Origin of the sequence: Lampropedia hyalina DSM 16112 (assembly GCF_900129055.1) — a bacterium.
In the GTDB taxonomy this organism is placed as follows: Bacteria; Pseudomonadota; Gammaproteobacteria; order Burkholderiales; family Burkholderiaceae_C; genus Lampropedia; species Lampropedia hyalina.
In genome coordinates this window covers 1-47120 of sequence record NZ_FQUZ01000027.1, presented here as the reverse complement: position 1 = coordinate 47120, position 47120 = coordinate 1, and the positions used below count along the sequence as shown (strand labels likewise).

Annotated in this window: 42 protein-coding genes and 1 pseudogene; 30 read left to right on the top strand and 13 right to left on the bottom strand. The window is 62.7% G+C overall.

Translation table 11 applies throughout. From position 1 onward, the window contains the following. Both BUE21_RS10925 and ompA read right to left on the bottom strand, forming a co-directional pair. A pseudogene (locus tag BUE21_RS10925) lies at positions 1-506 on the bottom strand (RNA-guided endonuclease InsQ/TnpB family protein); the annotation flags it as partial. Between the two features lie 298 nt (positions 507-804). Beyond that, the gene (ompA, locus tag BUE21_RS10920) at positions 805-1464 is read right to left on the bottom strand and encodes an outer membrane protein OmpA (protein ID WP_073356705.1); all 660 of its coding nucleotides are present in this window, start codon (positions 1462-1464) and stop codon (positions 805-807) included. 357 nt (positions 1465-1821) lie between these two features. On the opposite strand from ompA, the gene gyrA reads away from it, so the two are divergent. The 14 genes from gyrA to trmD all read left to right on the top strand — a co-directional run bounded on the left by gyrA (position 1822) and on the right by trmD (position 17133). Further along, positions 1822-4476, top strand: coding sequence for a DNA gyrase subunit A (gene gyrA, locus BUE21_RS10915; RefSeq protein WP_073356704.1), 2655 nt, complete (start codon positions 1822-1824; stop codon positions 4474-4476). A 14-nt stretch (positions 4477-4490) separates the two neighbouring features. Next, positions 4491-4793 (top strand): hypothetical protein, encoded by a 303-nt coding sequence (locus BUE21_RS10910; protein WP_143164502.1) that lies wholly within the window; start codon positions 4491-4493, stop codon positions 4791-4793. Positions 4794-4815: 22 nt separating this feature from the next. Next, complete coding sequence (locus tag BUE21_RS10905; protein ID WP_073356702.1) at positions 4816-5610, top strand: alpha/beta fold hydrolase; 795 nt, start codon at positions 4816-4818, stop codon at positions 5608-5610. Between the two features lie 28 nt (positions 5611-5638). Next, a complete protein-coding gene (gene serC / locus BUE21_RS10900; RefSeq protein ID WP_073356701.1) occupies positions 5639-6754 on the top strand; it encodes a 3-phosphoserine/phosphohydroxythreonine transaminase in 1116 nt (371 codons plus the stop codon). Between the two features lie 77 nt (positions 6755-6831). After that, entirely contained in the window at positions 6832-7941 is a 1110-nt protein-coding gene (gene pheA / locus BUE21_RS10895; protein ID WP_073356700.1) for a prephenate dehydratase, read from the top strand. A 10-nt stretch (positions 7942-7951) separates the two neighbouring features. Beyond that, positions 7952-8827 (top strand): prephenate dehydrogenase, encoded by an 876-nt coding sequence (locus tag BUE21_RS10890; RefSeq protein ID WP_073356699.1) that lies wholly within the window; start codon positions 7952-7954, stop codon positions 8825-8827. A 54-nt stretch (positions 8828-8881) separates the two neighbouring features. After that, positions 8882-10948 (top strand): bifunctional 3-phosphoshikimate 1-carboxyvinyltransferase/cytidylate kinase, encoded by a 2067-nt coding sequence (locus BUE21_RS10885; RefSeq protein ID WP_073356698.1) that lies wholly within the window; start codon positions 8882-8884, stop codon positions 10946-10948. Positions 10949-11113: 165 nt separating this feature from the next. Continuing rightward, positions 11114-12844, top strand: a complete 1731-nt coding sequence (gene rpsA, locus BUE21_RS10880) for a 30S ribosomal protein S1 (protein ID WP_073356697.1) — start codon at positions 11114-11116, stop codon at positions 12842-12844. A 175-nt stretch (positions 12845-13019) separates the two neighbouring features. Next, the gene (locus tag BUE21_RS10875; RefSeq protein WP_073356696.1) at positions 13020-13319 is read left to right on the top strand and encodes an integration host factor subunit beta; all 300 of its coding nucleotides are present in this window, start codon (positions 13020-13022) and stop codon (positions 13317-13319) included. A gap of 35 nt (positions 13320-13354) precedes the next feature. Further along, a complete protein-coding gene (locus BUE21_RS10870; protein ID WP_073356695.1) occupies positions 13355-13702 on the top strand; it encodes a LapA family protein in 348 nt (115 codons plus the stop codon). 2 nt (positions 13703-13704) lie between these two features. Next, on the top strand, positions 13705-14868 hold the full coding sequence (locus BUE21_RS10865) for a lipopolysaccharide assembly protein LapB (protein WP_073356694.1): 1164 nt from the start codon (positions 13705-13707) through the stop codon (positions 14866-14868). A 228-nt stretch (positions 14869-15096) separates the two neighbouring features. Then, positions 15097-15354: a 30S ribosomal protein S16 gene (gene rpsP / locus BUE21_RS10860; RefSeq protein WP_073356693.1), complete on the top strand. Its 258-nt coding sequence runs from the start codon at positions 15097-15099 to the stop codon at positions 15352-15354. A gap of 278 nt (positions 15355-15632) precedes the next feature. Next, a complete protein-coding gene (rimM, locus tag BUE21_RS10855) occupies positions 15633-16313 on the top strand; it encodes a ribosome maturation factor RimM (RefSeq protein ID WP_234971129.1) in 681 nt (226 codons plus the stop codon). A gap of 13 nt (positions 16314-16326) precedes the next feature. Further along, positions 16327-17133, top strand: coding sequence for a tRNA (guanosine(37)-N1)-methyltransferase TrmD (gene trmD / locus BUE21_RS10850; RefSeq protein WP_073356692.1), 807 nt, complete (start codon positions 16327-16329; stop codon positions 17131-17133). 12 nt (positions 17134-17145) lie between these two features. Here trmD and BUE21_RS10845 read toward each other — a convergent pair whose 3' ends face one another. From BUE21_RS10845 to BUE21_RS10820, 6 genes are read right to left on the bottom strand one after another with little or no spacing between them, the layout of a single operon-like run. Continuing rightward, a complete protein-coding gene (locus BUE21_RS10845; protein WP_073356691.1) occupies positions 17146-19017 on the bottom strand; it encodes a copper resistance D family protein in 1872 nt (623 codons plus the stop codon). Between the two features lie 9 nt (positions 19018-19026). Further along, positions 19027-19416, bottom strand: a complete 390-nt coding sequence (locus BUE21_RS10840; protein WP_073356690.1) for a copper resistance CopC family protein — start codon at positions 19414-19416, stop codon at positions 19027-19029. Beyond that, a complete protein-coding gene (locus BUE21_RS10835) occupies positions 19410-20465 on the bottom strand; it encodes an ABC transporter permease (RefSeq protein WP_234971128.1) in 1056 nt (351 codons plus the stop codon). The genes BUE21_RS10840 and BUE21_RS10835 overlap by 7 nt, the downstream gene beginning before the upstream one ends. 52 nt (positions 20466-20517) lie before the next feature. Next, complete coding sequence (locus BUE21_RS10830) at positions 20518-21555, bottom strand: ABC transporter substrate-binding protein (protein WP_073356688.1); 1038 nt, start codon at positions 21553-21555, stop codon at positions 20518-20520. A gap of 45 nt (positions 21556-21600) precedes the next feature. Continuing rightward, entirely contained in the window at positions 21601-22434 is an 834-nt protein-coding gene (locus BUE21_RS10825) for an ABC transporter ATP-binding protein (protein ID WP_073356687.1), read from the bottom strand. Further along, complete coding sequence (locus BUE21_RS10820) at positions 22428-23435, bottom strand: ABC transporter permease (protein WP_073356686.1); 1008 nt, start codon at positions 23433-23435, stop codon at positions 22428-22430. The genes BUE21_RS10825 and BUE21_RS10820 overlap by 7 nt, the downstream gene beginning before the upstream one ends. Before the next feature lie 32 nt (positions 23436-23467). On the opposite strand from BUE21_RS10820, the gene BUE21_RS14540 reads away from it, so the two are divergent. The 6 genes from BUE21_RS14540 to BUE21_RS10795 all read left to right on the top strand — a co-directional run bounded on the left by BUE21_RS14540 (position 23468) and on the right by BUE21_RS10795 (position 31499). After that, complete coding sequence (locus BUE21_RS14540; RefSeq protein WP_143164501.1) at positions 23468-23689, top strand: hypothetical protein; 222 nt, start codon at positions 23468-23470, stop codon at positions 23687-23689. A 266-nt stretch (positions 23690-23955) separates the two neighbouring features. Then, complete coding sequence (locus BUE21_RS10815; protein WP_073356685.1) at positions 23956-25197, top strand: acyl-CoA dehydrogenase family protein; 1242 nt, start codon at positions 23956-23958, stop codon at positions 25195-25197. A gap of 3 nt (positions 25198-25200) precedes the next feature. Further along, positions 25201-25827 (top strand): LysE family translocator, encoded by a 627-nt coding sequence (locus BUE21_RS10810; protein ID WP_073356684.1) that lies wholly within the window; start codon positions 25201-25203, stop codon positions 25825-25827. Positions 25828-25880: 53 nt separating this feature from the next. Then, positions 25881-26801: a cysteine synthase A gene (gene cysK / locus BUE21_RS10805; protein WP_073356683.1), complete on the top strand. Its 921-nt coding sequence runs from the start codon at positions 25881-25883 to the stop codon at positions 26799-26801. A 292-nt stretch (positions 26802-27093) separates the two neighbouring features. Further along, positions 27094-28635: a multicopper oxidase family protein gene (locus tag BUE21_RS10800; protein WP_073356682.1), complete on the top strand. Its 1542-nt coding sequence runs from the start codon at positions 27094-27096 to the stop codon at positions 28633-28635. 125 nt (positions 28636-28760) lie between these two features. Continuing rightward, complete coding sequence (locus BUE21_RS10795; RefSeq protein ID WP_084523197.1) at positions 28761-31499, top strand: DUF4214 domain-containing protein; 2739 nt, start codon at positions 28761-28763, stop codon at positions 31497-31499. Between the two features lie 28 nt (positions 31500-31527). On the opposite strand, the gene mltB is transcribed toward BUE21_RS10795, so the two are convergent. The 4 genes from mltB to BUE21_RS10775 are packed head-to-tail and all read right to left on the bottom strand — an operon-like array spanning position 31528 to position 36719. Then, the gene (mltB, locus tag BUE21_RS10790) at positions 31528-32706 is read right to left on the bottom strand and encodes a lytic murein transglycosylase B (protein WP_084523195.1); all 1179 of its coding nucleotides are present in this window, start codon (positions 32704-32706) and stop codon (positions 31528-31530) included. Next, entirely contained in the window at positions 32676-34757 is a 2082-nt protein-coding gene (locus BUE21_RS10785; protein ID WP_073356680.1) for a transglutaminase TgpA family protein, read from the bottom strand. Before BUE21_RS10785 ends, mltB begins: the two co-directional genes overlap by 31 nt. An 11-nt stretch (positions 34758-34768) precedes the next feature. Then, on the bottom strand, positions 34769-35785 hold the full coding sequence (locus tag BUE21_RS10780; protein WP_084523193.1) for a DUF58 domain-containing protein: 1017 nt from the start codon (positions 35783-35785) through the stop codon (positions 34769-34771). Between the two features lie 13 nt (positions 35786-35798). Continuing rightward, positions 35799-36719 (bottom strand): AAA family ATPase, encoded by a 921-nt coding sequence (locus tag BUE21_RS10775; protein WP_073356679.1) that lies wholly within the window; start codon positions 36717-36719, stop codon positions 35799-35801. A gap of 198 nt (positions 36720-36917) precedes the next feature. On the opposite strand from BUE21_RS10775, the gene BUE21_RS10770 reads away from it, so the two are divergent. The 9 genes from BUE21_RS10770 (at position 36918) to BUE21_RS10730 (ending at position 46115) form a co-directional block, all read left to right on the top strand. Beyond that, positions 36918-37871 carry a histone deacetylase family protein gene (locus tag BUE21_RS10770; protein WP_073356678.1) on the top strand — a complete coding sequence of 318 codons (954 nt, stop codon included), beginning with the start codon at positions 36918-36920 and terminating at the stop codon, positions 37869-37871. A 31-nt stretch (positions 37872-37902) separates the two neighbouring features. After that, positions 37903-38703 carry an enoyl-CoA hydratase gene (locus BUE21_RS10765; protein ID WP_073356677.1) on the top strand — a complete coding sequence of 267 codons (801 nt, stop codon included), beginning with the start codon at positions 37903-37905 and terminating at the stop codon, positions 38701-38703. Between the two features lie 333 nt (positions 38704-39036). Further along, positions 39037-39789 carry an electron transfer flavoprotein subunit beta/FixA family protein gene (locus BUE21_RS10760; protein ID WP_073356676.1) on the top strand — a complete coding sequence of 251 codons (753 nt, stop codon included), beginning with the start codon at positions 39037-39039 and terminating at the stop codon, positions 39787-39789. Positions 39790-39823: 34 nt separating this feature from the next. Beyond that, complete coding sequence (locus BUE21_RS10755) at positions 39824-40756, top strand: electron transfer flavoprotein subunit alpha/FixB family protein (protein WP_073356675.1); 933 nt, start codon at positions 39824-39826, stop codon at positions 40754-40756. A gap of 130 nt (positions 40757-40886) precedes the next feature. Then, positions 40887-42683 carry an acyl-CoA dehydrogenase C-terminal domain-containing protein gene (locus BUE21_RS10750; protein ID WP_073356674.1) on the top strand — a complete coding sequence of 599 codons (1797 nt, stop codon included), beginning with the start codon at positions 40887-40889 and terminating at the stop codon, positions 42681-42683. A 185-nt stretch (positions 42684-42868) separates the two neighbouring features. Beyond that, complete coding sequence (locus tag BUE21_RS10745) at positions 42869-43600, top strand: ABC-type transport auxiliary lipoprotein family protein (protein ID WP_073356706.1); 732 nt, start codon at positions 42869-42871, stop codon at positions 43598-43600. A 207-nt stretch (positions 43601-43807) separates the two neighbouring features. Next, on the top strand, positions 43808-44185 hold the full coding sequence (gene rplS / locus BUE21_RS10740) for a 50S ribosomal protein L19 (RefSeq protein ID WP_073356673.1): 378 nt from the start codon (positions 43808-43810) through the stop codon (positions 44183-44185). 185 nt (positions 44186-44370) lie between these two features. After that, complete coding sequence (locus BUE21_RS10735; RefSeq protein ID WP_073356672.1) at positions 44371-45087, top strand: CoA pyrophosphatase; 717 nt, start codon at positions 44371-44373, stop codon at positions 45085-45087. Continuing rightward, on the top strand, positions 45084-46115 hold the full coding sequence (locus BUE21_RS10730) for a CobD/CbiB family protein (RefSeq protein WP_073356671.1): 1032 nt from the start codon (positions 45084-45086) through the stop codon (positions 46113-46115). Before BUE21_RS10735 ends, BUE21_RS10730 begins: the two co-directional genes overlap by 4 nt. 171 nt (positions 46116-46286) lie before the next feature. On the opposite strand, the gene BUE21_RS10725 is transcribed toward BUE21_RS10730, so the two are convergent. Further along, the gene (locus BUE21_RS10725; RefSeq protein WP_073356670.1) at positions 46287-46697 is read right to left on the bottom strand and encodes a hypothetical protein; all 411 of its coding nucleotides are present in this window, start codon (positions 46695-46697) and stop codon (positions 46287-46289) included. Positions 46698-46829: 132 nt separating this feature from the next. Between BUE21_RS10725 and BUE21_RS10720 the strand changes: the two genes are divergently transcribed. Then, positions 46830-47120 (top strand): IS3 family transposase (locus BUE21_RS10720; protein ID WP_084523053.1); only part of this gene is annotated, 291 nt, incomplete at its 3' end.

The window sequence follows — 47120 nt, the reverse complement described above, 5'->3', positions numbered from 1 at the left end:
GCAAGCTGCGGCTCCAGTTCCCGATACCAGCGGCCATGCAGCTTCTGGCCCGTGCTGGTGGTGGCACAGTCTTTCAGGCCCAGGTCGATTCCAACTGATGCCGTGGCTTCTGTGGGTTTGGTTTCAATCTCCACGGCCACGTTGAAATACCAGCGACCGCGTGCATCCTCGTTGAAGCTGGCGGTCTTGAATTTGTACTGGCCCAGGCCATAGGAATCCCACATGCCGAAATAATGGCCGTTGTGATAGACCCGCCCGTTCTTCCAAGAAGCCGCGCCGGTGTTGATGGGTATCCAGCCCAGGCTGCGCTGGCTGCCGGTGGATTTGCGCCAGTTCAGGCGGGTGCATTTGAATTGACGGCGGCGCGTGACGTATTTCACAGAAACCCGTTGCACTGTTTGGCTGTGCAAGCCCAATTCCCTGGACGCTCCATCGGTGTACTTTTGGATGTCGTAGGCGGACAGCCACTTGCCGCGCTCCCGAATCGAGCGGGCTGGAGAGCTCATTGATGAAATTCCACACGAAATTGACCTGCCGCGCCATCTGCAACAGCAGTGGCGTGTGCTTGTCCTTCACGCGAAGTTTCAGGGTTTTGACAACGGTCAGCATGGTGCTGACTTTAACAGAGAGGGTATATTTTCAATGTGTTATCCATGAACCAACATGGAACCCGTTGGGTTGCGCGCTTTGCATCCACGCCCCCGTATCCAGTACGGGGCAGGCTGTGAACGATGGGGCTTTCCGCGCAATCAGGTAAAAAGCCCCTCCGGGGAGGGGCTTTGCAGGTATCTGCTGTTGCAGCAATTACTGCTTGGGTGCAGAAGTGCCGACCACTTCGATTTCCACGCGGCGGTTCTGGGCGCGACCGCTGCGGGTGGCGTTGGTGGCCACGGGTTCCCGTTCGCCCTTGCCTTCGGCGTACACGCGGTTGGCTTCAACACCCTTGGAAACCAGGTACTGCTTGACGGCGTTGGCACGACGCTCGGACAGCTTCTGGTTGTAGGCATCAGGGCCGGTGGAGTCGGTGTGACCCACGGCGATGATGACTTCCAGATCGATTTTGCCTACGTTGGCAGCCAGCTCGTCGAGCTTGGAACGGCCTTCAGGCTTCAGCACGGCCTTGTCGAAGTCGAAGAAGGCATCAGCAGAGAAGCTGACCTTCTGGGGAACAGGCTCAGGTGCAGGTGGGGGTGGAGGTGGCTCAACCACGGGAGGAGCGGGTGGTGGGGCGACTTCAGCAGGCTTTTGCAGGGCACCGTCGCAGTTTTCGGCTGCGGTTGCAGGTGTCCAGAAGGCATTGCGCCAGCACAGTTCGTCGGTACCGTTCTTCCAGACGAGTTCGCCGGTGCCGTTTTGCCAGTTGTCCACGACGTTGCCGCCATCAGCAGCCTGGATTTGTGCGCTAGCGGCTGTTGCAAATGCAGCAGAGGCAAACAACATCGCCACTTTGTTGAGTTTCTTCATGGTTCTCCTCTTGGGGAAAGGGCCGCAGCCGCGCTGCGAATATTGGACGCTATTGGTGACCATCACCAAAAACGCTGGTTTCATTGTGCCATAGTGTGTGGAAAAAAAGCTACTGCAACGCAAGGCGTGGCATTGTCTTTGCCCGATTCGGCGGCATACCGTTGCGTGATAGCTACAACCTGCCAGGGCAGCCGCAGGAGCGGTCGCCCTGGTTTTTGGGGCCTTCGTGCCTGTAATGGAGTGCAGGATTTTTGCATGGATATGGGCAGAAGTGACGGATTCGTGGCAGCTTACAATAGGCATAGATTTTTGCTTTTGCCGCACCGGCCTTGCCGCTGGCTCCTGTCTGGATACTGAATGACCGAATTCGCCAAAGAAACCCTGCCCATCAGCCTTGAAGAGGAGATGCGCCGCAGCTACCTGGATTACGCCATGAGCGTGATCGTGGGACGTGCCCTGCCGGATGCGCGCGACGGCCTCAAGCCCGTGCACCGCCGTGTGCTGTATGGGATGCACGAGCAGAACAACGACTGGAACCGGCCTTTCCGCAAGAGTGCGCGCATCGTCGGGGATGTGATGGGTAAGTACCACCCGCACGGCGACAGCGCGATTTACGACACCATCGTGCGCATGGCCCAGCCGTTTTCGTTACGCCACATGCTGGTGGACGGGCAGGGCAACTTCGGTTCGGTCGATGGCGACAATGCGGCCGCCATGCGTTATACCGAGGTGCGCCTGACGAAGATCGCCCACGAACTGCTGGCCGATATCGATAAGCAGACCGTTGATTTTGGCCCCAACTACGACGGCTCGGAGCAGGAGCCTTCGGTGCTGCCCGCGCGTTTTCCGAACCTGCTGGTGAATGGCTCGGCGGGCATTGCGGTGGGTATGGCCACCAATATTGCGCCGCACAATCTGGCAGAAACCATCAATGCCTGCCTGCATCTGCTGCACAAGCCCGATGCCGACATTGACGAGTTGATGGAGTTCATCCCCGCACCGGACTTTCCCACCGGCGGCATCATCTACGGCATGACCGGGGTGCGTGAGAGCTACCGCACGGGGCGCGGGCGTGTGGTGATGCGCGCCAAGGTGCATTTCGAGGACATCGACCGGGGGCAACGCCAGGCCATCATCGTCGATGAGCTGCCGTACCAGGTGAACAAGAAGACCTTGCAGGAGCGCATGGCCGAACTGGTCCACGAGAAGAAGATCGAGGGCATCAGCCACATTCAGGATGAGTCGGACAAGTCCGGGATGCGGCTGGTGATCGAACTCAAGCGTGGCGAAGTGGCCGAGGTGGTGCTCAACAACCTCTACAAGCAGACACAGTTGCAGGATACGTTCGGCGTGAACATGGTCGCTTTGGTGGATGGCCAGCCGCGCCTGTGCAACCTCAAGGATTTGCTGAAGGTGTTTCTGCAACACCGCCGCGAAGTGGTGACGCGCCGCACGGTGTTCGAGTTGCGCAAGGCACGCGACCGGGGGCATGTGCTGGAGGGGCTGGCCGTCGCGCTGGCGAATATCGACGATTTCATCCGCATCATCCGCGAGTCGCCCACGCCGCCCGTGGCCAAGGCCGAGCTGATGGCGCGAGGCTGGAACAGCCAGACCGTGCGCGACATGCTCACCCGCACCCGTGCGGATGGCAGCGTGGTGGATGCCGATGACTTCCGCCCGGAAACGCTGGGGCGGCAGTTCGGGCTGGGCCAGGATGGGCTGTACCGCCTCTCCGACGTGCAGGCCAGCGAGATTCTGGCCATGCGCCTCTCGCGCCTGACCGGGCTGGAGCAGGACAAGATCGTGGCCGAGTACCGCGAGGTGATGGCGCAAATTGAAGACCTGCTGGACATTCTGGCCAATCCGGCGCGTGTCTCGACCATCATTGGCGAGGAGCTGGCAGCCATCAAGACCGAGTACGGCGAAACTGTGCTGGGTGCGCGCCGCAGCCAGATCGAGCACAGCGCGCAGGACCTCTCCACCGAAGACCTCATCACGCCCACCGACATGGTGGTCACGCTCAGCCATGCGGGCTATATCAAGAGTCAGCCGCTGTCGGAATACCGTTCGCAACGGCGCGGCGGACGCGGCAAGCAGGCCACGGCCACCAAGCAGGACGACTGGATCGACCAGCTTTTCATTGCCAACACGCACGATTACATTCTGTGCTTCTCGGATCGCGGTCGCCTCTACTGGCTCAAGGTCTGGGAAGTGCCCGAAGGCTCGCGTGGTTCGCGTGGTCGCCCCATCGTCAATATGTTCCCGCTGGAAGAGGGCGAGAAAATCACTGTGGTGCTGCCGCTCACCGGTGCGGCCCGCAGTTTCCCGGACGATCAGTATGTCTTCATGGCCACAGCGCAGGGCACGGTGAAGAAAACGGCCCTGACCGAATTCAGCAACCCGCGCAAGGCTGGCATCATTGCCGTGGGGCTGGACGAGGGTGACTACCTGATTGGTGCGGCCCTGACCGATGGAGAGCACGATGTGATGCTGTTTGCCGACAACGGCAAGGCCGTACGCTTCGACGAAAACGATGTACGCCCCATGGGACGGCAGGCGCGCGGTGTGCGCGGCATGAACCTGGAAGAAGGCCAGAGCGTGATTGCCATGCTGGTGGCCGAGGACGAGACGCAGAGCGTGCTCACCGCCACCGAAAACGGCTACGGCAAGCGCACCGCGATCACCGAATACACCCGCCACGGCCGTGGCACCAAGGGCATGATCGCCATCCAGCAGAGCGAGCGCAACGGCAAGGTGGTGGCCGCCACGCTGGTGCGCGCGGACGACGAGATCATGCTGATTACCGACACCGGCGTGCTGGTGCGCACCCGCGTGGCGGAAATCCGTGAGCTGGGCCGCGCCACCCAGGGCGTGACGCTGATTGCGCTGGACGATGGCGCGGCCTTGATCGGCCTGCAACGCATCGTGGAGAACGATGCGAATGGGGGTGATGTGCCAGAGGCCGATGATGGAGTGGCTGCCGATGCACCGCCCGCAGAGCCTGTGGCATAAGAGTGGTACAGGGCATGAAGAAATACCTCTTTTCCCGACTGTTCTGGCTGGCCTTGGGGCTGGGGGCGGGAGTGCTGTCGCTGGCCACAGGCTTGTCGCAGGGCAAGTGGGGGGCGAGTCTGGCCGGTCTGGGCATGGTGCTGATGGGCTGCCTGTGGTTTTTGCATCCGGTGTTGCTGAGGCAGTCCTTGAGTCAGCAGATGCAGGAGGTGACTGCCACGGCCATTGGTTCGCAACGTCTGCGCACCGTATTGCTGGTGCTGGGAATGGTGCTGCTGTGGTCGGGCATTGTGTTGCGTTACGGCTTTGATGTCTGAGCTTTTCAGGAACAGGTGCTGCATGCCTTTCGATTACCAGCGTGGCCGCCATATACCGGTGGGTGATGCGCAGATTTACATCGAGGAAACCGGCGATCCTGCGGGCCAGCCGCTGGTGCTGCTGCCGGGTGGTCTGGGTACGCTGCATGATTTCGATGCCATCGTGGCGGGCTTGCCCCAGTCACTGCGCATCATCGGCATGGACTGGCGTGGGCATGGCCGATCCACGCGCGGCAGTGGGCCATTGAGCTATGCCGGGCACCAGGCCGATGTGCTGGCTGTGCTGGACCATCTGGGCATTGCCAGCGCGGGCATTCTGGGCTTCAGCGATGGCGGTATCGTCGGTTATCGGCTGGCGGCGGCCTGCCCCCAGCGGGTGCGCGCGCTGGTGACGCTGGGGGCGCAATGGCGGCTGGAGCCGGGCGACCCCTCCATCCCGCTGCTGCAAGGGCTGACCCGGGCCGACTGGCAGACGCGCTTTCCCGAAGCGATTGCCCAGTACGAACGCCTGAATCCCCAGCCCGATTTCGACGCACTGCTGGCCGATGTCAAACAGCTCTGGAGCGACATATCGGCCAGCGGCTATCCGAACGAATCGGTGCGCCAGATGGTGGCCCCGACTCTGCTGGTGCGCGGCGATGGCGACCCGTTCCTGTCGCTGGCCGAAGCGGCAGCCTTGCAGGCGCGGGTGGCCTGCGCCGGATTGCTGAACATTCCCTTCGTGGGCCATGCCGCCCACGAGGAAGCCACGGCGGTATTCTTGGCCGTGGTGCATGATTTTCTGTGCCTGCCGTGCCCGCATGGGCAGGCCGAGTGACTGGTTTCGATCGACATTTTTTTCTGACATGACCCAACTTCAACGCCCCTTCAATTTTTCCGCTGGCCCTGCTGCCCTGCCCGAAGAAGTTCTGCAAACCGCTGCGGCCGAAATGCTGGACTGGCATGGCAGTGGCCTGGGTGTGATGGAAATGAGCCACCGTGGTGCGGAGTTCATTGCCATCTACGAAAAGGCCGAGCGTGATCTGCGCACCCTGCTGGCTGTGCCCTCTGACTACAGAATCCTGTTCATGCAGGGCGGTGGCATTGGCGAGAACGCCATCGTGCCGCTGAACCTCTCGCGTGGTGCGGCGGTGGATTTTGTGCTGACGGGTAGCTGGAGCCAGAAATCGCACAAGGAAGCGGGCAAGTACGCCCACTCCCAGATTGCTGCCAGTGCCGAGGCCAGCGGCTTCACGGCGATTCCCGACCCTGCCACCTGGCAGGTGAACCAGAAGGCCGCCTATCTGCACATTTGCAGCAACGAAACCATCCACGGCGTGGAGTTCCAGGAACTGCCCGACCTGAAGGCTCTGGGAGCCGATATTCCGCTGGTGATCGATTGCTCCTCGCACATTGCCTCGCGCACTATCGACTGGAGCCGCGTGGGGCTGGCGTTTGCCGGGGCGCAGAAGAACCTGGGGCCTGCCGGCCTGACCATCGTCATCGTGCGCGAAGACCTGATCGGCCATGCCCTGCCGATCTGCCCCAGTGCCTTCAACTACGAACTGGTGGCCAAGAACGATTCCATGTACAACACACCGCCCACCTGGGGCATTTACGTGGCCGGGTTGGTGTTCGACTGGGTGCTGCGCCAGCAGGAAGGCAGCCTGACCGGGCTGGCTGCCATCGAGGCACGCAATATTCGCCAAGCCAGTCGGCTGTATGATTTTCTCGATGCCAGCAGCTTTTACCAGAACCGCGTGCAGCCCGCCGCACGCTCGCGCATGAACATTCCGTTCTTCCTGACCGACGAGAGCCGCAACGCGGAGTTTCTGGCCGGAGCCAAGGCGCGTGGGCTGTTGCAGCTCAAGGGACACAAATCGGTGGGCGGGATGCGTGCCAGCCTTTACAACGCCATGAGTGATGCAGGCGTGGAGGCCTTGATTGCCTATTTGCAGGAATTCGAGAAAACTTCTGCCTGATTTTCTAGTCCATTTCATCCCTGCCCTTTGCCCTTTGTTCCGCCTCGCGGCCTGACCCCATTCGGAAGCTGTTCCCCATGAGCACCAAACCCACTGAACCCGTTGCCACTCCGCAATTGCTGGCATTGCGCGACCGCATCGACACGCTCGACCGGCAACTGCTGGACACGCTCAACCAGCGCGCCCGCGTGGCGCAGGAAGTGGGGGAGTTGAAGAAGCAGGAGGGCAGCACTTTTTTTCGCCCGGATCGCGTGGCCCAGGTCATTGAGAAAATGCAGAAGGCCAATGGTGGCCCGCTGAAGGCCGCGCATGTATCGGCCATCTGGCGCGAGATCATGTCGGCCTGTCTGGCACTGGAGTCGCCCCAGCGTGTGGCGGTACTGGGGCCGGCGGGCACGTTTTGCGAACAGGCCGCGCTGGAGTATTTCGGCGGGGCGGCGGACATGGTCTATTGCAACAGCTTCGATGAGGTGTTCCATGCCACCACGGCCGGGCATGTGCAGTTTGGCGTGGTGGGCATCGAGAATTCCAATGAAGGGGTGGTGACGCGCTCGCTGGATTTGCTGCTGCATTCCCCGGTGCATGTGGTGGGCGAGGTCAGCCTGCAAGTGCGCCACAACCTGCTGCGCCTGGGCGATTCTGCAGAAGGCATCGAGGCCGTGCTGGCGCACCCGCAGGCCCTGGCGCAATGCCATGCCTGGCTGGCGCGGCATTTACCCCATGCGGAACGCCGCCCGGTCTCCAGCAATGCCGAAGGCGCGCGGCTGGCGGCCACCAATCCGGCCTGGGCGGCTCTGGCCAGTGAGCGTGCGGCCGCCATGTTCGGCCTGCACATTGTGGCCCCGGCGATTCAGGACGATGCGTTCAACCGCACCCGCTTCGCCATCATCACGCTGCCGCAGACACTGGCCATGCCGGAGCCTTCCGGCCATGACTGCACCAGTCTGGTGCTGTCGGTGCCCAACAAACCGGGGGCCGTGCACGATCTGCTCACACCGCTGAAGACCCACCGCGTGTCGATGACGCGCTTTGAGTCGCGCCCGGCCCGCACCGGCCAGTGGGAGTATTATTTTTATATTGACATTGATGGTCATCCTGCACAGGAAAATGTGGCGAAAGCCCTGCATGAATTGCGACAGCTCAGTGCGTTTTTCAAACTGCTGGGTGCCTACCCGGTCAAAAGTTGAGAGGGGTGTGATGCGAACCCGCAAATACCAGCAACTGGGGCTGATCGGCTGTGGACTGATGGGCGGCTCCTTCGCGCTGGCACTGAAGAAAGCCCGTCTGGTACGGCATGTGGTGGGCTACAGCAAATCTCCTTCCACCACACAGAAAGCCTATGACCTGGGCGTGATTGACTCGCAGGCGCAGTCCGCCTTGCAGGCCTGCATCGGCTCCGATCTGATTCTGCTGGCCGTGCCTGTCTCTGCCACGGCGGACATGCTGAAGAACATCCGCGACTATGTGCGCTCCGATACCCTGGTCATGGATGTTGGCTCCACCAAACAGGATGTGGCCGATGCCGCGCGCCAGTCGCTGGGCTGGAACGTGCAGTACTTCGTGCCCGCACACCCCGTCACCGGCAAGGAATCGGCGGGCGTGGCCTATGCCGATGCCAATCTGTATCGCGGCGCGCGCGTGGTGCTGACACCTCTGCACGAAACCATGCCGGAGAAACTGCAACAGGCCGCCGAACTCTGGACGGCTTTGGGCGCACACCTGACCACCATGTTGCCGCAGGAACACGATGCGGTGATGGCTGCCGTGAGCCACATGCCGCATCTGGTGGCATTCGCCTACATCAATGGCCTGTTGGCACAGGGCAATGCCGCGCAACTGCTGGCCATGGGAGGCCCGGGTTTCCGTGACTTCAGCCGCATTGCTGCGGGCGATGCCATTCTCTGGCGCGATGTGTTGCTGGCCAACCGCACCGAAGTGTTGGCACAGTTGCAACATATGCAAACGGCACTGGCGCAGTTGCAGCAGACGCTGGAAAACCGCGATGGCGTGGAACTGGAACGCCTGATCGCCCAGGCCAGCAAAACCCGTGCGCAATGGCGGATGCGTGAATGATGGGTTGATTCCCGGTTCCGCTGGCATTCTGTTTTCTTTTTTCCTTCCCCTGGCATGTTCGATATTCCCTTTCTGGGCCTTCCCCCCCTGCACAGTGCCCACGGCACCGTGAGCCTGCCCGGCTCCAAGAGCATCTCCAACCGTGTGCTGCTGCTGGCCGCCCTGTGCGAAGGCGCGTACACCACCGTGCACGATGTGCTGGAATCGGACGATACCGATGCCATGCTGGGTGCCTTGCGCCAGTTGGGCTGTTCCATCGAGGCCGTGGACGAGAGCGGGCGCAGCCTGCGCATCGGTGGCCTGTCGCGCCAGCACCTGCCCACCACCGCCAGCCTGCACCTGGGCAACGCGGGCACGGCCATGCGTCCGCTCACCGCCGCGCTGGCCCTGCTGACCGCACCGGGTTGCGAATACGAACTCACGGGCGTGGCACGGATGCAGGAACGCCCCATTGGCGATCTGGTCGATGCGCTGCGCCAACTGGGCTGCCGCATCGACTACGTCCGCAACGAAGGCTACCCGCCGCTGCGCCTGCACGCCGCCGATGCACAGGCACTGGCGCAGAACACCCACATTCGCGTGCGGGGCAACGTCTCCAGCCAGTTTCTCACCGCCCTGTTGCTGGCCCTGCCGCTGGCTGCGGCCGAACGCGACTATGTGATCGAAGTGGAAGGCGAACTCATCTCCCGCCCCTACATCCACATTACCCTCAGCCTGCTGGAACGCTTTGGCATCCATGTGCGCAACGACGGCTGGCAACGCTTCACCATCCCGGCAGGCAGCCGCTACCAGTCGCCCGGTGAGATTCACGTCGAGGCCGATGCCTCCTCGGCCAGCTACTTCATTGCACTGGGCGGCATTGCCAGCGATCCGACACAGGGCCAGCGCATCACCATCGAAGGCGTGGGAGCCGACTCCATCCAGGGTGACATCCGCTTCATGGAAGCGGCCGCGCAGATGGGCGTTCACATTGAGGCCGGGGCGAACTGGATCAGCGCGACACGCGGAGCCTGGCCCCTCAAGGCCATTGAGCTGGACTGCAACCACATCCCCGATGCCGCCATGACGCTGGCCGTCATGGCCCTTTATGCGGAAGGAACCACCCGGCTGAGCAACATCGGCAGTTGGCGCGTCAAGGAAACCGACCGCATCGACGCCATGCAGACCGAACTGCGCAAGCTTGGTGCCACGGTGGCATCCGGCCCCGACTGGATTGCCGTCACCCCACCGGCGCGCCTTCCGCAATGGCAGACCGCCTCCATTGCCACCTACGACGACCACCGCATGGCCATGTGCTTCTCGCTGGCGGCTTTCAATCCGGCGCGGGTGCCGTTGCGCATCGAAGAACCGCGCTGCGTGGGCAAGACCTTCCCGGACTATTTCGAGACCCTGTTCGCTGTCGCCCGTGCCCACCCGGCAGACATCCCGGTCATCTGCATCGACGGCCCCAGCGCGTCCGGCAAGGGTACGCTGGCTGCCCGCGTGGCCGAACGCCTGGGATTTGCCACGCTGGACTCGGGCGCGCTCTACCGCATTGCCGGCTGGGCCGCCCAGCACCACGGGCTGGACATCAGCACCGCCAATGCCACCGCGCTGGCGCAACTGGCACGCACCCTGCCGGTCGCCTTCGTGCAGGATCGTGTGTTTTACGACGGCGAGGACATCACCCTCGCCATCCGCTCCAGCGAAGGCAGCCGCAACGCCTCGCTGATCTCCGCCATCGGCCCGGTGCGCGAGGCCTTGCTGTCGTTTCAGCGCGACAGTGCGCGCCTGCCCGGACTGGTTGCCGATGGCCGTGACATGGGCACCGTGGTGTTCCCGCAAGCCGTTCTGAAGGTCTTTTTGACCGCCAGTGCTGAAAAAAGAGCCGAAAGACGGTATAAGCAATTGATTTCCCAAGGGCTTGCGGCTAATATAACGACCCTTCGTGAAGAACTGGAAACGCGCGATGCGCGGGATGCCTCCCGCAGCGTCGCACCACTGCGCCCCGCAGACGATGCGCTGATGCTGGACAACTCCGACATGGACATCGACACAGCCACCTTGCAGGTGCTCTCCTGGTGGGCGCAGAAACACCCCGGCTTCCAGCGGGACAACGCCTCTGACAGCGCATCTACCTGATGCCTTCGGGGCTGTTGGCCGAATCCTTGCGAATTTTTCCCGTCCGGCCTGCCTTGACCCAGCGTATATCTCTGGGGCAGGGCGAGCCGTTTCATCCACCTGAAACCCCGTGGGTTCTATCCGTCCCACACCTCACCCCCTCTGCCGTCCTAGAAACGTCCAGCAATGGTGCTGGCGGAAACCGGCAGCAGGACAAGGAAACACATGTCTGAATCTTTTGCCGCCTTATTTGAAGAATCTCTGCAACGCACCGAAATGCGTCCAGGCGAGGTCATCCCTGCTGAAGTCGTGCGCATCGAGCACAGCTTCGTGGTCGTCAATGCCGGCCTGAAGTCCGAATCCTTCATCCCCCTGGAAGAGTTCAAGAACGATCAAGGCGATGTGGAAGTCCAGATCGGCGACTTCGTCTCCGTCGCCATCGGCTCCATCGAAAACGGCTACGGCGACACCATCCTCTCGCGCGACACCGCCAAGCGTCTGGCCTCCTGGCTGGCCCTGGAACAGGCACTGGAGTCTGGCGACTTCGTCACCGGCGTGACCTCTGGCCGCGTCAAGGGTGGCCTGACGGTGCTGGTCAATGGCATCCGTGCCTTCCTGCCCGGCTCGCTGGTCGATACCCGCCCCGTCAAGGACCTGACCCCCTACGAGAACAAGACCCTGGAATTCAAGGTCATCAAGCTCGACCGCAAGCGCAACAACGTCGTGCTGTCGCACCGTGCCGTGGTGGAAGCCAGCATGGGCGAAGAGCGCGAAAAACTGCTGGCCAACCTGCACGAAGGTGCCATCGTCAATGGCGTGGTCAAGAACATCACCGAATACGGTGCATTCGTGGATCTGGGCGGCATCGACGGCCTGCTGCACATTACCGACATGGCATGGCGTCGCGTGCGCCACCCCAGCGAAGTGGTGCAGGCCGGTCAGGAAATCACTGCCAAAGTGCTCAAGTTCGACGCCGAGAAGAACCGCGTTTCGCTGGGCCTCAAGCAAATGGGCGAAGACCCCTGGATCGGAGTGTCCCGCCGCTACCCTGCCAACACCCGCCTGTTCGGCAAGGTCACGAACATTGCCGACTACGGCGCATTCGTCGAGCTGGAGCCAGGCATCGAAGGTCTGGTGCACGTCTCCGAAATGGACTGGACCAACAAGAACGTCGCTCCTTCCAAGGTCGTGGCCCTGGGTGACGAAGTCGAAGTCATGGTACTGGACATCGACGAAGACAAGCGTCGCATCAGCCTGGGCATGAAGCAGACCCGCATCAACCCCTGGCAGGACTTCGCCCAAACCACCAACCGTGGCGACCGCGTCAAAGGCCCCGTCAAGTCCATCACCGACTTCGGTGTCTTCGTGGGCCTGCCTTCCGGCATCGACGGTCTGGTGCACCTCTCCGACCTGTCCTGGAACGAACCGGGCGAAGCCGCCGTGCGCAACTACAAGAAGGGCCAGGAAGTCGAAGCCATCGTGCTGGCCGTCGATGTGGATCGCGAGCGCATCAGCCTGGGCATCAAGCAACTCGATGCCGATCCTTTCACCACGTTCGTCTCTGTCAATGACAAGGGCCAGTCCGTGACCGGCAAGGTCAAGACCGTGGATGCCAAGGGTGCCGAAATCGACCTGGGTGAAGACATCGTGGGCTACCTGCGTGCGTCCGACATCTCCGCCGACCGCGTGGAAGATGCCCGCAACGTGTTGAAGGAAGGCGACGAAGTCACCGCCATCATCACCAACATCGACCGCAAGAGCCGCAACATCCAGTTGTCCATCCGTGCCAAGGATGCTGCCGACCAGCAGGATGCACTGGCCAGCCTGGCGCAACAGTCGGTGGCCCATGCCGGTACCACCAGCCTGGGCGCGCTGCTCAAGGCCAAGCTGGAAAACGCGGCCGCAGAAGAGAAATAATTCTTCTCTGGGGGTGTCATAATCCACACCCCCGCCGCTGTGCCCGGCAGGGCAGGGGCCTGCCTTTCGCAGCTCCCTGCCCATGCCACGGCACTTGCCCATCAACGGCAGCCAATGCAAGGGCGTGCATCCATTGCACACCCGCGCCTTGCCCGCCACCAGCCGGTAGAAACGTATGACCCGATCTGATCTCGTTGAGGAACTCGCTGCGCACTTCAGCCAATTGAGCCAGGCCGATGCCGAGTTCGCCGTCAAGGCGATTCTGGAGCGCATGGCGCACGCGCTGGAGCAAGGGCAGCGCATCGAAATTCGCGGCTTTGGCAGTTTTACCGTCAATCGCCGCCCCCCCCGCATTGCCCGCAATCCGCGCAATGGGGACCTGGTTTCCGTGCCCGAAAAGCGCGTGCTGCACTTCAAGCCCGGCAAAGCCCTGCGCGAAGCCGTGGATGCCTCACTGAAGGCCGAACAAGCCTGAACCAACCCTGACCTCCCACATTCCGAGGCTCAGCCGTGAAATTTCTGGTATGGCTGCTGCGTGCAGCCATTTTTTTTCTGCTGTTCGCGTTCTCGCTGAACAACCAGCATGACATCGTGGTGCACTGGTTCTTCGGCGCGCAATGGCGCGGGCCACTGGTACTGGCCGTGCTGGTGGCCTTTGGCCTGGGGCTGCTGATTGGCCTGGGAAGCTGGCTTCCCGCCCGGCGGCGTGTGCAGCCGCCCCAGCCAGTGCCTGCCTCAACCACCGTACACCGTGCAACTGAACGGGCTGCGCGTTCTGCCCCCACCCGACCCGATGCCGATGCAGCCGTTGCAACAGCCGCTGCCCGCCCAACCCCTGCACCACCGGAGCATGTCTAGTCATGGGATTTGAATTTTCCTGGTTGCTGCTGGCCCTGCCATTCGCATTCGTGCTGGGCTGGCTGGCCTCGCGGCTGGACTGGCGACAGATGCGCATCCTCCAGCGCAGTGCCCCCAAAACCTACTACCGTGGCCTTACCTACCTGCTCAACGAACAGCAGGACAAGGCCATTGATGTCTTTGTGCAGGCCGTGCAGAACGACCCCGACACCATCGAGCTGCACTTTGCCCTGGGCAATCTGTTTCGCCGAAGGGGCGAATACGACCGCGCCATCCGCGTGCATGAACACCTGCTGGCGCGTGCCGACCTGCACCCCCACGACCGCGACCGTGCCCAGTACGATCTGGCGCAGGATTTCATGAAGGCAGGCCTGTACGACCGAGCCGAGACCGCCCTGAAGAAACTCGCAGGCACCTCGCTGGAGAACGATGGCCTGATTGCCCTGCTGTTCATCTACGAGCGCGCCCAGGACTGGAAACTCGCCACCGAAGTCACCCGCCAGATGGAGAAAAACGCCCAGGGAGACTTCAGCGGTAGACGCTGCCATTACCTGTGCGAACAGGCCGTGCAGGCCCGTGAGGGCCAGCAGTACGAACAGGCCGCACAACTGCTGGAAGCCGCCCGCAAGGAAGCCTCCAGCAGCATCCGCCCCCACATCGAAACCATCGAACTGTGGCTGCGGCAAGATCGCCCCGAAACCGCCTGGCAGGCCATACTGGCTCTGGAAACACGCGATACCGCCCCTGCCGCACTGGCTCTGGTGGCCCACCACCTGAGCACATTGGCACAGGCGCAGGGACACGAGCATCTGGTGCAGGCCCAGGCATTCCTGCAACGCCAGTACGAACGCCAGCCCAGCCTGGACATTCTGGTGGCCCTGGTAGAGGTGGAAACGGCCCTGCAGAACCCGCAGGCCGCCCAGTGGTATCTGCTGCGCCAGTTGCAGGCTCCCTCGCTGGTGGCCGCTGCCCGCTGGATGGGACAGACCGCGCAACTGCCCGCCATCGATCGACCGGCATTGCAGCAAGCCCTGCAACGCGCCCAGGAGCCGCTGATGCGCTACCGCTGCGCCGCCTGCGGCTTCGAGACCCGCCGCTACTTCTGGCAATGCCCCGGCTGCCAGAGCTGGGAGAGCTACCCACCCCAACGCATCGAGGAGCTTTGAACAGTGTGGGCAAGACCCGACACAGGCAGATCGCCCTGGATCGCACGCACTCGCTGCTGGCATTTGTGCATCTATCGGCTATAATCTCGCGCTTTGCAGCGTGGTCGCTGACCGGGTGGTCATGTCGCGTGTCTCAGACGCTGTGATAAATCAGACTTTTCTGGCCGTCTGGAGTGTTTGCCGTTGCAGGCGCATTCTGGGATTGGTCTATCACCCGAAGGAACAAACATGGTCGTTATCCGACTCTCCCGTGGCGGCTCCAAGGCTCGTCCTTTCTACAACGTCGTAGTGGCTGACAAGCGCGTGCGCCGCGATGGTCGCTTCATCGAGCGCATTGGTTACTACAACCCTACCGCACGCGGTGCGGAACAGGGCCTGAACATCGCCCAGGATCGCTACGCTTACTGGACTGGCGTGGGTGCACAGGCTTCCGACACCGTTCAGCGTCTGGTCAAGCAGGCCGCTGCCCAGGTCGTGGCTGCCTGATCGGCTCTCCCGCACAGCACACCATCGCAATGCGTTCCCTGCCGGGTGAACGCCTTGCCGTGAAACAGGTACAGCAGGCCATGTGTCGCTGTACCTTTTTTCATCTCTCTGTAAAATTCAGCACAGGATTGCGATAACCAAGCAGTTCTGCCATTTCGATCCATTTTGGCCGCCGGACTGGCGGTGTCAGCCCGTGGAGAAGCTGTAAGTCCTGTGTCTCTTTGAGGCATTGGCTGGATTCTGTGAAACGGGAATCTCCTGCCTTTAGGCAGGGGAGGATGTCAATTCTTCTCCCATTCCGTGAACAGGCCACGCGCATGAACCGCCGTCACCCGTCCCATACCCCAGCCCCCAAGCCTCTGCCAGCCCCCACCGCCAGTGTCTGGGATGATCTGCGCCTGCCTACCGAATGGCCGGACGATGCCGTGGAAGTCGGGCGGGTGCTGGGAGCCTGGGGCGTGAAGGGCTGGGTCAAGCTGCTGCCGTTCAGTGCCGACCCGGAGACTTTGCTGTCGGCGCGACGCTGGTTTCTGCGGCCTGCCGAACGGGGCGCGAGGGTATTCGATGGCGACTTGCAGGTGCAGATTGCCCATGTGCGGGTACACACCGATACCCTGGTGGCGCAGATCGATGCGATTGCCGACCGCGATCTGGCCGAAGCCCTCAAGGGTGCGCGCATCTTCGTGCTGCGCGAGGATTTTCCGGCACTCGACAACGAAGACGAGTTCTACTGGGTGGATTTGCTGGGCTTGCAGGTCATCAACCGCGAAGGCGTGCGGCTGGGCGTGGTGAAGGAGCTCATCTCGAATGGCCCTCAATCCGTGCTGGTGGTGCAGGACGGTGCAACCGCATCCGGCGAGAAAGCCACGCAGCGGCTCATTCCGTTTGTGGATGCCTATATCGACAAGGTGGACCGGGCTGCACAGAGCATCCATGTCGATTGGCAGCCGGATTATTGACCGCCCCTAGCCCATGCGTTTTGACATCATCACCCTGTTCCCGCAACTGATTGCGCCTTATCTGGAGCATGGCATCAACCGCCGGGCCACCACTGCCAGCGAGGGGCACACGCCTGCCGTGCAGGTGCATTTCTGGAACCCGCGCGACTATGCCGAAGGCGAGTACCGCCGCGTGGACGACCGCCCGTTCGGTGGCGGCCCCGGCATGGTGATGCTGGCCGAACCCTTGCAGCAGTGCCTGCAAGCGGTGCGGGTGGCACGCACGCCTTGGGATGGTGAGGCCAGCCCCGCGCCGCTGGTGTACTTCTCGCCCTTTGGGCAGACCCTGTCGCATCCGCTGGTGCAGCAGTGGGCCGATCGTGCGCAGGGGGCCATTCTGCTGTGTGGTCGCTATGAAGGTGTGGATCAGCGTTTCATCGACCGCCATGTGGACGTGCAGATCAGCCTGGGGGACTTTGTGCTCTCGGGCGGCGAGGTGGCGGCCGCTGCCTTTCTCGATGCGGTGCTGCGCTTGCAGCCGGGGGTGCTCAACGATGCGCAGAGCCACCAGCAGGACAGCTTCAACCCGGCCCTCTCCGGCTTGCTGGACTGCCCGCAATACACGCGCCCGGTGTGCTGGGATGGCATGGACGTGCCTGCCGTGCTGCTCTCGGGCAACCATGCCCACATTGCCCGCTGGCGCAGACAGCAAAGCCTCGAATGGACGGCCACTGCCCGCCCCGACCTGCTGCAACAGGCCGATGCCGCTGGACTGCTGGACAAGGCCGACCGCCAGCATCTGGCGCAGACCGGTGGTGTCTCCGCACTGAAACGGCCGTGACACGCATCCCCGTCAATGCCCCGAGTGGCCGCCCACGGTGGATGCAGGCAGCGGGTTCTCCAGAATAAAGCCGATGGCCTGTTCCAGTGGCAAGGCAGAGGTCGGGCGTGAGGGGCCGTCTTCTGGCAACAGGCGCAGGCGCAGCCAGCCTTGTGGATCCATCAGGAATGCCGTGCCCGCGAGGGTCTCGGGTGTGCGTCCTCCGGCAATCGCCCATGCCGTCCAGGCATCGGGCTGGGTGGTGTGGCAGGTGTGGGGCGGTGGCGCAGTGGCTGTGTCTTCATTGAACAGCAGCACGGTGGTCAGGCGCACGCCGGGCAGTGCGGGTATGGCGGCAGGGGCGGGCTGTTGATTCCCGACGGCCACCACATGCACGAGTTGCCCGCGCAAGTCGCCGAGCTGGCGCAGTTGCGGGTCGTGGCATTGCAGTGACAGGGCGGGCGCGGGCACGGCATATGGCCAGCGATTGCTGGGCTGCACCGCCGCACCGGCGACGCGGGCGCGGAAATAATCCACCAGTTGCCAGCGTTCGCGGTCGGTGAAGCCGGCAATCGTGCCGTGGGCCAATGGGCTGTGGCCAATGCGGTCGAACACGCGGGTCAGCCAGTCGAAGAAGTCGCCATCACTGCGTTGCCAGATGTTGTAGGGGGTCAGGTTGGTGGGGTCGTTGCGGGTTGCAAAGCAGGTGTCTAGGCAGTGCTGGCGCACCAGATCGTGGCCACGCGCAATCGCAGATGCGGTGTAGCGTGTTTCCGAGCGGTAGAAGCTGGCCGCGTGCGCGGGTTGCACGAAATAGTGCAGATTGGGGCTGGGCAGCCACCACAGCAGCCCCAGTGCCAGCACCGGCCCGGCCACACGGGTGCTGCGCCAGCCCAGCGCGGCCACGCCCAGCACGGCCACCAGCAGCAGAACAAGCAGTTTGCGAAATTCCGCCGGAACCCAGGGCAGTGCCCAGGCACGGGCATCGGGTTGAATGGCGAATGGCCATTCGGGCTGGATGTGTGCTCCCGGTGGCAAGGTGGCCAGCAGCACGGCCAGGGCAATGACCAGCAGCCCCAGCAGGCTTTCCAGGCCGATGCTCAGGCGCAGATGCCGGGTGGCGGTATCCGGGGTGGTGGTCAGCCGGGGCGTGAACACCCAGTGGTTCACGGCGGCACACCCCAGCAGCAGCACCAGCCCCAGCATCTTGCCCAGCGCGGTCAGGCCGTAGGGGGTGCCGAACCAACCGCCCAGCCCTCCCGTCCAGTGCCATGCCATGAAGCTGGCGGTGAAGGCCAGTGCCAGCACCGCCGCTCGCCCTGCCAGGGAGAAACGCCGCACCACTGCCAACTGCGCTGGCCCTTGGACGTGCCCCAGCAGCCCCAACAGTGGCAGCAGACCCCCCAGCCAGACCCCGGCGGCCAGCACATGGATGGCCAGCAGTGCGGGCAGTCGCCAGCCAGTGGCGGCGGCCGTGTGTCCCAGCCGGGTTTGCAGCAGCAGGGCACATGCCGCCAGCCCGACGGCCAGCCCGATGCGCCAGAGTTTTTCTGGTGCCGTGGCCATGCCCACGGCCAGCACGAACAGCCCACTGCGCAGCAGCAGTGCCTTGCCGAACAGGGTTTGCCCCCCGACCAGCAGCAGCCCATGCCAGAGGCCCTGCGGACTGTGCACCAACTGCGCCTGCGCCAGCAGCCAGGCCACCACGGCCAGCAACTGGAGGGCCAACGCGCCATGCAGCCAATGCTTCAGGCGAGAGTGCAACGCGGGTGCTGCGTGCCAGTGCGGCCATGCAATCAGGGCGACAAAGAACAGCGTGCCGAACAGGCTGAGGGCGGCCAGCAATTCCAGCCCGCGCGCCACGCGCAGCACCAGCAGGGCCAGGTCGGCAGGGTTCCAGGGCACGGTGCGGGGTCAGGGCTGGATGGTGAAGCGGTAGTCGCCTTCGGTGCGGTGCGTGTCCACTGAGGTGATGGCCCAGCGCACCGTGTAGCTGCCTGCGGCCAGAGGCTGTGGCAGGCCGATTTCCAGCACCCGCCGGTCGTTGGCGGATACCGTGGCATGGCCACTATCCACCCGGTCGCCAGCGGCATTGTGGACGCTGAGACTGGAGAGGGCTGGCTCCAGGGCTTCGGTGAAGCCGATCTGCACCTGCTGGGGGGCACTGCGCAGCGTGCCATCCACCGGGGGCGTGGCAAAGTCCAGGTGGGCATGGGCGAGGGCCGTGCCGCAGAGGCCGAGGCCCATCGCGGCTGTCAGTATTGGCAGGCGCAGTGCGGGGTGTTGCAGGGGGTGTCTTACCATTGGATGTCTCCTTTCTGTCCCACCAGCACCTTGTCACGGATGCGGAACAGTGCGGTGGTCAGCAATGAAAAAAGCAGGGCCATCAGGAACAGGCCCGCGTACAGATGGCCGTAGGCTCCCCAGCTCTGCGACCAGTCCAGAAAATAGCCCAGCCCGGATTTCACGCCCACCATTTCGGCCACGACCAGCACCGAGATGGCACTGCCCAGCCCCATGAACAGCCCGACGAAGACATGTGGCAGCGAGGCAGGAATGGCGATCTTCAGCAACTGGAAGCCGGTGTTCGCGCCCAGGGTACGGGCCACGTCGTAGTATTCGGCCCGCACGCTTTCCACGCCCGACCAGGTCAGCACTGCCACCGAGAACCAGGTTGCCAGTGCCACCAGAAAGACCCCAGCGGTGAAACTGCTGGGAAACAGGAACAGCGCGATCGGAATCAGCGCAGTGGCTGGCACCGGGCCGATGAAGCGCAGCACCGGCCGCGACCAGTAGCCCACCTGGCGCGACCAGCCCGTCAGCAGCCCGGTGAGAAAACCCACCAGCCCGCCAATCGAAATGCCCGCAGACAGCAGGATCAGCGACGATTTGATGCTGTCCAGCAGCCGCGCCCACTCCTTGAAATACACCTCGAACACGCCTTGTGGCGGTGGAAAGTAGGGCTGTCGCCAGTAACCCGTCTTGGCCGAGGCTATTTGCCAGATGCCCAGCAGCACCGCCAGCGCGGTCAGCCGGGGGGCGTTGCGGTAGAACCAGCGGCCCGCCTTGCCCAGCCGCTGGTACAGCGGCACGACCAGCAGCAACAGCAGTCCCAGCAGCCATTGCAGGGCCGCCAGATCGCTGCTGCTTGCGCTGCCTGCCACGCCCGGAATGTCCGGCCAGAACTGGGTGATGGCTCCTGTGGCGAACCAGGCCAGTGCTGCCAGACCCAGGCGCAGCAGCCTGCGGCGGGCACTGGTATCGGCAGGCTGGGCGGGCCGCAGGAGGGCGGAAGAAACCCGCTGTACCAAGGATGGCGGGGGAAGGGGCTGGTGTGATGCGCTGTGACTCACGGGAATCCCTTTGCTTCGATGCGGTTCAAGGATGCGGTGGCTTCGGGGGCCATCAGCTCAGTACGTCCACCGTGATGCGCTGGACAAAGGCGTGCGGGTCGGTGCGTTTGCGCACGATACCCACGGTCTTGAGTTCCTCGGTGTAGGTGCGCAGCTCCTGACGAAAGCGCTCACCCACCGGGAAATTCACATGGTGCGTGTGGCTGCGGATGATTTCCCCCAGCGTCTCGCGGTCCACGGGGGAATAGCTGGTGAACAGTTCGGCGGCTTCGTCGGGGTTTTCGTGCGTCCACTGCGCCGCTTCCAGCAGTGCCCGCGTCACGGCGGCGGCATCGCCCCGCCGTGACGCGATGAATTCCTTGCGAATGCCGATGGCGCAGCAGCTCAAATCGGCATACAGGCCGGAATGCAGCCCGCCGATCTCCGTCAGCCTGCCCTTGCTGTTCTTGAGCACCAGGTAGATGGCCGGGTCGGCATCGATGGCCGCCTGAATTTCCCCCTTGTTGATGGCCTCGCCCAGCAAGTCGGTGGGATAGACCTTCCATTCCACCTCGGTCTGCGGGTCGATGCCTGCCTTGTACAACTGCACGGACAGGAACTGCTTGCCCGGACTGTCGATGGAGCGCACGCCAATGGCTTTGCCCTTGAGCGAGGCGTAGTCGGTCTCTGCCGAATCCGAACGGGCCAGCAGGCGGATGCAGCCGCCATGCACCGCGCCGGTGAACTGCACGTTCACGCCCTGCTCCAGCGGCTTGAGGTACTGGAGGATGAAATTGACGAAAACATCGATCTTCCCGGAGGAGACGGATTCAACCCCGGCGGCGAAATTCGAGCCGAAGTTCACGAACTCGATATGGGCCCCGTGCTTCTTGAAAAAGCCTTTTTCCTGTGCGACGGGAATCGAAATCAGGCAAACCCCCGTGCCGGTCCAGCCCAGCTTGATCGGCTCGCCCGTGGGCTTGCTGCTGGCGGCATTCGACAGGCCGGGATACAGCCCGCCAATCAGCGGCGCGCCCACGGCCAGGGCCGCGCCGCCACGGATGATGGAGCGGCGGGAAATGCGGTGGAGGGTGTCCAGTGGGTCAGACATCGTGGTTCCTTTCAGATGGTAAGAATGGTTGGTCGGGCATGTGGCCTACCAGCTTTCGGCCAGTCCCAGCAGGGCCAGGCTCTGGCGGCGCAGCTCGACCAGGCGTGGGTCGCCCCGGTGGCGCGGGTAGGGCAGGTTCACCTTGAAGTCGGCCTTCACCGTGGCCGGGCGTTCGCTGAAGACCACCACGCGGGTGGCGAGAAACAGGGCTTCTTCTACGTCGTGGGTCACCAGAATGGACGTGAAGCCCTTGGCCTGCCAGAGCGAGACGATTTCCGACTGCATGGTCAGGCGCGTGAGTGAATCGAGCTTGCCCAGTGGCTCGTCCAGAATCAGGATGGCCGGGTCATTGACCAGGGCGCGCGCCAGTGCCACCCGCTGTGCCATGCCGCCCGAAAGCTGGTGCGGATATGCCTTGTTGAAATGCGACAGCCCCACCAGATCGATGGCCTGTTCCACCCGCCCGCGCTGCTGCTTCAGCACCCCCTGCGCTTCCGGCCCCAGCGCGACATTGCGCCAGACCGTGCGCCACGGAAACAGCGTTGGGTCCTGAAACACCACCACGCGCGACGGATGCGGTGCGGTGATGGGCTGGCCGTTCTCGTACAGCGTTCCCTCGCTGGGTGGCTCCAGCCCGGCAATCAGCCGCAGCAGTGTGGATTTGCCGCAGCCCGACGGCCCCAGCAAGGCCACGAATTCGCCCGGCTCCACTTGCAGATTCACCTGATTGAGCACCGGGAGTTCCGCGCCATCCAGATCGAACGCATGGCTGACATTCTCGATGCCCAGCGACGCGCCCTTGCCCTTGGGCAGCACGACCGTGCCCTCGTCCCATGCGGCCTCGTCCTCGAAGTCCGCCTTGCGCAAAGCGATTACCATTTCACAAGCCCTTTCTGCCAGGACAGCAAACGGTCCCGGAATTTGAACAAAATCGTGATGGAGCTGGAGCACACCAACGCCAGAATCAGCACCGTGGCCCAGACGTTGGCATAGGACGCCCAGCCCTGCGACCATTGAATGTAGAAACCCAGCCCGGCTTTTACGCCCACCAGCTCGGCCACCATCAGTGCGGAAAATGCCGCACCCAGTGCCATGAACAGGCCCACGAACACATTGGGCAGGGCCGCCGGAATCGCCACCTTGAAGATCAGCCCCCAGGTGCTAAGCCCCTGCGTGCGGGCCACGTCGTAATACGCCTTGTCCACGTTCGCCACACCCGACCAGCTCAGGATGGCGACCGGAAAACCGGCGGCCAGCGCGATCAGGAAAATACTGGCCCCATAGCTGCTGGGGAAGATAAAGAACACCACCGGCAGCAGGGCCGTGGAAGGCAGCGGGCCGATGAAGCGCAGCACTGGATGTGCCCAGTAGCCAATGTGCGTGGACCAGCCAATCGAAACGCCAATCACGAAGCCCACGGCCGCCCCCACAATCGCCCCGACCACCACCAGGCGCAGGGACGCCAGCAGGTGCTTGCCCACCTCCTGCCACTCCCACACGAACACTTCCACCAGTGCCTGCGGCGGCGGAAAGAAGGGCTGCGGAACCCAGCCGAGCTTGGCCGCCGCCAGCTCCCACAGGGTCAGCAACAGCCCGGAGACGATCAGCCACGGTGACTTGTGGATGACCTTCTCGCGCACACCGGGCCACCAGCGACCGCCCGATAGGGCCGCCAGCAGCAAGGCCGCAATCACCGCTGTGCCGATGGCGTAGTGGCGCGTTTCTGACCAGTCGCCCACGTCTTCCAGCGCGATGGCCGAGATGGCGGCCAAGGCCCACGCGCCCACAGCCGAAACTCCCAGCAGTGCATCCTTTGTGAGCCACGTCACCCGGCTGCGGCGGTCGGGCTGAAATTTTGCAGAGGCCAATGCTTCACCCATATCGTGTTTTCCGTTTCTGTGTGCTGCGATTCATGAAAAATCCCCCAGTCAGGAACTCGTTGCTTGTTTCGATATTTTCCCGATTGAAAAATACCAAAGCATTTGCCGTGCCAGATTCAAATAGAGAATATTCGTGGCATTCGCTGCAAATAACAAGTAAGCCGATGGGGAAAATCGGTCAGATTGTTGATGAACTGTTGCTGGCGCAACACTGCTGGATGGTTGTTGCAATTGATTCTTCGGTGTATTTTTGAAATATGATGAAATTTCAAATGGTTATATTGTTGTGCATTGCAGCGTTCACAGGGTGCTGCCGGTCGCCAGCGGGTGTGGCGCATCTTGATTTTTATGGCTTTTGGAAATAAATTTATTTGAATAATATATTTATTATGGGTAATAAATACTTCTAGAATATTGGTATTCCTTGAATATATTTGTTTTTTGATGGTGGTGGTTTCATGGAATTCTCGCAAAGATGAAATCACTGCGTCAGCCCTGTTTCTCAACGGACAACCCACACATGACACAAACCACACAAGGTTGGGGCGAAGGCCCCAGCGAACGCTACGAAACCCTGGCCAGCCGCTTCCGGGGAATTTTTGCGGACATCCGCACCGGGGCCATCGAGCGCGAACTCACACGCCAGCTCCCGCAGGATCAGGTGCGGCAACTCGCCCAGGCGGGCCTGACGGCCATCCGTGTGCCGGTGGAATACGGCGGCAGCGGAGCCAGCCTGCCGGAACTGTTCAATCTGCTGATCGAGCTGGCGCAGGCCGACTCCAACGTGGTGCAGTCCATCCGTGCCCATCTGGGCTTCGTGGAAGTTGCGCTGAATTCCGGTCGCAAGGATTGGCGCGAGGACTGGTTGCAGCGCATTGCCGAAGGAGCCTTGATCGGCCCAGGGCGGGGTGAGGCGGGCGAGGTCACGCAGGGCAAGCTGGCCACGCGCCTGACGCAGCGCGATGGCATCTGGTATCTCAACGGCACCAAGTTCTATTCCACCGGCGTGCGCTATTCCGACTGGATCGATGTGGGCGCGACCGGCGATGACGATCAGGCCTATGCCGTGCTGGTGCGCCGTGACGCACCGGGCGTGGATCCGCTGGACGACTGGAACGGCTTTGGCCAGCGGCTCACATCCAGCGGCACCACCCGCTACACCGAAGTGGTGGTGCAGCCCGAGCAGATTCGCGGCGACGACGAGAAATTCCCCTATTCCCAGGCCTTCTACCAACTCGTGCATCTGGCCACCGTGGCGGGCATTGGCCGTGCCATCAGCGAGGAGACGGCGGCGGCCGTGCGCGAGCGCACCCGCAGCTTCAGCAACGGCAATGCCGCGCGGGTGCGCCATGACCCGCAGATTCTCGAAGTCGTGGGCCGCCTGCGGGCCGCTGCCTACAGTGCCAGTGCCATCGTGTTGCAGAATGCCAGGGCACTGGAGCGCGTCTGGCAGGCACGCCAGCGCGGTGACGATGCCGCTGCCATTGGCCATGCCCGCGAAATTGCCGATCTGGAAATCGCCCAGTCGCAGACCCTGGTGTTCGAGCTGATTCTGCAAGCATCCACGCACCTGTTCGACGCGCTGGGGGCTTCCTCCACGCTGGTGCCCCACGCGCTGGATCGCTTCTGGCGCAATGTGCGCACGCTGGCCACCCACAATCCCAGAATCTACAAGGATAGAATTGCAGGCGACTTTGCCGTCAATGGCACGCCCGCACCCGACCAGTGGAAGATTGGCGTGGTGCCCATTCCTGAAGATTGACCGATGATTCCCCTGGACGTTCTGCTGCTGTTCGCCGCTGCTTCGGCCGCTTTGGCGATTGCCCCTGGCCCCGACAATATCTTTGTGCTGACCCAGTCGGCCCTGCACGGGCGCAAGGCCGGGCTGGTGACCACGCTGGGACTGTGTACCGGGCTGTGGGTGCACATCAGTGCCGTGGCCTTGGGCGTGGCGGCACTCATTCAGGCATCGGTGGTGGCGTTCACGGTGCTCAAGGTGGTCGGTGCGCTGTATCTGCTGTACCTGGCGTGGCAATCCTTTCGTGCGGGCCGCAGCGATCTGTCGCAGCCTGCCGCACCCGCACTGGGCCTGCGCAAACTCTATCTGCGCGGCATTCTGATGAATGTCACCAATCCCAAGGTGGCGATTTTCTTTCTGGCCTTTCTGCCGCAGTTTGCTGATCCGGCGCGGGGCGCGGTGGCCGGGCAGATCGTCGTGCTGGGGCTGGTGTTCATGCTGGTGGCCCTGGGGGTTTTCTCGGCGATTGCCTGGACTGCCGGGTACATGGGCGCGTGGTTGCGCCGCTCCACCACCGCGCAGCTTGCCATCCAGCGCGTGGCAGGCACGGTCTTTGCCCTGCTGGCCCTGCGGCTGGTGCTGACCAAACCCTGATATTTTTCGTCTCGTTCCCTTTTCCCCTTTTCCTTTCTGAAACGGAGCATTCCATGCCTTTCGACAACATCCTGCAAACCATCGGACGCACCCCGCACATCCGCATCAACCGCCTGTTCGGCAGCGATGCCAAGGTCTGGGTCAAGTCCGAACGCGGCAACCCCGGCGGCTCCATCAAGGATCGTATCGCGCTGGCGATGGTGGAAGATGCCGAGCAGAAAGGACTGCTCCAGCCCGGTGGCACCATCATCGAACCGACCTCCGGCAACACCGGCGTGGGTCTGGCACTGGTAGCGGCCGTCAAAGGCTACAAGCTGATTCTGGTGATGCCCGAGAGCATGTCCATCGAGCGTCGCCGCCTGTTTCTGGCCTATGGCGCGAGCTTTGACCTCACGCCCAAGGAAAAAGGCATGAAGGGGGCCATCGCCCGCGCCGAGGAACTCCAGGCCCAGACCCCCGGTGCGTGGATTCCCCAGCAGTTCGAGAACCCCGCCAACATTGCCACGCACGAACAAAACACAGCCCAGGAAATCGTGCAGGACTTTCCCGACGGGCTGGATGTGCTCATCACCGGCGTGGGCACGGGCGGCCACCTCACCGGCGTGGCGCGGGTGCTCAAGGCGCGTTTCCCGAACCTGAAGGTGTTTGCCGTCGAGCCTGCCGCCTCGCCCGTCATCTCCGGCGGCCAGCCTTCTGCGCATCCCATCCAGGGCATCGGTGCGGGCTTCGTGCCGAAGAACCTCGATACCTCGCTGCTGGATGGCGTGATTCAGGTGGAAGGCGATGCCGCCAAGGAATACGCACGCCGCAGTGCCACCGAAGAAGGGCTGCTGGTGGGCATATCGTCGGGGGCGACGCTGGCCGCCATTGCCCAGAAGCTGCCCGAACTGCCTGCCGGCGCACGCATTCTCGGCTTCAACTACGACACCGGCGAACGCTATCTGTCGGTGGAAGGCTTCCTGCCTGCGGCCTAAGAACGTGTTTACGATCTCGCCCCGAAGCTGTATAGCTACGCCATACCCTATGGGTTGCACCTCAAAAACCGCATCTGCGGCGTTGAAAATCCTCGCCGGGCCACCAGCCCGGCTGTGGTTTTCGCCTTGCAGCTACGGTTCTTGAGGCACAACAGCACTCGTGCCGAGATCGTAAACACGTTCTGCGTCCCCGCAGATACCGCACTGCCGGGAGGGCAGAACGATTGAACCAATGGCGCGTCGGGGGCAGAATCTGCTTTTCCGCTGCCGCGTTTTTCAAGGTTCTCTCTCCATGACTTCCCGCACCGTGCATCCGAGCCGCCGTACCGTCCTTCTGGGGCTGTCGGCAGGTGTGGCCACCAGCCTGCTGCCGGGCCAGGTGGCGGCTAGTCTGGTACAGCACAGCCATCTGCTGTCGGCCACCGCTTTCCAGGGTTCGACCCGGCTGGCCCCGCTGGACGCACTGCGCCCACACCGTCCGCTGTTGCCCTTGCCCCGATTGCCGAACCGCAGCCGCCGTGCCGGGCAATTCCGGGCACGCATGGTGGCAGCGGTCAGCCAGCAATACCTGATGCAGGGCCTGAAAACCCCGCTGTGGTGCTACAACGGCATCACGCCCGGCCCGCTGATCGAAGCCTTCGAGGGCGACCGCATCGAGATCGACTTCTTCAACCAGTTGGAGCAGCCTTCCACCATCCACTGGCATGGGCTGGCCATCCCGGCCGATCAGGATGGCGCGCCGCAGGACTTTGTGCCCGCCAAGGGCCAGCGTCGCTACCACTTCACCCTGCCGCCCGGCAGTGCGGGCACACACTGGTACCACCCGCACCCGCACATGCAGACCGCCGAGCAGGTCTATCGCGGGCTGGCAGGCGCGTTCATCGTGCGCGACCGCGCCGACCCGCTGGCACACATTCCCGAGCAGCACCTGTTCATTTCCGACCTCAAGCTGGGCGATGAAGGCGCGATTCTTCCGAATGACCGCGAGGACTGGATGAACGGCCGCGAGGGCCAGTTCGTGCTCATCAACGGCGCGCATCTGCCGCGCATCACCCTGTCGGGGACGCAACGCTGGCGCATCTGGAATGCCTGCAATGCCCGCTACCTGCGCCTGAGTCTGGATGGCCTGCCGTTCACACTGGTGGGAACCGACGGTGGCCTGCTGGGTGCGCCGGTTCATGGCCTGACGGAAATCCTGCTCACACCGGCCCAGCGCGTGGAAATCGTGGTCACACCAGCGCACGACCGCCAGCGCACCTGGCTGGTGGCCGAACCCTACGACCGGGGTGCAATGGGGCGACTGGCCGGGCCATCCCCCCGGCGCGTGCTGGCCGACATCGACCTGCTGCGCATCGAGGCCGAGCACGCCATCCCCGACACATTGCGCCCGATGGCCCCGCTGGGCGAGCCAACGGCCCAGCATGTGGCGGCGTTTTCCGACTTCGTGGACTTGCAGGCTCCACCGCCGGAAAACCCCTACGAACGCCCCAGCGACATGGTGTTCATGGTCAATGGCCAGCACTACGATATGGAGCGCATCGACGTGCAAGGCCAACGGGGGGCGGTGGAGCAGTGGACACTGGTCAATGCCTCCAGCATGGGCATGGACCATCCCTTCCACATTCACGGTGGGCACTTCCAGGTGCTGGAGCGCACGTTCAACGGTGTGAGCACCCCCGAGCCATTCCTGGCCTGGCGCGACATGGTGAACCTGCGCGCAGGCGAGAGTGCCACCATCCGCATGCGCATCGACGAACCGGGCCTGCGCATGTTCCACTGCCATATTCTGGAACACGAAGACCTGGGCATGATGGGCAATTTGCAGGTGGTGTGAAATCCTTGCCCAGGCACGCCAATGGCTGGCATGATGTTTACCTGTCGCCTCGCCTTTTTGCACTTCCGGTGCGGGAGGCAATTCCGTACCCCGATGGGGTGCCCGCATTCCCTGAGTTTTGCCCTATGCAGCCTATACCGACACGCCTGATGCACGCCAGCCTGCTGGGCCTGGCCTTTTCTGTCCCGATGGTGACGGCATGGGCCGATCCCATGCCTGTATATGCCCTTGAGGCTCAGTTGAGCACGCCACCCACCATGCCAGAGCGTGAGGACATGCCATCCGCACCGCGCCAGGCATTGCGAACGGTCACCGATACTGGCCTGATGGTGGATACGCGCAGCCGCGAAGCAGTGCGCAATTTCTACAACACCATTTTTACGGCATCTGAACAGGCCAGCGCGCAGTGGACTGGCAACATCAGCGGTTGTGTGGCGGGCACGGTGTCGCAGGCCTACCAAGACGCGACCTTGCTGCGGGTGAATTATTTCCGGGCCATGGCGGGCATTCCGGCAGCAGTGCGTTTTGATGCCGACTACAACGAAAAATCGCAACAGGCGGCCCTGATGTTGTCGGCCAACAATGCGTTGTCACACAATCCCCCCAGCAGCTGGCGGTGCTACAGCGCAGCGGGGGCACAGGCAGCGGGCAATGCCAATATTTCGCTTGGCAATGCCGGCCCTGTGGCGGTGCTCAGTCAATTCCGCGACGATGGCGCAGGCAATGCCGCCGTGGGCCATCGACGCTGGATTCTCTACCCGCAAACTGCCGTGATGGGCACGGGGGATGTGGTGGGGCAGGGTGCTGTGGCCAATGCCCTGTGGGTGTTCGACAGCAGCATGTGGGGGCCTCGCCCTGCGGTGCGGGATGATTTTGTCAGCTGGCCCCCTCCTGGCCATGTGCCGTATTCCCTGTTGTTCAACCGCTGGTCGTTCTCCTATCCCGGTGCCGACTTCAGCAGTGCCAGTGTGACCGTGCAGCAGCAGGGACAGGCCGTGCCTGTGGTCGTGGAGCCAGGCGGCATGGGTTTTGGTGAAAACACGCTGGTCTGGATTCCGAGCATCCAGGCCGCTGCGGCCCAGCAGGGCGACGTGGAGTACCGGGTGTCGATCCGCAATGTGCGTATCGCGGGGGCGAGTCGCCAGTTTGACTATGTCGTCACTGCGATCGATCCGGCACAGCATGGAGCGGATACGGTGTTGCCGGCCATTTCCGGTACGCTGTCGCCAGTGGCAAGACAGGCGAACGAATACCGCTTGATGGCTGTTCCCGGGGCCTCGGCCTATCAGTGGAAGGCTGCCCGTTTACAGGCATTCGATCAGGTGGAAGGGGCCGAAGCGGGACTGGGGCTTTTCAGTCGCAATACCAGTGGTGACTACGCGGAGGTGGTGTCGGACATCAAGGCCAGTGGCCAGGCGGGTTTTCTGCTGGCACACAGCAAGCCCCAGCCCCAGATTCTGGAATTGACATCTTCACTGTTCGTGCATGCAGGTGCGCAATTGATGTTTTCCAGCCGTCTGGGCTGGGCCTCGTCCGATCAATACGCCACAGTGCAGGTGTCGGTGGACGAAGGGGCCAATTGGCAGACGGTTTTCACGCAACGTGGCACCGGCACTGCGGGAGAGCCGGCCTTCCGGCCTGTGAGCATTGGCCTGGCCGAATATGTCGGGCGCAACATCCAGTTGCGTTTTGTCTATGACTTCTCGCACGGAATCTATTACCCCCAAAGTGGTGGCGGGGTGGGCTGGTATTTCGACGATGTGCGCTTCAGTCTGGTCTCGTCCATGCAGACAGGGCAGAGCGGGGAAGTGACCGAGCCTGCATTCCAGTTCAGCCCGGAGGCTGCTGGGCCCCATTTGCTGCTCGCCCGTGGCATGGTGGGACAGTTGCCGCTGGAGTGGGGGCCGGCCCGGCTGGTGACGGCCACGGAAGACACGGGCGGGGATGCGGGAGCCACCCGGCGATTGACCCTGCATGTCGATGGCCCTGGCACGGTGCAGCGCAGTCCGGGCGGAACGGTCTTTTCCAGCCCTGGGGGGACGACGGAGATCGATTATGCGGGCAATACCGTGGTGACCTTGCAGGCACGCCCCAATACGGAGGCCGGATTCATGGGCTGGAATGGGGCCTGTGCTGGTGTGGCCGATCGCTGCACTCTGAACCTGAATGGGGACCGCACGGTGTGGGCATCATTCACAGGTAATCTGGACATTCGCAACCCTGGCACTTTCGTGGCGCAACAGTACCTGGATTTTCTGGGACGTGCCGGTGAACCCGCAGGTGTCGATTACTGGACCGATGAGTTGCAAAATGGCCGCACATCACGCGCGGCCATCGTGAACAGTTTCTTCAGTTCAGCGGAATACCAGGACGGCATCACTCCTGTGACACGCCTGTACTTTGCCTACTTTGATCGTGTGCCCGACTATGCTGGACTTCAGCACTGGATTGCCGCCTACCAGGCGGGTGAGTCGCTGCAAGCCATTTCGCAGCAGTTTGCCCAGTCGGTGGAGTTTGTTCAGACGTATGGCAATCTCAATGATGCGGAGTTTGTCGATCTGGTCTATCGCAATGTGCTCGGGCGTGCTCCAGAGCCGCAGGGCAATGTCTTTTGGTTGCAGGCCTTGCAGCAGGGGCTGTTGCGGGGGCAGGTCATGACGCAGTTTTCCGAATCGGATGAGTACCGCCAGCGCACGGCGGCATCGGTGCAGGTCAGCATGATGTACATGGGGCTGTTGCGACGCAGCCCCGACGCAGCCGGTTTCGCAGAATGGGTGGCGCGCCTGAATCAGGGACAGTCGGTGCTGGGCCTGATTCAGGGCTTCATCGATTCCCCTGAATACCTGGGGCGGTTCTCGAATTGATGCAATCCACGCGCTGACGCAGAATCCGTCAGCGTGTGGCTGTGGCCTGCCGTGCCACCGATGCCCCCAACTCCAGCACTGCCATGGCGTAGTAGCTGGACTGGTTGTAGCGCGTGATGGCGTAGAAGTTCTCTGTGCCGAGGATGTATTGCGGGGCGCGGTCGCCATTGCGCAGTTTCACCAGCGCGAACAGGTTGCCCGGTGGCGTGCCAGTGGTTGATGCGGCATTGCTGGCGGTTCCCGGCTGGAGCGGGCGGCTGTCTGCGCCGGTCTGCACGCCCATGTCACGCAGTTGGGCGGCACTGAAAGTGGGCAGGATATCCGGTTGCAGCAGGGTTTCCAGGTGGGCGGCATTCACCTTCTCCAGGCTGACGGCTTGCCAGGCGGGCTGGCCGCGTTTCCAGCCATGGGCTTGCAGGTAGTTGCCGACCGAGCCGATGGCATCGGCGGTGCTGCCGATCAGGTCGGTCTGGCCGTTGCGGTCGAAGTCCACGCCATAGGTCATCCAGCTCGAGGGCATGAACTGGGGGATGCCCATGGCTCCGGCAAAACTGCCGCGCAGGCTCAGCGGGTCGAGCCGGTTCTGCTGGCTCAGACGCAGGAAGTGACCCAGTTCCCGCCGGAAGTAATCGGCCCGTTCGGCGGCACGCGGGTGGCTTTGGGGATAGTCGAATGCCAGCGTGGCCAGCGCGTCGAGTACGCGGATGTTGCCGGTGTTGCGGCCATAGGAGGTTTCGATGCCGATGATGCCGACGATGACTTCAGCCGGTACGCCGGTGGCTTCGCTGGCCTGTTGCAGGGTCTGGCGGTGCTGGTTCCAGAATTGCACGCCCGCGTTGATGCGCTCCTGCGTCACGAGCCGCTGGCGGTATTCCTGCCAGTCCGGTGCGGTGCTGGCATAGGAAGCCGATGAGGATGAGGGGGTCATCAGCCGGTGCACACGGGCGTTGCGGCTGGCGCTGTCGAGCACCCGCGCCACCCAGGCGGCAGACAGGTCGGGGTCGTGGCGCAGTTCGGCCTTGAGTTGCTCCACCTGTTCGGCCCAGCTCAGGGGTGCGGCAGGGACGGGCTGGGTCTGGAGATGGGCGGGAGCGGCCGGAGGTGGCGTGGCCGCCACTGCATGGCTGGACAGGGCCAGAGTCAGCACTGTGGCAAGCAGTGGCAGGGAGCCGGTTTTCAGGCGGAAGGGGCCGGTGGTGCGGGCCATGACAGTTGTTTCCATTGTCGGGTCAGTTGTTTCAGTTGCTGCCGCGAGGCAGCAGGGGATGCGGGCTGGGTTGCGTAGCGGAACCGATCCATCTGCTGCAACCATTGTGCTACAGGTGTGCCAGTGTGGCCGAAAAACTGCACGGTTGCTTCGGCCATGCTGCGCGGCGGCAGTTGGGGCGGCAGGGTCAGGCCGGATTGAGCCAGCCGGTGCCGGGTTTGTTCCAGCAGCCGCAGCCAGTGGTCCTGGTGGCGACGGCGCAGCAGCCACGGGGATGCCAGGTACAGCAGCGCGGAAAGGCTGGCCAGTGTCACGGCGATGATGAGAATCTGCGACCAGTTCAGGCGCGGCAGCCCCAGCCGGGCCAGCAGGTTTTCCTGCTCTTCCTGGTTGTAGTTGAGTACCCACTGCGCCCAGCGGTAGTCGATGGCTTCCATGACGGTGCGCATGTTCCAGAGCCAGTCCGGTGGCAAGGCTGCACGCCCGAAGGAGGCTTCGCCACCGCTGTTCAATGCCTGCGTGCGCGAGAGGCTGACGCGCTGGGGCGAGATGGCGGCTGTGGGGTCGATGCGGCTCCAGCCGTTGTCGGGCAGCCAGACTTCGACCCAGGCATGGGCATCGGACTGGCGCACCGTCCAGACCCCATCGACGGGGTTGGGCTCGCCCCCCTGGTAGCCGGTGACGATGCGCGCCGGGATGCCGCTGCCGCGCATCAGGATGGCGAAGGCCGAGGCAATGTGCTCACAAAAGCCTTCGCGCCGGGTGAACCAGAAATCGTCGGCTCCGTCCGGGCCATAGACCCCGGGGGTGAGGGTGTAGCGGTAGTCCTGCTGGCGCAACTGGCCCAGTACATGGTCGATCAGCCGGTGCTGCGACTGGCCCTGTGCATCGGGCGCGCCAAACTGCTGGCGCAGTTCCTGTGCCCAGGCCCGTGTGCGGGGGTTGTCGCCCGCAGGCAGTTGCAGGTAGCGGCGCAGTGCCTCTTCGGGGGTGTGGCGGGCATTGCGGTACTGGTGGTAGCTGGTGGCGGTGTAGCGCATGGCCGTGGTGATGGGGCGGTAGCTTTGCCACACCAGCTCCTGTGTCATGTGGGCGCGGTAGTCGCTGCTGGGCTGGGTGGGGGTGGCATCCAGCGGCAGCATCCAGCGGCGTTGGTGAGGTTCGAGCAGAACTTCGTAGCGCACGGCCGTGCCCAGTGGCTCAATGGGGTTGTAGGGGGAGCCCAGCGGGGCACCGGGGGCGGTGCCTGCCGGTTCCCCCGCGCTCCAGTGGTTGCCCTCGATGCGCGAGAGCACCGGTCCGCGAAAGTACAAATCGTGCTGTTGCGGCAGCGGCGAGCCAGGCAGGAAGCGGATGCGCATGGCCACGCTCTGGTCCTGCGCCAGGCTGGCCATATTGCCCACAGTCATGTCGTCCGACAGGCCCGTGCGCGCGGTGTTCTGTTGAATGGGCAGTCCCCACAGCGGGGGAAAGCGCGGAAAGCCCACATACAGCACGGCGATCATCGGCAGGCCCAGCACCAGCAACATGCCTGCCGTGCGGGCCGATTCGCGCAGTGGGGCCGCTCCCACCGGCTTGTGGGCATTGACCAGTGCGGTGAGTAGACCGACGAACCCCAGCATCATCAGTACCGCCACCACGATGCTTTGCGTGAACAGGAAGTTGGCAACGATGCCGAAGAAGCCCAGGAAGAACACCACGAACAGGTCGCGCCGCTGGTGCATCTCCAGGGTCTTGAGCGGAATCAGCACCAGCAGCAGCGTGAGTGCGCCACCGGAAATCGAGCCGCGCACGGCTTCGATCACACTGCCTGCCAGTGCCGCCAGCAGCACCAGTGCCAGTACGGCCCGGTGTGGCATCGGGCGGCTCCACCAGGCCAGTGCGGCGCGCCAGCCCAGCAGCACCAGGCTGAGAACAGCCGCCCAGGGCGGCAGCAGCAGTGCCAGGTGGCCGGTAATGAGGGCGAGTATGCCCAGCAGGAACAGCGTGTCGCGCCGCTGGCGGGCGAGCGAAAAGGCGGGCAGGGCCGGGGCGGTGTGAAACAGGCTCATGGATAGCAGGTCTAGGGGGTGCTTTCGGCAAGGGTGCGCAGGCACTGGTGCAGGTGGGCCGTGCCACTGCCGATGGGCACTTCCCGCTGGGGCAGGCGCAGGCCATAGCGCACTTGCGCCTGGTCGGCTTCCAGCACCCAGGCGCACAGCCGCGAGAGGATGGCCTCCGGGTGGCTCAGGCCGGTGTGGGAGTGGTCCAGCCACAGTTCGGTTTCGTGCAAGTCCTGCTGGTCGCGCCGCACCCAGTCGCCCGTACCCGTGACCATGGCGGTGGCAGCTTTTTTCCAGAGAATGGTCTTGAGTGGGTCACCCCGCTGGTAGGTGCGAAAGCCATCCAGCTCCAGCGACTGGGTACGGGTGGCAGCGGCACCGGCCATGCCGGGGGCGTGTGTGCGGGGCAGTGGGGGCGCGTTGGTTTCGGGACTGGGATAGACCACCAGTGTGCTGGCCGGTCGCCACAGCCCCCAGACACGGAACGTGCCAATCGGGTAATGGGTCTGTAGCACCAGCGTCGGGCAGGGGTGCAGGCCACGGGGCAGGGCCGCCAGCCCCAGGCGCAGGGCGGTGTTTTCTCCGGGGGGAATATCGGCCATCGTGGCACCGTCCGCTTGTCCCTGGGCAGTGAACGAGGCCGATGGCTGCTGTGCCAGCCATTCGATGCTGTGGCGTGTGCCCCGTCCGCTGTGGTGCAACTGGGCGCGCAGCGTCAGGGGCTGGCCTGCGAATACCGGCTCAGGAACCTGCAACCGTGCATGCAAACCGCGCAGATTGCCATGCGCCACCAGCACACTGACGAAAGCACTGGCCGCCAGCATGAAACTCAGCAGAAAACCCAGGTTCGCCTGATAGTTGATGGAGGCGACCAGCAGCACCAGCAGCGTCAGCGCCAGGAACAGACTGACTCCGGTGGGCAGCACATACAGGTTGCGCTGGGTCAGCACCAGGGTGTCGTTGCGGGGCAGGCGTTGTGCCATCCAGGCATTCAGACGGGCACGGGCAGCATTTTGCAGGGCAGAGGATATTTTCATGGAGTGAAAACGGTCAGCGCAGACCCACGGCATTCATCATGGCCAGCACCTGCTCCTGGGCGTTGCGGCTGGCCGTGGCAATGGGCAGCAGACGGTGCGAAATGGTCTGCACCAGCATGGCCTGCACGTCGTCCGGGGCGGCGTAATCGCGCCCCTGCACCAGCGCGTGGGCCTTGGCCACACGCAGCAGGGCAATGCCGGCGCGCGGACTCAAGCCCTGCACAAACCACTGGCCGGAACGGGTGGCGGCGATCAGGTCTTGCACATAATCCAGCAGTGCGTCCGAGACCTGCACCTGCAACACGGCCTGCTGAAGGGACAGCAGTTCGGCGGTATCCAGCAGGGCAGGCAATTGCGCCACGCGCTCGCGGTGGCCGTTGTGGCGCAGCAGTTCGCGCTCGGCCGCGCGGTCAGGGTAACCCAGCGACACGCGCATCAGAAAGCGATCCAGTTGCGACTCCGGCAACGGGTGTGTGCCCAGTTGTTCCAAGGGGTTCTGTGTCGCAATCACGAAAAACGGGGTGGGCAGCGGGCGGGTCTGGCCCTCGGCAGACACCTGCTTTTCCTCCATCGCCTCGAGCAGCGCGCTCTGCGATTTGGGGCTGGCGCGGTTGATCTCGTCGGCCAGCAGAATCTGTGCGAACACTGGCCCCGGATGGAACACAAAAGCCTCGCGTCCCCGGTCGTACACCGATACGCCTGTCAGGTCGCTGGGCATCAGGTCGGCGGTGAACTGCACCCGCGAAAACGCCAGCCCGAAGGTGTGAGCCAGGCCCTGCGCCAGCGTGGTCTTGCCCACGCCCGGCACATCTTCCAGCAGCAGGTGGCCGCCTGCAAGCAGGCAGGTGACGCAGTCGCGCACCTGTTCGGGTTTACCCACGATCAGGGCGTTGAGTTGATTCAGAATCTGCTGAACTTTATTTTGCAGGGACATTGTGAAGATGGAGTAAGCTAACAGGCCATGCTGCTGGCATGGTCGCCTGTCTGGATGGAGGTAGATGGATCGGGCGCAAGCGATCGCAGGAGAGTCTTGCACGGTTGGTTGCACCGTGCCGGTCGCCGTTCCGCAAGGCGTTGGCGGGACGCAAGAGCAATGCCAAAAAATGCAATGGTAAGGTAAAAGGAGACAAAAATGGCAACCACGGGATACTATTCCCACCGCGACTGCTGGCTGCACGAAATGGGAAGCATGCACCCGGAATGCCCGGCGCGCCTGGATGCAATCGAAGACCGGTTGCTGATTTGCGGTGTCATGGATGCACTCAGACGCTTCGACGCGCCCAAGGCCTCGGTTTTCGATCTGGAACTGGCGCATTCCCGCATCCATGTGGCGGCCTTGCGTGGTCTTGATCTGCTGCTGCGCGACGAGATGCTCGCTGGTGGCGACGGCTATACCCAGATCGATCAGGACACCTCCATCAACCAGCACACCTGGAATGCCACCTTGCGCGCTGCCGGGGCCGTGCTGGCTGCCACCGATGCGGTCATGACCGGCGAACTCGACAACGCCTTCTGTGCCGTGCGCCCGCCGGGGCACCATGCCGAGCACGATCGCCCGATGGCTTTCTGCTTCATCAACAACGTGGCACTCGGTGCCAAGTACGCCATGAGTCGCCATCAGGTCAAGCGCGTGGCGGTGATCGATTTCGATGTCCACCACGGCAATGGCACCGAAGACATCCTCGCGGGCGACGAACGCGCCCTGATGGTCAGTTTCTTCCAGCATCCGTTCTTTCCCCACAGTGGCGACAAACCCAAGGGCAGCAATATGCTCAACGTACCCCTGCCCGCCCACACGGGCGGTATGGAGGTGCGCGAAATTGCCGAAACGCTGTGGCGTCCCCGTCTGGAGGAATTCGCGCCCGAACTCATCTTCATCAGTGCCGGATTCGATGCCCACCGTGCCGACGACATGGGGCAGATGACACTGAACGAAGCCGACTATGCCTGGCTGACCCACTTCATCAAGGACATTGCCGACCGCCACGCCAAAGGGCGCATCGTCTCCAGCCTGGAGGGAGGGTACATCCCCGACGCGCTGGCGCGTTGCGTGGAAGCGCACATCCGTGTGCTCGCGGGTCTGTGACGAAGGCTCCAGAATATCCAAGGAATTGCGCATGCACGAGACAAGCACCTATCTTCAGCACCACTGTGATGCACGCGGTGTGCATTACCTCACGTTGAACGACCCCGGTCGCTTCAATGCCCTGGGCAGCGAACTGCTGGCGCAATTGCTGGCCGCGCTCGATGCCATTGCCGCCGACGCACAGGCACGGGCCGTGGTGCTGGCCGGGGCTGGCAAGGCATTCTGTGCCGGACACAACCTCAAGGACATGGCGGCCCACCCGCAGCAGGACTGGTACGAAGCCCTGTTCGCCCAGTGTTCGCAGGTCATGCTGGCCATTCACCGCCTGCCCGTGCCCGTCATTGCCCGTGTACAGGGTATTGCCACCGCCGCCGGATGCCAGTTGGTGGCGCAATGCGATCTGGCCGTGGCCGATGCCACCACACGCTTTGCCACCAGTGGCATCCAGTATGGGCTGTTCTGCGCCACCCCCAGTGTGCCGCTGGTGCGCAATGTGCCCATCAAGGTGGCCATGGAAATGCTGCTGACCGGAGAGTTCATCGATGCGGCCACGGCCTTGCGCATCGGTCTCATCAACCATGCCGTGCCCAGCGACGCGCTGGATGCGGCAGTGGAGCGGTTGGTCGCAGCCATCGTGCAAAAGCCCCCGGTGGCCATCCGCATGGGCAAGGAGCTGGTATATCGCCAGCGTGAGATGGGCATCGACGATGCCTATCGATTGGCTGCCCGGAGCATGGCGCAGAACATGATGGACGAGGCTGCACAGGAAGGAGCCTGTGCCTTTGCCGAGAAACGCCGCCCGAGTTGGGCACAGCCCGAGGCCAGGGACTGATGGCGTGTGTTCATGACGCTGGAAAGAGGACGATGGCGACGACGGAAATATATTAAACGCACCGTCTACAAGGGATTTTACGGATTGACACATTGGAACCTATAATCATTCGAGCATCCGTAAAAATCATCGTGTATTCGCCAGCAATCCGCCAGCTAAAACAGGCCATCACCAGATGGAAATAGAGGGTTTTCGATAGGTCATTTGCTTTCAGGGATTGCTTCAAACTCGTTTTGGCATGCCTTCAAGCCCGCATTCTGTGACTAGAATGTGGATGAATCCAGACAAAATCCCGGTTCAACTTTCAACAACAATCTCAGGAGATTCGCAAGAATGACCAAGGTACTCGTTCCTGTCAAACGCGTGGTTGACTACAACGTCAAGGTTCGCGTCAAGTCGGACAACACTGGCGTGGAAACCGCCAATGTCAAGCACAGCATGAACCCGTTTGACGAAATCGCAGTCGAAGAGGCCGTGCGCCTGAAAGAAAAAGGCGCAGTCACCGAAGTGATCGCCGTGTCCGTGGGCACCAAGGAATCCCAGGAAACCCTGCGCACGGCTCTGGCCATCGGCGCAGACAAGGCCATCCTGGTGGAAACCGATGCCGAATTGCAGCCCCTGGCCGTGGCCAAGGTGCTCAAGGCCCTGGTGGAGCGTGAGCAGCCTGGCCTGGTCGTGCTGGGCAAGCAGGCGATTGATGACGATGCCAACCAGACCGGCCAGATTCTGGCGGCCCTGGCCGACCTGCCACAGGCCACATTCGCCTCCAAGGTGGAACTGGCCGACGGCAAGGCCGTTGTGACCCGTGAAGTCGATGGTGGCCTGGAAACCGTCGCCGTGATACTGCCTGCCATCGTGACCACCGACCTGCGCCTGAACGAGCCACGCTACGTCACGCTGCCCAACATCATGAAGGCCAAGAAAAAGCCGCTGGAAACCGTCAATCCCGCCGACCTGGGAGTGGACGTGGCTCCGCGCCTGAAAACCCTGAAAGTGTCCGAGCCGCCCAAGCGCAGCGCAGGCATCAAGGTGGCCGACGTGGCTGCCCTGGTGGACAAGCTCAAGAACGAAGCCAAAGTGATCTAAGCACAGACACACGGACATTAAGGAGAAACGAACAATGACAATTCTGGTTATTGCCGAACACGACAACGCCAGCCTGAAGGCTGCCACCCTCAACGCCGTGACCGCTGCTGCTGCACTGGGCGGTGACGTGCATGTGCTGGTTGCTGGCTCCAACGCCGCCGCCGTGGCCCAGGCCGCCTCGCAGATCGCTGGTGTCAGCAAGGTCATTCACGCCGATGGTGCCTCGCTGGAAAACGCCCTGGCCGAAAACGTCGCAGCCCAGGTGCTGCAACTCGCCGATGGCTACAGCCACATCGTGTTCCCTGCTACCGCTTCCGGCAAGAACGTGGCACCGCGCGTGGCTGCCAAGCTGGACGTGGCCCAGATCAGCGACATCATCAAGGTCGTGAGTGCCGACACCTTCGAGCGTCCCATCTACGCTGGCAACGCCATTGCCACCGTGCAGAGCAGCGATGCCAAGAAAGTGATTACCGTGCGTACCACCGGCTTCGATCCCGCCGCTGCCAGCGGTGGTTCGGCTGCCGTGGAAAGCGTCGCTGCCGTGGCCGATTCCGGCAAGAGCAGCTTCGTGGGCCGTGAAGTCACCAAGAGCGACCGTCCCGAACTCACCGCTGCCAAGATCATCGTCTCCGGTGGCCGTGCCCTGGGTTCCGACGAGAAGTTCCAGGAAGTGCTCACCCCGCTGGCCGACAAGCTCGGTGCCGCCATCGGTGCCAGCCGCGCTGCCGTCGATGCGGGCTACGCCCCCAACGACCTGCAAGTGGGCCAGACCGGCAAGATCGTCGCTCCTGAACTGTATGTTGCCATCGGCATCAGCGGTGCCATCCAGCACTTGGCCGGCATGAAGGACTCCAAGGTCATCGTCGCGATCAACAAGGACGAAGAAGCCCCGATCTTCAGCGTGGCCGACTACGGTGTCGTGGCCGACCTGTTCACTGCCGTTCCCGATCTGGTCAAGACTCTCTGAGTCGCACCCTGAGCGGAAAACGACAACAAGACCATGAAAAAATGGCACTGAACCAGTGTCATTTTTTCTGGCACCATCCAAACCATCCGCGCATTCATATCAAACGTATGCCAACGAAAGGAAGACAAGCATGAGTTACAGCGCACCGGTCAAGGACTATCTGTTCAACATCGAACACCTGGCCAACATCAATCACATTGCCTCCACCATCCCCGCATTCGAAGATGCTGGCCTGGAAACGGCCCAGGCCATTCTGGAAGAATGTGCCAAGTTCAACGAAGGCGTGATCGCCCCGCTGAACGTCGAAGGCGACAAGAACCCCTCCTACTTCAAGGACGGCAACGTCTTCACCACCCCCGGTTTCAAGGATGCTTTCCAGCAATACGCCGAAGGCGGCTGGCAAAGCCTGCAACACGACCCCAACTATGGCGGTCAAGGCCTGCCCAAGACCATCGGTGCAGCCGCCATGGAAATCCTCAACAGTGCCAACCTCAGCTTCGCACTGTGCCCGCTGCTGACCGACGGTGCCATCGAGGCACTGAACACCGCAGCCAGCGACGAACTCAAGAAAATCTACCTGCCCAACCTGATCTCCGGCAAGTGGACTGGCACCATGAACCTGACCGAGCCACAGGCCGGTTCCGATCTGGCTCTGGTGCGCAGCCGCGCCGAGCCACAGCCCGATGGCAGCTACAAGGTCTTCGGCACCAAGATCTTCATCACCTACGGTGAGCACGACATGGTGGAAAACATCGTCCACCTGGTGCTGGCCCGCGTGCAGGGCGCACCCGAAGGCGTCAAGGGCATCAGCCTGTTCGTCGTGCCCAAGTTCCTGGTCAATGCCGACGGTTCGCTGGGCGAGCGCAACGACGCACACTGCGTCAGCATCGAACACAAGCTGGGCATCAAGGCTTCCCCCACTGCCGTGCTGCAATTCGGTGACAACGGTGGCGCAATCGGCTACCTGGTCGGCGAAGAAAACCGTGGCCTGGAATACATGTTCATCATGATGAACTCCGCCCGCTACGCCGTGGGTCTGCAAGGCATTGCCGTCTCCGAGCGTTCCTACCAGCACGCCGTGGGCTATGCCCGCGAGCGCGTGCAAAGCCGTCCGGTCGATGGTTCCATCAAGGCCAGTGCCCCGATCATCCACCACCCTGACGTGCGCCGCATGCTGCTGACCCAGCGTGCCCTGACCCAGGGCACACGCGCCACCGCGTCCGTGGCTGCCGCAGCCTACGATGCCGCCCACCACCACCCTGATGCCCAGGTGCGCCAGGAAAACCAGACTTTCTATGAATTCCTGGTGCCACTGGTCAAGGGTTACAGCACCGAAATCAGCCAGGAAGTGACCTCGCTGGGCGTGCAAGTGCATGGCGGTATGGGCTTCATCGAAGAAACCGGTGCAGCACAGTACTACCGTGACTGCAAGATTCTGACCATCTACGAAGGCACGACCGCCATTCAGGCCAACGACCTGGTGGGCCGCAAGACCGCCCGCGATGGTGGCGAAGTGGCCAAGAGCATCGCCGGTCTGATCGAAAAAACCGAAGCCGAACTGCAAGCTGCTGGCAGCGACGCCGCCAAGGCGATTGCCCGTGAACTGGCTGCGGCCCGCAAAGCCTTCCTGGACGTGGTGGACTTCGTCGTCGCCAACGCCAAGGCCGACCCGAACGCCGCTTACGCTGGCAGCGTGCCCTACCTGCTGCTGGCAGGCAATCTGGTGGCAGGCTGGCAACTGGGCCGTTCCCTGCTGGTGGCTGAAAAGCTGCTGGCCGAAGGCCATTCCGACAAGGAATTCCTCGAAGCCAAGATCGCCACGGCACGCTTCTATGCCGAGCACATCCTGCCGCGCGCTGCTGCGAACCGCGACGCCATCGTCAATGGCGCGCAAAGCGTGGTGGGCTTGCCGCTGGACGCATTCTGAAACCGCTGACCGGGCGAAGGCCCATCTGCCATCCCATGTGTTTCATGTCTGATGGCAGAACCCACACTGTAGAGTGATACAGCAGAGCCGGAGCAATCCGGCTCTTTTCATTGGTACACGCTCTTTTCGGCCATTGTGTCCGCTTGTGCCAGAATGTGCCCATCGTGTTTCGACGGATTCTTGCCATGCCTCCTCATAGTCCTGATGCCGAAGGTTGCCCATCCTCTGTGGGTACGTCTGCTGATTCTGCTGTTGCCCGCCCTGTGCCGGGGTTGCGCACCGTGAGTGCGTGCCTGCTGGCTGGCTGGCTGGCCGCCTGTACCAGTCTGCCCAGCGCGCCACCGGCCCCCGTGGTCTATGACTTCGGCAGCACCCTGCGCGAAGCAGCAGCACAACCGTCACCGCAGGCCAGCCGTGCGCCACTGGTTCTGGCCGAGATCAAGGCATCGGGTGTGGGGGCCGGGGAGCAGGCCGTGCAGTACCGTCAAACCTTCGCACAGGATCAACGCCTGCGCCGCTACCAGCAGGCACGCTGGAGCCAGCCGCCAGAACAGTTGCTGGCGCAGCAATTGCGCCATGTCTTGCAGGCACAGCGGCCAGTACTGGCAGAAGACTTCAACCTCGCACGGGTGCGCGTGGGCGATGCCTACCCGCTGGTGCTTCAGGCGGAATTGCTGGCTTTTGAACAGGTATTCAGCAGCCCGACCGACAGCACAGGCTATGTGCAATTGCGCATCACCTTGCTGGAGCCGCACCCTCAGGGCGACCGGTTACTGGCCCAGCAGGCATTGGCCAGCAGCGTCCCAGCCCGCAGCCCGGACGCAGCCGGTGGCGTACAGGCACTGGCACAGTCTGCCGACACCATTGCCCAGGGCGTGGCACAGTGGTTGCAGAGTCTGGAGACGGCCAGCCCGTGAAGCGGGGCACTGCTCCCTGGCATGGCAATGCCAATAAATTGCCTGCCAACTCCACGGCCACGCTATAATGCGCGGTTCTGATCCGCTGCCGCGTACAGCACAGGTTGGTTATTGCCATGGATGCCGTGCATCCATCACAATTTCGCCGGTGCGCACAAGCCAATTCGGGCATCACAACAGCGCGGGCATGATCGTCAAAGGAAAGAAATGAGCAACCTCATCCAGATTCTCGAAGCGGAAGAAATTGCCCGCCTCAACAAGCAAGTGCCCGACTTTGGCCCCGGCGACACCGTCATCGTCAGCGTCAATGTGGTGGAAGGCAACCGCAAGCGCGTGCAGGCCTACGAAGGCGTGGTGATTGCCAAGCGCAACCGTGGCCTCAACAGCAGCTTCACCGTGCGCAAAATTTCCAGCGGCGAAGGCGTGGAGCGTACCTTCCAGACCTACAGCCCGCTGATCGCCAAGGTTGAAGTGAAACGCCGTGGTGACGTGCGCCGTGCCAAGCTGTACTACCTGCGCGATCGCAGCGGCAAGTCGGCCCGCATCAAGGAAAAGCTGCCTTCCCGCGTCAAGGTGTCCAACTGATACCGTCCTGGGTGTGCTGCTGTGCTTGTTTGAAGCATGGCAGTTTCGCCACCCATGCGAAGCATTGCCTCCCGCTCAACGCCTGCTCTTGCAGGCGTTTTGTCGTTTCAGGGCGTGCATGGCAGCCTTCGGTGCTTCCCTTATACTCAAACGGCTTTTTTTCACCCTTGCCACACCATCCGGGCATGACCCTTCCAGCCGCCACCCCCCAGTCCATGACTTTGCCGCAGGGCTTTCGTCCCGAAGCCGTGCCGGTGCAGCAGATCGACAGCCATCTGCCTGCCGTTCCATCCGAGCAGCAAAGCATTGCCGCCTTGCGTGCCCGTTTCGCGCGCCCCACCGTCTGGACTCCCGAATGGGTGACGGAACGCCCCGGCCTGTCGCAGGCCCCGGCCATTCAGGCAGCCGTGCTGATTCCGGTGGTCAAACGCCCCCGGCCCGGCATCCTGCTGACCCAGCGGTCGGCATTGCTGGCCAAGCACTCCGGGCAGATTGCCTTTCCGGGCGGGCGGGTGGATGCCGAAGATGCCTCGGCCGTGGCCGCTGCACTGCGCGAAGCCCGCGAGGAAGTGGGGCTGGACGCGCGCCATGTGGAAGTGCTGGGGGAATTGCCCAGCTACACCACCGGTTCCGGCTACGAAGTGCAGCCGGTGGTGGCACTGGTGGATGCAGATGTTCCCTTGCACGCCAATGCCGACGAAGTGGCCGATATTTTTGAAGTGCCGCTGGCGCATGTGCTTGACCCGGCCAACCACCGCCACCACCAGTATCAATACGAGGGCCTGTCCCGCCAGTGGCTGTCCATGCCTTACCACGATCCGCAGGTGCAGCGCGACCGCTTCATCTGGGGGGTGACGGCCAGCATTCTGCGCAACTTCTACCGTTTCATGCAGGCTCCATGACGCTGCTTGCCATCCTGCTGGCCGTGCTGCTGGAGCAGGCACGCCCCCTGCCGCAACACCACTTTGTGCGCCGTGCCATGCAGCACTGGCTGCAATGGCTGCGACACCATCTGGATGCCGACGTGCGCGTGCAGGCCGGGCTGATCTGGTCGCTGGCAGTGGTGCTGCCTGCTCTGTGCAGTTACCTGATCCATGCCCTGCTGCTGCACCTGCTGGGCTGGTTTGCCGCGCTGGTCTGGATGGTGTTCGTGCTCCATGCCACACTGGCCTTTCGCCCCTTCAAGCACTTCTTCACCCGTGCCAGCCACGCGCTCGAAACCGGCGACTATGCACGCGCGCGTGAGGTGCTGTGGCAGCAAATGTTCATTCATCACCACGGTGAGGCCCAGGGGCGCAGACTGCCCCAGCAGGCCATCCTGCCGCTGACCCTGAAAACCGCCATCCTGCTGCTGCATCGCAATTTCTTCGGCGTACTGAGCCTGTTTGCGCTGCTGGCCTGGCTGGGGCTGGGGCCAGCCGGAGCCATCCTGTTTCGCAGTGCCGAATACGTCTGGGGCCACTGGGACGAGAGCAATGCCCTGCACCCAGTGGAAGATCGTGCCAGTGCTGCCTTGCAGCGGGTCTGCCGCCAGCTCTGGCGCATCGTCAATTGGATGCCCGCCTATGCCACCGGCCTGCTGTTTGCCGCAGCGGGCAACTTTGAAGGCGCGCTGGCGGCCTGGCGTGGCATGGCCGAAGCCGATCCTGCCGACCTCGATGCCCGGGTACTGGCCGCCGTGGCCGGTTCCATGAACATGCCCCTGCACCGCCGACGCAGCATGGCAGGCTGGGGCAGTGCCACCCGCTGGGAGCCGGACGTGGGCCTGCCCGATGCCGCCAGTGGTGCCATGCCGCCGACCCCATGGCCGAATGCGGACAGTGCCGATCCAGCGCAACGCGTGCAGCAACTGGCCAATCTCATCTGGCGCGCATTGCTGCTGTGGCTGGCCCTGCTGCTGATGGTGGGCATGATCGTGCTGGTGGCGTAGCGAAGGTCTGCAAGACCCATGCTGTCGTGCAAACCCGTTCTGGCGGTGCATCGCTTTGTCGCCTTTTGTCTCCAATGGCACCACCATTGGGAACAAAAGCCTTCGCGCACTGCATTCACCACAACGGCTCGCGCTTTCCAATAGAGTTTTGCAGACCTTTTCCAGACACTGTCAATTCACGACCATCAGTGATCCGTAGGAGCCTTGCCCGCCACGCACACTGTAGAGTTGGGTAATGCCTCTGCCGTCAGCTCCGCGCACTGTGATTTCTCCGGTATTGCGATCTGCAAAGTCACATTGTCCTTTGTAGCCTGTTCCATTCACTGCGTAAACACCCAGATAACTGACCCCAGAATTGACGGGAACATCAAAGCAGCTTGCTGTGTTGAAAAGTTCGGAGCGCACAATTTCCTGGCCATTCAGCGTGATGGCCAGAATGTCGCCATCTTCACACTGATTATCGCGTAGGCATACATTGAGATGCCGCTGCCCTTGTGCTGAGAATATCGAGTTGAAGCTGCCCCAATCGGCAAGTTGCCGGTTCGTCGCATCTGTCACGAACTGTTCCCAGGAGACAGTCATGTACGGGTGGATGCGATAACTGCATGATCGGTTGTCCTCGATGGTTTTATGGACAGTCGAACCAGAATCCCAGCGTATTGAAGTTCCCCCCATTGACCGGACACCTTATATTTCTCAAAGAAGGAGTCCATCATGTCTTCAAAACGCCCGCAGTATCCACCTGAGTTTCGCAGTCAAATTGTTGAGCTGGCCAAAGCAGGTCGCACACATGCTGAACTTGCCCGAGAGTTTGGATGCCACGCCACCAGCATTGGCACCTGGGTTCGCCAGAGTCAAATTGATGAAACCGGCGATACGTCTTCAGATGCACCGTTGAGCACCGCTGAGCGCCAAGAATTGACCGCATTACGGCGCGAGCTCAGGCAAGTTAAGCAGGAGCGCGATATCTTGGCAAAGGCTACAGCCTGGTTTGCTCACAAAAGC

Bases quoted from the DNA above. Each gene is read 5' to 3' on its own strand.
- ompA (WP_073356705.1), bottom strand. From the start codon at position 1,464: ATGAAGAAACTCAACAAAGTGGCGATGTTGTTTGCCTCTGCTGCATTT.
- gyrA (WP_073356704.1), top strand. From the start codon at position 1,822: ATGACCGAATTCGCCAAAGAAACCCTGCCCATCAGCCTTGAAGAGGAG.
- BUE21_RS10910 (WP_143164502.1), top strand. From the start codon at position 4,491: ATGAAGAAATACCTCTTTTCCCGACTGTTCTGGCTGGCCTTGGGGCTG.
- BUE21_RS10905 (WP_073356702.1), top strand. From the start codon at position 4,816: ATGCCTTTCGATTACCAGCGTGGCCGCCATATACCGGTGGGTGATGCG.
- serC (WP_073356701.1), top strand. From the start codon at position 5,639: ATGACCCAACTTCAACGCCCCTTCAATTTTTCCGCTGGCCCTGCTGCC.
- pheA (WP_073356700.1), top strand. From the start codon at position 6,832: ATGAGCACCAAACCCACTGAACCCGTTGCCACTCCGCAATTGCTGGCA.
- BUE21_RS10890 (WP_073356699.1), top strand. From the start codon at position 7,952: ATGCGAACCCGCAAATACCAGCAACTGGGGCTGATCGGCTGTGGACTG.
- BUE21_RS10885 (WP_073356698.1), top strand. From the start codon at position 8,882: ATGTTCGATATTCCCTTTCTGGGCCTTCCCCCCCTGCACAGTGCCCAC.
- rpsA (WP_073356697.1), top strand. From the start codon at position 11,114: ATGGTGCTGGCGGAAACCGGCAGCAGGACAAGGAAACACATGTCTGAA.
- BUE21_RS10875 (WP_073356696.1), top strand. From the start codon at position 13,020: ATGACCCGATCTGATCTCGTTGAGGAACTCGCTGCGCACTTCAGCCAA.
- BUE21_RS10865 (WP_073356694.1), top strand. From the start codon at position 13,705: ATGGGATTTGAATTTTCCTGGTTGCTGCTGGCCCTGCCATTCGCATTC.
- rpsP (WP_073356693.1), top strand. From the start codon at position 15,097: ATGGTCGTTATCCGACTCTCCCGTGGCGGCTCCAAGGCTCGTCCTTTC.
- rimM (WP_234971129.1), top strand. From the start codon at position 15,633: ATGTCAATTCTTCTCCCATTCCGTGAACAGGCCACGCGCATGAACCGC.
- trmD (WP_073356692.1), top strand. From the start codon at position 16,327: ATGCGTTTTGACATCATCACCCTGTTCCCGCAACTGATTGCGCCTTAT.
- BUE21_RS10840 (WP_073356690.1), bottom strand. From the start codon at position 19,416: ATGGTAAGACACCCCCTGCAACACCCCGCACTGCGCCTGCCAATACTG.
- BUE21_RS10830 (WP_073356688.1), bottom strand. From the start codon at position 21,555: ATGTCTGACCCACTGGACACCCTCCACCGCATTTCCCGCCGCTCCATC.
- BUE21_RS10825 (WP_073356687.1), bottom strand. From the start codon at position 22,434: ATGGTAATCGCTTTGCGCAAGGCGGACTTCGAGGACGAGGCCGCATGG.
- BUE21_RS10820 (WP_073356686.1), bottom strand. From the start codon at position 23,435: ATGGGTGAAGCATTGGCCTCTGCAAAATTTCAGCCCGACCGCCGCAGC.
- BUE21_RS14540 (WP_143164501.1), top strand. From the start codon at position 23,468: ATGAAAAATCCCCCAGTCAGGAACTCGTTGCTTGTTTCGATATTTTCC.
- BUE21_RS10815 (WP_073356685.1), top strand. From the start codon at position 23,956: ATGACACAAACCACACAAGGTTGGGGCGAAGGCCCCAGCGAACGCTAC.
- BUE21_RS10810 (WP_073356684.1), top strand. From the start codon at position 25,201: ATGATTCCCCTGGACGTTCTGCTGCTGTTCGCCGCTGCTTCGGCCGCT.
- cysK (WP_073356683.1), top strand. From the start codon at position 25,881: ATGCCTTTCGACAACATCCTGCAAACCATCGGACGCACCCCGCACATC.
- BUE21_RS10800 (WP_073356682.1), top strand. From the start codon at position 27,094: ATGACTTCCCGCACCGTGCATCCGAGCCGCCGTACCGTCCTTCTGGGG.
- BUE21_RS10795 (WP_084523197.1), top strand. From the start codon at position 28,761: ATGCAGCCTATACCGACACGCCTGATGCACGCCAGCCTGCTGGGCCTG.
- mltB (WP_084523195.1), bottom strand. From the start codon at position 32,706: ATGGCCCGCACCACCGGCCCCTTCCGCCTGAAAACCGGCTCCCTGCCA.
- BUE21_RS10785 (WP_073356680.1), bottom strand. From the start codon at position 34,757: ATGAGCCTGTTTCACACCGCCCCGGCCCTGCCCGCCTTTTCGCTCGCC.
- BUE21_RS10780 (WP_084523193.1), bottom strand. From the start codon at position 35,785: ATGAAAATATCCTCTGCCCTGCAAAATGCTGCCCGTGCCCGTCTGAAT.
- BUE21_RS10775 (WP_073356679.1), bottom strand. From the start codon at position 36,719: ATGTCCCTGCAAAATAAAGTTCAGCAGATTCTGAATCAACTCAACGCC.
- BUE21_RS10770 (WP_073356678.1), top strand. From the start codon at position 36,918: ATGGCAACCACGGGATACTATTCCCACCGCGACTGCTGGCTGCACGAA.
- BUE21_RS10765 (WP_073356677.1), top strand. From the start codon at position 37,903: ATGCACGAGACAAGCACCTATCTTCAGCACCACTGTGATGCACGCGGT.
- BUE21_RS10760 (WP_073356676.1), top strand. From the start codon at position 39,037: ATGACCAAGGTACTCGTTCCTGTCAAACGCGTGGTTGACTACAACGTC.
- BUE21_RS10755 (WP_073356675.1), top strand. From the start codon at position 39,824: ATGACAATTCTGGTTATTGCCGAACACGACAACGCCAGCCTGAAGGCT.
- BUE21_RS10750 (WP_073356674.1), top strand. From the start codon at position 40,887: ATGAGTTACAGCGCACCGGTCAAGGACTATCTGTTCAACATCGAACAC.
- BUE21_RS10745 (WP_073356706.1), top strand. From the start codon at position 42,869: ATGCCTCCTCATAGTCCTGATGCCGAAGGTTGCCCATCCTCTGTGGGT.
- rplS (WP_073356673.1), top strand. From the start codon at position 43,808: ATGAGCAACCTCATCCAGATTCTCGAAGCGGAAGAAATTGCCCGCCTC.
- BUE21_RS10735 (WP_073356672.1), top strand. From the start codon at position 44,371: ATGACCCTTCCAGCCGCCACCCCCCAGTCCATGACTTTGCCGCAGGGC.
- BUE21_RS10730 (WP_073356671.1), top strand. From the start codon at position 45,084: ATGACGCTGCTTGCCATCCTGCTGGCCGTGCTGCTGGAGCAGGCACGC.
- BUE21_RS10725 (WP_073356670.1), bottom strand. From the start codon at position 46,697: ATGACTGTCTCCTGGGAACAGTTCGTGACAGATGCGACGAACCGGCAA.